Here is a 57,671-nt window from a genome sequence, read left to right on the forward strand (position 1 = left end):
AACAAATGAATATGATCTTTTCCAACGCTTCCTTGCAAAATGGTAATACCTCTTGCTTCACAACCTTGTCTTATCAGCTCCCTTGCCCTTATTGCAATCTGTCCATGTAGCACCTTATACCTGTACTTGGTCACCCAAATTACATGGTATTTGATGTCATATACAGCATGACTACTTTTTCTATATCCGTCCAATACCTTCACCTCATCTAAAGTATGGACATTTAAGGGAAAGGCTAAAAGCTGATACCGTCTAAAGACGGTGGAGTTAAACCACGCATTTGTATAATTGGGGAGAAAAAGATGGGGAGCTATTACCTGAATTTATGTTCCCAGAATATAAGGAAACAATGGACTTTTTTAAAAAATTACATGAAAACGGATACATCAACAAAGACTTTCCTGTTACAAGTAAAGTCGATCAACAGGAATTTTTCGAGAATGGTACAGCAGGGATTTATGTAGGTTCTATGGGTGATGTTGTCAGCCTTCATGCGGATGCAGTCGCTATTAACCCCAATATTGATTTAGATGTTCATAATAAGGTAACTGGTCCGGATGGAGAGTTCGGTATATGGTCTATTCCAGGATACGGAAATTTAGTGATGTTTCCTAAAAGTGCTGTGAAAACAGAGGATGATTTGAAGAAAATTTTAGCCTTCTTTGATCAATTAATGGACCCCGAACTATCCAATGCCCTTTATTGGGGGGTGGAAGGTGACACCTATACAGTGAAAGATGGCGGTGCACTCCCCATTGAGGATCAGGCGAAGTTTGATCGAGAAGTAAAACCATATCAAGCCCTTGAGATTGGTGAACCTGAAACAAATGGCAGATATGAGGGTTATTTTGACTACGAGCCAAAAGCGAAATCGGAAAAATTATTTATTGAGAACGAGGAGTATCTCATTAATGACCCAACGGTTACACTAGATTCGGAGACCTATATTCAAGATGGAGCACGATTACAACAAATTATGACAGATGCAACCTATCAATATATTTTAGGGCAAACAGATGAGGCAGGATTTGACAAGGCGATTGAAAAATGGAAAGCAGAAGGCGGAGAAAAAGTCATCCAAGAGTTTAATGAATCGAATTCATAATGTAAGCGGAAAAGATGACTGAATAGTGGATCAGTCATCTTTTCCTTATCTTGTTCCTTCTATATAAATGTATGAAAGGATAAGGGGATAATCATTTTCTTTTATGGTGGAAAGAAATAACAAAATGATTATAGACGACATCCACTAGATCACGTACGATTTACTTGCACCACTTGCATACAAACACTTTTTACAGAGAGGGAGTTGAAAATGAGGACGGCTTTGGTAGAGAAACAAATGATTGGAAATGTAAAAAAGAAGAAAAGAGCAGAAACCTTTAGGCGTATTAAAAAAAATAAACTCATTTATTTAATGATATTACCGGGTATTATTTATTTTATTATTTATAAGTATATCCCGATGTATGGATTGATTATTTCCTTCCAAGATTACAAACCATACTTAGGGATTTCTGGGAGTGAATGGGTAGGATTTGCTCACTTTAAAAGATTGTTCACCAGTTCAGATTTTTGGATGATTTTTAAAAATACACTGGTTTTATTTGCTTTACAAATACTGATTTATTTTCCAATTCCGATCATTATTTCTTTGATGTTAAATGAAGTAAAAAATGCCTTTTTCAAAAGAGGCGTGCAAACGATTATATATATTCCTCATTTTATGTCATGGGTTGTAATCGTTTCCATTAGTTATGTGATGTTAACACTGGACGGAGGCATTATTAATTCTGTTTTAGATAGCTTGGGCTTTAATAAAATTAATTTCCTTCTAAGCTCTGAGTGGTTTCGGCCGATGTACATTATCCAGGTGATTTGGCGAGAAGCAGGGTGGGGAACCATCATTTTCCTTGCCGCGATTACAGCGGTTGATCCGCAATTATATGAAGCAGCCAAAATGGATGGGGCCAATCGTTTTCGACAAATGTGGCATATTACATTACCAGCGATTCGCAGTGTCATTATCGTGCTATTAATCTTAAAAATTGGCGATGTGCTTGAGCTTGGATTTGAGCATGTCTATCTATTGTTGAATGCTTCTAACCGTGAAGTGGCTGAAATCTTTGATACGTATGTGTATGTGGCGGGGTTACAACAAGGCCAATTTAGTTACAGTACAGCGGTTGGTTTCTTTAAAGGAGCTGTTGGTCTTGTGATGGTCATTTTTGCCAATCGATTAGCGAAGAAATTTGGAGAAGAAGGAATCTATTAATGTAAAAATGTCTGGTTAAAAAGAAATGCACAATTTTGAACAACATCCAGAAAGGAGTTTGTGCTGAAAATGAAAAAGAAACGTAGACCTAATGAAGTATCTGCAGGAAGTAGAGTTTTTGATGCAGTGAATAATACCTTGTTATTTCTTATTGCGTTTATTACATTTTTACCGTTTATTCATGTGGTGGGGAGTTCATTTGCCACAAGTGCAGAAATCGCAAGCAGCAAGTTTCTATTATTCCCAACTAAATTTAGCCTAGATGCTTATCGGTATATATTTTCAACGGATACTATTTTCCGTGCCTTACTTGTTTCCATTACTGTAACAGTAGGTGGAACGGTATGGAGTATGTTATTATCCACCTTAACAGCTTATGGGCTTTCTCGTAGAGATTTAGTGGGACGAAGATTTATTAATTTCATTATCGTTTTTACTCTTCTGTTTAATGGGGGGATGATTCCTACTTTCTTAGTGGTTCAACAAACAGGCCTGTTAAATTCGTTATGGTCTCTGATTATCCCTGTATCCATTAATGCTTTTAATATGATTATTCTCAGAAGCTTTTTTATGAATTTACCTGTAGGGCTAGAAGAATCTGCGAAAATCGACGGAGCCAATGACTTTAGCATACTCTTTCGTATTGTGATTCCAATTTCCCTACCAGCGATTGCAACGATTTCCTTGTTTTATGCGGTTACGTACTGGAACACGTATATGCATGCCATTCTTTATTTAAGTGATGCATCAAAATGGCCTGTCCAAGTTTTACTAAGACAAATCGTTGTCCTAGCAAGTGGGATGAACTATGATGGGGCTGCCTATACTGATGTTCCGCCACCAGAAGTAACAGTCAAAATGGCAACAATCGTAGTCGCAACTGTGCCTGTCTTATTATGCTATCCATTTTTGCAAAAGTATTTTGCCAAAGGGGCCTTGCTAGGATCTGTAAAAGGTTAACTATAGGCAGATGCCAATTCACTTATTCAGAAATGGGAAGGCAATAGGTAAAGCAAATGGAAGAATTCTATTAACAATCCATTAGTTGAAAGAGGTGTCCCGGTGGCGAGGAATCATTTGCTGTCGGGCACCTTTAACGAATAATTTCCTCAAAGAACCAAGCTTTGATGTACTTTTTTAAGGATCCGTGCCTGCATAATTGAAGTTCCCCCATGTTTGATGATGAAAAACACTTGTTTTTTTGTGAATTTTGGTATAGCATGAAAATAACAACGTTGTTAATTGGGGAGTTTACGAAGATTCCAAAACGAGCATTTAGGTGTAAGGATTTAGTTTGATGCAGATCTTAGTGTTCTATTTTGAAAAAGGAACAGGAGAATTCGAAGTGATTGATAGATTGAAAGTGTTTACAAATTTTTGGAGCTCATCTATTATGATAATAGGTAAGAAATGTTAGAATGCCATGATCGTATTTGGCAAAAAACGGAGTGAACAATCCATGGATATTATTAAAGAGTTAGTAAAGGATATACCTATTCCAAAAATGACGAAGGTGAAACAGCATTTTGATTCCACCCAAATAGATGATTTAACGGCTGTTTTAAAATCCCGTTTGGAGCGTCAAGAAATAAGAAACAAAGTGAAGCCAGGTATGGAAATTGCGGTTGCTGTAGGAAGCAGGGGATTAGATCGCCTTGTCGAAATGACGGCTGTGACCGTTCAATTTTTGCGGGACCTCGGTGCCATTCCTTTTATTGTTCCCTGTATGGGAAGTCATGGCGGTGCAACAGCAGAGGGACAGCGTGCGGTTTTGGAGCATTTGGGGGTGACAGAAGAGAGTGTAAAAGCGGAAATCCGTTCATCCATGGAAGTAATTCAATTAGGGAAACTACCCAATGGATTACCTGTTTATATTGATAAAATTGCTTCAGAAGCGGATGGCATTGTCGTGATCAATCGGGTAAAACCACATACAGCTTTTCGTGGACCCATTGAAAGTGGCATCATGAAGATGATTAGTATTGGATTAGGAAAACAAAAGGGAGCAGAAGCTTGCCACCAACTCGGATTCAAGCATATGGCCGAGCATGTGCCAGCGATGGCGAAAATAACATTGGCTAAAATGCCGATTTTATTTGCTGTTGCAACAGTTGAGAATGCCTTTGATAAGGTTCATACGATTGATGTTTTAGTAACAGATGAAATAGAAGAAAAAGAAATGGAATTGCAGAAACTTGCAAAATCTCAACTTCCCAAACTCTATTTTGATAAGATTGATGTCCTAGTGATTGATAAGATTGGCAAAAACATTAGTGGCGATGGGATGGACCCTAATATTACGGGCAGGTATCCAACACCCTATGCCTATGGTGGACCTGAAGTGTCAAAAATGGTTGTGCTTGATTTAACTGACGAAACAGAGGGAAATGCCAATGGAGTGGGAACAGCCGATTTCACTACAAAAAGATTAGTAGATAAAATGAATCGGGATGTCACCTATGCCAATGGCCTAACCTCCACAGTCGTGGGGCCAACGCATATCTCCACTGCCTTGGCGAATGATCAATTTGCGATACAAGCCGCAATTAAAACATGCAATATTTTAGATTTTACCAAAGTAAAAATGGTACGGATCAAAAATACGTTGGAAATTGGTGAAATTGAAGTATCAGAAGCTTTACTGGACGAAGTGGAGCATAACGAATATATAGAGAAAGTTTCTGATCTGTATGAATGGAAGTTTGATGAAAACGGAAATTTATTTTAAGAGTGGGAGGGACTAATATGAGCTCATTATTTGATTTATCAGGGAAGGTCGCTGTGGCGATTGGTGGTAATAGTGTATTAGGTGGTTCCATCGCCAAAGGATTTGCCGAACATGGTGCAAAAGTGGCAATTGTTGGCAGAAATATGGAAAAGGCAGAAACGGTAGTACAGAAAATCGTGGAAGCTGGCGGAGAAGCAAAAGCTTTTCAAGCGGATGTCAGTGAGCTCGACACGATCAAACAGGCAGCTGAGGACATTGAGTCATGGGCGGGCGGATGTGATATCTTATTAAATGCTCCGGGGAAAAATAGCCCTACTCCATTCTTTGATTTGGAAGTGGAGGAATGGGATGACATTATGGATGTCAATTTGAAAGGGCTTGTTTTCACGATTCAGCATTTTGCGAAACGAATGATTGAACAGGAGCGGAAAGGAAGTATTATTAATATTTCTTCTGTTTCATCTGGCCCACCTTTATCGAAAGTATTTACATACTCTGCCTCCAAAGCAGGGGTGAATAGTGTGACACAATTTTTAGCAAGAGAATTTGCCCCCCATGGCATTCGTGTCAATGCCATTATCCCTGGCTTTTTTCCTGCAGAGCAAAATCGAAAAATACTTAGTGAAGAGCGTGTGAAATCGATTATGGGGCACACACCGATGAACCGTTTTGGTGAACCTGAGGAACTGCAAGGAGCGGCGATTTATCTAGCTTCCAATCAAGCTTCTGGGTTTGTAACTGGTACATTCCTACGTGTGGATGGTGGTTTTGGCAGTATGACAATCTAAGAGAGGAAGGAGATGATACCTTGCTGCAGGAAAAGTATGAAAAACTCACATCCATTCTTCGCGAAATGAACAAAGTGGTTGTTGCTTTTTCCGGTGGGGTTGACAGCACCTTTTTACTTAAAGTGGCTGTGGACACATTGGGAAAAGACAATGTCTTAGCTGTTACGGCCGATTCGGAAACGTACCCAACAAAGGAATTAATGGAAGCAAAAGAACTGGCTCAATTTATTGGCGCCCATCATACCGTTGTTGAGACATCGGAATTGGCGATCCCAGGATATACTGAAAACGATCAAAACCGCTGTTATTTCTGCAAAAACAGTTTGTTTGAACATTTAATTCCGATTATGGAAGAGAAAGGATTCGAAAATGTCATCTATGGTGTTATTGCAGATGATCTGAATGAATTTCGCCCTGGTATAAAGGCTGCAAAGGAAAAAGGGGTTCGAGGTCCCTTGCAGGAAGCTGATTTATTTAAGGATGAAATCAGGATCCTTTCAAAAAAACAGGGGCTCCCCACTTGGGATAAACCTTCCTTTGCTTGTTTATCCTCTCGTATTTCTTATGGGGAAAAAATAACTCAAGCCAAGCTGACGAAGGTAGAAAAATCGGAAGCCTATCTACAAAGTTTGGGGATTCGTCAGGTGCGGGTTCGAACACATGAAGAGATTGCCAGAATTGAGGTAGAACCGCAGGATATGCCCATTCTATTAAACAATCATGCGCGAATTGCGAAAAAACTACAAGACTTTGGTTACAAATATATCACAATGGATTTGAATGGATATAAGAGTGGCAGTATGAATAAGGTTCTGGTTTAGGATATTTCTGTTCAAAAACAGAAACAGAGGCGGATTTTTCTACAGTTGATGTTAAGTTTTATTATAAAAACGTCTCTTAAAGGTGTGTACAGCAATGGAAAAAATATTACAACAAGTGCGAGATGGTCAATTAACCGTAGAGGAGGCCAAAAGAAGACTTGCAACCTATGAAAATTTAGGATTTGCGAAAGTGGATCACCATCGAAGAAAGCGCCAAGGGTTTCCTGAAATCATCTATGGAGAAGGAAAAAGTTCAGAACAAATTCTTTCTATTATAAGGGCTATTTTGGCAAAAAGAGAAGATGTGTTGGTGACGAGGATATCGAGTGAAAAGGCCGATGCTATTTTACAGGAGGAACCACATTTTACGTATCATAAGGTCGCCCGCATCTTGTCCTATCAACAAGCCCCTTCAAGTCCAACAAAGGGCTATATTGCGGTGATTTGTGCAGGTACTTCCGATCTTGCTGTGGCAGAGGAAGCAGCAGTCACAGCGGAAATATTGGGTAGCAATGTCAAACGAATATATGATGTAGGCGTAGCCGGCATTCATCGCCTATTCGATCAGATAGACGATATACAAAATGCAACCGTTTCTGTTGTCGTAGCGGGAATGGAAGGCGCCTTACCAAGTGTCGTCGGTGGCCTTGTTTCCCATCCTGTCATTGCTGTCCCAACCAGTATTGGTTATGGAGCCAATTTCGGGGGCCTGTCCGCATTATTAACAATGTTAAACTCCTGTGCTTCAGGGATCAGTGTTGTCAATATAGATAATGGCTTTGGTGGAGCTTATAATGCGGTATTGATTGATCGAATGGCCAATAAAGATGAGTAGAAGAATACGGGAGGTTACTTTGGTGCCACGAACAGAGATTGTCGCGTTATCGTCAGACTTGCTTTCTGAAGCAAGTCATCTTTTAGTAGATTATATGAATCCCAATGGCGACTGGCAATTGGGGCAGCTAGAGAAATGTAGGCAGAATTTAAAAAATTTATTAGATTTTGCCTGTGCCGACTTTTTTATGGCAAGAAGAGGAGCAGATTTTGTGGGGTTTATTGCTTTAAATTGGAGTTTTTCCACAACAAAAGGAAAACCATTTTTGCGGATTCAGGACCTGTATGTACGACCCGCTTTTAGGAAAACAGGAGTTGCGAAGGCCCTTATAAATAAGGCGAAAGAGTTGGCAGTACAACATCAAGCGAATAGACTGCAGCTCAACACAGGTACAAATAATAAAAAGGCTCGTCAATTATATGAAGGATTAGGCTTTGAATGGCTCCCTGAAAAAGAAATCTATATGTACTTCCTATGATCGTAAAAAAGCTTAAGAACTTGATTGATGTTCTCAAGCTTTTTTTTACCATCTAAAAAAACACTTTAATTAGGAAGAACGGCTAAGGGCACGACGACAAGCGCCACGCCGTTCTGACCTACATCCTGTACTGTAAGCCCTCATTCCCGCCAAGTCAGTTTAGAGAAGGAGGCGGGGCACAGGAAGCTCTTTCGGTTAAAATTGGCTGTAATTTTTTCCCAGAGGGATCTAGATTTTGTTCTTCAATCAGTTGAATAACGGTATGCACAATTTCTTTCGCCAACTGGTCAACGGGAACACCAATCGAGGTCAATGGAATTTCTAGATTGGCCATTTGCGGAATATTATCATAGCTAATAATAGAAATATCTGTAGGAATATCAATTTGATTTTCCTTCAAGCCGCGAATGATACCGCCGCTAATATCATAGCTTCCTCCTACAATCGCAGTGGGTAGAGGGGGATGAGCTAAAAGTTTTTTTACAGCCGAATAGCCATCATACCAATCTAATCCACCTGTATTGACGAGATGATGATTCTCCACTGGTAGATTATTTTTTTTCATTGCTTGGAGGAATCCATTATATTTTTCTATTTGCATCGGATCTTTCGGTGACATGTCGCCAATATAGGCGATCCGTCTATGCCCCAATTCAATTAAATACTGGATAGCATCATGCATGGCCTGTTCATGATTCGCATCAATAACTGGGTAGGGAGAGCCATCCTTCTTTGAAACCCCATAAGTAAGAAGAGGAATCGGGTGTGTGTCAATCTTTAAATCGACATCTTCCTCAAATAAAATAATCCCATCTACTTGGAATTTCCTGAATGTTTCGAGAGAGATTTCAATCGGATCGACAGAAAGAATCATCGAGTAGGATGTCCTTCTAATTTCATCACTAATCTTTGTCACTAATGTCGCTAAGACGACCCGCTCAATCGTTGGCCAAATTAACCCAACCATTTTTGTCTTTTTGGAAACAAGTCGTTGGGCGGCAAAATTAGGTTCATAGCCCATCTCTTTTGCGATGGCCATTATTTTATCTTTTGTATCTTTTTTCACTAAAGGGCTATTATTCAATGCCTTGGAAACCGTTGAATAGCTAACGCCCGCCACTAATGCAATATCTTTGATCGTTGTACTCATATTATCACCTAAATAAAAGTTCGTATTTTTATTAATGTATCATAGTTTCTCTGGAAAAAAATCTATTCTTCTTTGAAAAGATTGTTTTTTAGAAATTTCCTTCACAATGCTTTCTTTTTTCAAAAAATGATCTAAATGGGTTGTTCTAAAGGGGGAAATAGATTACTATAGTAATAACAACGTTGTTATTAAATGATTTTACAGTATTTTGAAATCGTTATCAACTCTATTTTTGAAAGGAGCTTTTTGGATGAATCATTTAGTCGAAATTATGAATGGATTGGAAACAGGGGAAATTCCGGCATCGGCGGATGTGAAAATCTATGATCAATCGCATACAGAACAGGATGGTACTCACCTATTAATGGTACATGATCAGGAAGGGAAATGGTTGCTGGCGGTTGGGGACGGGCCTATTTTTAAGGATTTGCAAGGTACAATCGTAAGCAATCATCAAAAAGTTTGTCCCCTTTCACATGAAAATCGTCTAGTGTTAAATCGTTATTTTGATTATACGGTTCCACGGGCGTTTGGAACAAAGACAGCAACAATGGGATTAGGAGATCGTCTTGGTTTAGCTTCCCCTGGCCATATTGAAACGGTTCGTCAACGCACTGTAAAACCAATTCTTGCTCAGCAAAGTATCCGCGAATTAACGCTTTTAAATCGAACAATGGAGGATATGTTAGATGCGGCTAGCTTTGCGGTGTTCCAAGAGGGGTATAAAGAGGGCTTTGGGGCAGACGGTGACCATATTAAGGAAGAAAAGGACATCGAATATGCCTTATCCTTAGGTGTTTCTATGCTAACCTTGGATTGTTCCGATCATATTCCTAAACAAATTGATTCTTTATCTGCGGACAAACTTGCTACTGAATTTGAACAATTAGATGAAGAAACAAAGACTTATTTTAAAAAGGAATATCTAAACCAAACATTTTCCGTTAACGGACTCTCGATTCACTTTGATGAAAATAGCGTTATGAAGAATGTTTTACAATATGCGGAAGCCTTGGACTATATGGCCCATGTCTATCATACGTATATTCAGAGCGCCGATCGAACGATTGATTTTGAAATTTCGATAGATGAAACAGAGACAATTACTTCACCGCAGGCCCATTTTTTTGTAGCCAATGAATTAAGGAACAGGGGCGTTCGTGTAACAAGTTTAGCGCCAAGATTTTGTGGGGAATTTCAAAAAGGAATCGATTATATTGGCGATATCGAACAATTTGAGCGTGAATTAGAGGAGCATGCATTGATTGCGGAATATTTCGGCTATAAGTTAAGTATTCATTCTGGAAGTGATAAATTTAAAGTATTCCCGATTATTGCGAAATACACGAAAGGGATTCTTCATATTAAAACGGCGGGCACAAACTGGTTAGAAGCTGTTCGAGTGATTGCGAATACGAATCCTAGCCTATACCGCCGCATGCATGCGTATGCTTTGGAGCATTTTAAGGAGGCGTTGGCCTATTATCATGTAACACCGGATTTAGCGAGTGTAACGCCGCTTGACCAAGTTTCAGATGAAGAACTGGCTCTCTATATGAATGATGATGCGGCACGACAATTATTTCATGTTACATACGGCATTCTTTTGACAGCTACAAATGAAGAGGGTCGTTATATCTTCAAAGATGAATTTTTTGAGACCTTAAATCGCTGTGAAGACGTGTACCGTAAAGCCCTTGTCTATCATATTGGCAAACATGTTGATTTGCTAGGGTTGTAGGAAATTTCCTCACCTATATTTTGCTAGAAAAAATAAAGGAAAGCTGGTGTGAAAAATGAAAGAGTTTATGAATGAAAATTTTTTATTAGACAATGAAGTCGCGGTTCGTTTGTATCATGAGTATGCGAAGGATATGCCGATTATTGATTACCATTGTCATTTAAGTCCTCAGGAAATCTATGAAAATAAGCAATTTAAAAATATCACAGACATTTGGTTGTATGGAGATCATTATAAATGGCGGACCATGAGAGCGAATGGGATTGATGTAAAGTATATTACGGGTGATGCGAGTGATTATGATAAATTTATCGCTTGGGCCAAAACCGTTCCCATGTTGATCGGAAATCCTTTGTACAATTGGACCCATTTGGAATTACAAAGATTTTTCGGAATCCATGATCTTTTCAATGAAGAAACAGCTCCTGCGATTTGGGAGAAAGTCAATACCCTACTAAATAGTGAAGGGTATGGAGCCCGTGATTTTATTGTAAAATCAAAGGTGAAGGTTGTTTGTACAACAGATGATCCAGTCGACAACCTTGAATATCATCAAAAAATAAAAGAGGATGCAAGTTTTGAAGTGTCGGTATTACCTAGTTTCCGTCCCGATAAAGGGTTAGAGTTAAATCGGGATGGATTTCAAGATTGGGTGAAAAAGCTCGAACAGACTTCAGGCATTCCCATCCACTCTTATGATGATTTTCTTCAAGCACTTGAATCAAGGGTCGATTTCTTTCAAGCGGTTGGCTGCAAGGTTTCCGATCATGCGATTGATACAATGATGTACGCAGAAACGAGCAAAGAGGAAGCCTCTGTATTTTTTAAGGAAGCTTTAGATGGCAAGAAGGTTTCCCTTGACGGGGAGAAAAAATATAAAACGTATACCCTGCAATTTCTTGGGAAATTATATGCAAAATATGATTGGGCAATGCAATATCATATCAATGCCTTAAGAAATAATAATACGAGAATGCTAGAAAAACTTGGACCAGATACAGGCTTTGATTCGATGAATGATGAAGGGATTGCCAAGCCATTAGTGGGGTTATTGGATGCATTAGAAAGGGAAAACGCCTTGCCAAGAACGATCTTGTATTCTTTAAATCCCAATGATTTTCCGACGATTGCCGCGATGATTGGTAGTTTTCAAGGAGGGGGAATTCCGGGCAAAATCCAGTTTGGCACAGCTTGGTGGTTTAATGATACGAAGGCAGGCATGTTACATCAAATGCAGAATTTGGCTGATATGGGCGTATTTAGCCGCTTTATCGGTATGTTAACAGATTCACGGAGTTTTCTTTCTTATACAAGACATGAGTATTTTAGAAGACTTGTATGTAACTTCGTTGCTGAGTGGGTGGAAAATGGAGAAGTCCCTCATGATATAGAATTTTTAGGGAAAATCGTTCAAGGTATTTCTTATCATAATGCAAAAGAATATTTTCGTTTTGGATAAAGCTATCTAACAAATCGAACAGGGGGCTAATCATTAGCCTCCTGTTCGATTAAAATCAACCTATTTGATATATATTGATATATTATCATAATGTCTATTTATGTCGAAAAGCCATGGCTTGTCTTACTTATTTCAGGGCGTATTTACCTTGACATATACAGTGTTACTAGTTATATTCAGTATAATATCTCATTCCCTGCTTTTAAGGGAAGTGATAGAGAACAAAATCCATCTATATAGGGGGTCGATGAGTGAATTGGGAGATGGGAGAGAATGACGGCGGTAGATAAGTGAGGCCTAAAGGTAGCTGCGGATGATCAAATGTGGAAAGATCAAAACATCACTAGTAATGGAGGGGAAAAATGAAGGCGCTTTCTAAGGTTTGGCTTATTTTTATGCTTTTTAGTTGTTTGGGTCTATTGTTGGTCGCATGCTCAAAGGATTCGAATGAACAAACAGATGCAACTCCGAATACTGAACAAGAGGGTACGAAAGACGATGATGCTGACAATGAGGAGGAAAAGGAACCAGTCACGCTGAAGATTCAAACCCATTGGGAAGAGGAAATGTTTAATGACCGTTTTAAAGAGCCTGTTGAGGCCGCGCTTCCTCATATCACATTAGAGCAGGTAAAGTCTTGGGATGGTCGCGAGGCTTTAGAGGAAATATTTGCGAGTGGTGAGAATCCAGATATTTTTTTTCAAGTCTCACAAGAAGTTTTGGAATACTTTGAAATAGATTATGATTTAGATGAATTAGTAGAAAAATATTCATACGATTTAAGCCATATAAATCCAGCTTATATAGAAGCAATCCGGTCGAAGGATAAGGAAAACCGCCTATTAGGTCTACCTTATGAGGTTGGTTATTATGTATTATTCTATAATAAAGATATTTTTGATTTATTTGGTGAAAACTACCCATCTAATAATATGACATGGAGCGAAGTCTTAGAGGTAGCGAAAAGACTAACAGGTGAAAGGAATGGTGTGAAGTACCGTGGATTGGATTTATCCAATCCGAATATTCCTCTGATGCAGTTTGGAGTGAACAAAACTGATCCTGAAACGGGTGAAATACTATTAGATCAACCTGAGTTCGACAAATACTTTGAATTATTGGATCAAATTATCGATATGCAAGGAGATTCAGATGGTGCCCATTTTGATAGTGCTCGTTTTCCAGAGGCACAAACGACAGCGATGACGGTAGAATTCGTTCAGGGATTAGAATGGTGGAAAGATGATGAATCATTGAATGCGGCAGTTGCACCACTTCCTGTATGGGATGGCGGTCCGGCAGTTAGCCAACGTCCAGATACAGATTTGATGGCTTTAAGTATTAATCCTCAGAGTGAGAAGAAGGATGCAGCATTCGAAGTGCTTACGTATTTTACAGAAGCCGATTATCAAAAAATTGCATCGCGGCAAGGGATTGGCCCAACAACGTCAAATGAAGAGGTGCTTAAAGAGTTTTTCCAAGATTACGATTTTGCCGATGAGGCAAATGTTGCATCCATTTTCGAACATCCACCTGCAACACCACCTGAACAGATCAGTGTATGGGATCAATATGTCGATCTTGATCCGCGCAGATATTCAAAAGAGGATATGGATCGTAATGAATATTTGCGAGTGATTACTGAAGAGTCAGAAGCCAAGATACAAGAAGCCAAAGCATCGCAATAGCAGTTAGAAGGAATCTTTCAAGGCATTTCTTATAATAATGCAAAAGAATATTTTCGTTTTGGATAAAGCTGAAATCAAACCATCGTGCTGTGATTGGCAAGATGGTTTGATTTGTGTGTAAAATAAATTTTACAATAAAGGAGGATTTGTTTATGATCTATCGTAGAAAAAGGTATAAAGTAAAGCCGAAGATTGTCACGGAATTCAACCAACATTTTAATCATACGTTGCTGCCTACACAACTAAAATATGGGGCACGATTAGTCGGGAGATGGATGTCGCAGGAAAAAGAGAATGAAGTGGAAATTATGGCGATTTGGGAATATGATAGTATGGAAGAGTATGAAAAGATTGAACAAAAGGTGAGAAGTGATCAGGCACATGTGGCGCGTGTTCAAGGTTGGTACGAAAAAATGGGAGGTAGGGAGAATCTTAAGGATGTATTTCTTAAGATTGAGCAAGATTTTTTAGAATCTACAGTCACGTCCGTGTACTAGGTTTTTACTATAAAAACTCCAGACCTGTCATTTTAAGGTCTGGAGTTTATTTCAGGGTTATTGATCATTGTCATGGCGGGCTTCTCCGCCTTTCTCTCCGATTTTTCTGTAGAAATCTTTATCGTGGTTTTCAGCGGTAGCTTCTCCGCCTTTTTGTCCAATTTCTTGATAGAATTCCTTGTCATGTTGCTTTGCTGTTGTTTCTCCGCCTTTACGTCCAGCTTCTTCTCGACTCATTTTGTTTTTATCAGCCATTAAAATCCTCTCCTTGTTTAGAAAAATGTTTTAATGCTGCGCGCATTTTAACTTTACCCTGTGCTTTCTATGAATAAACAAGTTTTTATATTTTTATCGAAAAAATACATTAATTGGTTCTACTGAATTAGCAGACTTTGGGTAAACTGGTAGACTCAAAAACCTTCCATTATTGACAATTGCATAGCAAACTGTAAATAATGAAGTAAGAGAGAAACGAACAAATTCTTAAAAAAGAAAGCATAAAAGCAGATAGTATCTGATCAGCTCCAGGTGGTAGGTGTTCGAGTTCATAAGGTTTATTACTCAGCGCCTTCTGTCGTGTTTTTGCCGCTAAACGGTTGCGTGCACTTTTCTAAAAAAGGATTAAGCGGGTGGTAAAAATGTTCAAATCGGCTAATAAAAAATCAAAGCTATTGTATCGGTATCTTTATTCATATCTGTTTGTATTCATGTTGCCTTTTGCCACGATTAGTATTATTTTATACCAGATCTCAGTAGGCAATTTAGAGAAGGAAATTAACCAATCCAATTTGGATAAAATCAATCAAATTAGAGATATTATGGACTCACGCTGGATTGAACTCAATTATTTAGCTACTAGAATTTCCTATGATCGGCGTTTAACGCCCTATACATTTACGAAACCTTATTCAGGTAAACAAGCGATCGAAGAGCTTATCAGGTATACATCTAATAGCACTCTGATTGATGAGATATTATTAAATTATCATGATTCTGTAGAGTTTGTTTATTCCTCCAAAGGAGCAAGTACTTTGCAAACGTTTATGGGTAGCTATCCCATTCGTTCAGACAATATAGAAACATTTGCAGCGGGGCTCCAAGCGCAAACAAATCCAATCCTACAAATAATTGATACCGCTTCCAAAGATGGTGGCGATAAAAAAGTGCTGGCCTGCACATATCCTTTGCCCATCTATAGTTCGAGCCCAATTGGCACGGTGACCTTTTTAATCAAAGAAACGTCATTTTCCGATTTGATTAAAAATTCGCAAGGTGAATTTGACGGGACGACCTTTATCTTTGATGATGACTTTCAATTGCTTGCAAGGAATAAGCACGAAATGGACATAGATTTGGATTTTGTGAAGGATGTTCTTGCAACTGAAACGGGCATTGTCAATAAAAAATTTGCCAATGAGCGTTACTCATTTTCGATTGTTCGTTCGGAAACAAGTAATTGGACGTTTGCGACAGTCATTCCTACGAAACAATTTTATGAAAAAATGACCTCATTGAAACAATTTATCTTTGTGCTCCTGTTTCTTCTTACGGCAGTAGGGCTGATTGTCGTTTGTTACCTCGCGTTAAAACAATATAAACCAATTAAAGATTTGGTTTACTCCTTTAAAGATAGAGAGCAGGTTGAGAAAAATATAGGTGAAAAGAATGAAATTGAGTTAATTCGAACAAAAATAGAATCGATCTACGAGGATAGTGAACTATTAAAGCAAAAAATAATTGCTCATAAGCCGCTTGTCAAAGCACAATTCTTATCAAATTTACTACAGGGAAAAGTGAGAGAAAATCAAGATATTGCCGCTTTGGCTACAGATTTAAAAATGTCACTACAAGGAGAGTCCTTTTTCGTTATCGCGATTTCGTATAAAGGAAAAATTAGAAAGCGAGAGACACTGAACGACTGGGACAATATTGTGAAAAAAATTGATCAGATTGTTTACAATGACTGCATTGGCTATGGAGTCGAATCGGTATTCGATTATACTGCGGCCGTGATTGTAAACAGTCGTGAGGATTCAAGTAATTCCGTTCTGCCCCGACAATTATTTGTGCAACACTTTATGCAGCTGCTAGAAAAACAATGTGAGATCATGCCATTTGTTGGGATCGGCAGTATTTACAGTGGGGCCGATAAAATTAATCGTTCTTTTATTGAAGCTACTGCCGCCATCGAAAATAATTTTTTGAATCAGCAAAATACAGCGATCTGTTTTGAAGATCTCGTTATAGAAAATCAAGAAACGATTTGGTTTCCGGAAGAAAGCCGATTGAAATTTGTGCAAAGCCTAAAGCAAGGAGATCAAGTTGTCGCGAAAGAAACATTAGGTGAAATGCTCGCCAGTATTGCGCAAAAGAATTTTTCAAACTATATGTTAAAATGCACTTGTTTTGATATTATCAATACAATTTTGAAAACCGTTGCTGAATTAGGTATTGACCATCATACGGAAGATATGAGGAATTTGTCTGAATTTCAGTCACTGGATCAATTGAAAAAGAGTGTAACGACATTTATTGATCACATTTGTTTGGAAGTAGAAAAAAGAAAAGAAAGCCATAATTATCAATTACGTGATAGCATCATGGAATATATTCAAAAGCAGTACAAACATCATAATCTCAGTCTGGAGATGATTTCAGATCATTTTCAAATATCAAGCTCCTATGTGAGTCGATTTATCCGAGAACAAACGGGAGTTACATTTACTCAATTTGTATGGGAATTACGAATGCAAGAATGTAAACATCAGCTAGTAAACACAAGCCGAACGATTAAAGAAATTGTTTTGAGTATTGGCTATTTCGATGTATCTAATTTTACCCGGAGGTTTAAAAAGGAGGAAGGGATTACCCCTAGTCAATATCGCAAATACTACCAACAAAACAACGATGAAACGGAAGCTTTATAGTGCGTGTTCAAAAAGGAGGATAAAAAGGACCAAGAAGTTCGAGGCGGCGCAGTTTCGAGCAGCGGAATGTATGCTTTTAAATACATGAGCACAAGGAAAGCTTCCCCGAATCCGCATCGCACGAAGGAAAAGTGTTTTTCTTTTCCGAGGAGCGGAGAAACAAGCCAACGAAGAAATTCGCAGTGTCATTTTTACCGGACTTTTTGAACATCCTCTTATAGAAAATAATGAAAACCTTTTCTTATACGACGTACTCGTCAATCAGAGAAGGTTTCTTTGTTGTTCTATTTAACAATGTGAATCTTGTAGTGTATATGTCAATTTGTACATTGACTTATGTTAGTATTGGAAAATCACTATTTAAAGCCATCCACAAAATGCACATAGTAAGTCTGAAAATCGCCTGTGTGATTTGATCTGGGCGGATGATAATATGCTATTAGAGTAAAAGGACTATTGAACACCTAGAAGTACGCGTTCAAAAAAAGGATAAAAGTGAATAAGAAGTTTGAGGAGCACCGTTTTGAATAATGCCTCAAGACATTAAAATAGGTTGGTATTGTCTAAGGTAGTCAACAAATTTAACTCGCAGTGCCATTTTTACCTAAACTTTGAACAATCTCTAAAAAGTAACACCATGATTATAAAGATAAGGAAGGTGGTATACGTTTCCCCTATGTAGCGGTGCTGTTGTCATTACTCTGCTTAACTTATTTAGACGGGAATGTCTAACTTATAACATTTAGTACACCGTAATGAAAAAATGAATGATTCCTGTAAATTAAACGGCTTACATTTTTACAAACAGGTTGAAATTGGAACGATACCATTGTACTTTAGGAAGAAGGTTGAGATCACTTGCCCTTGCTAGCAATATCTTTGGAATAATGAGATGACGGGAATGGCTAGCTCTCATTGTATCTTACCAAGCTGACTTGTACACGAGCATGAGGGTATTAGGATAAACATTAACAATATATTAAAATATTTTAATTTATATATTGACTTTTGCTTCTGAACAGAAAAAAGGAGGGTCTTGTATGCAAGTAAAAGACGCGGAAGTCCAACCAAAAGTCGTATTGCCTGGTAATCGTTTTTCGCGAATGAAGAAAAATTTCCTAAAAAGTTGGCAATTATATACATTTCTTTTACCCGCACTTACTTTTTTTATCATTTTTCATTATATCCCGATGTACGGGGTACAAATTGCTTTTAAGGATTTTTTTGCCACACTGGGGATTACGGGAAGTCCGTGGGCTGGATTTGAGCACTTTGAACGGTTCTTCAATTCCTATTATTTTTGGAGACTATTAAAAAACACGGTAGCTCTCAGCGTTTATCAGTTATGTTTATTTCCGCTTCCGATCATTTTTGCCTTGATGCTCAATGAGCTTCGCAATGGGGCGTTCAAAAAATGGACGCAAACCTTAACCTATGCGCCACACTTTATTTCTGTTGTAGTTGTGGTTGGAATGATTATTGCTTTCTTGGACCCTACTACTGGGATTGTCAATCTCCTTATTGAAAAGCTTGGCGGCGAACCGATTCAATTTTTAACCAGTCCTGGTTGGTTTCGGCATATTTACGTATGGTCCGGCCAGTGGCAAGGCCTTGGCTGGGGAACGATTATTTATTTAGCGGCCTTGGCTGGGGTAAATCCGGAACTATTGGAAGCGGCTACAGTAGACGGCGCAACAAGATTCCAAAGGATTCTACATATCAATATTCCTGCTATATTACCAACGGTTGTCGTCTTATTTATCTTGAATATCGGTAGTTTTATGGCGGTTGGTTTTGAGAAGGTCTTGCTTTTACAAAACTCACTAAATTCAGATACATCTGACATTATTCAAACCTTTGTTTATAAAACAGGTTTATTAGAAGGACAATATAGCTTCGCAGCTGCGGTTGGTTTATTTGATTCTGCGATTAATATCATTTTACTGGTCACTGTCAACCAAATTGCGAGAAAGGTAAGCGATCACAGCTTATGGTAAGGGGGAGACAAAATGGGAAACTTTAGTTTATCGGATCGAGCTTTTGATGTGATTAATAAAATATTAGTGGGGCTGATTGCAATCGTGATTATTTACCCACTAATCTTTGTCATCAGTGCCTCAATCAGTGATCCAGCTGCTGTGAATTCAGGGAAAATGTGGCTCTGGCCAGTGGATATTACGTTTGCCGGTTTTAAAAGAGTATTCCAAAATGAGGCGATTTGGCTTGGCTATCGCAATACGATTTTTTATACAATCTTAGGAACGGTGATCCACCTCATTGTTTTACTGCCTTGTGCCTATGCCTTATCAAGGAAAGAAGTGATGGGAAAAAAATATATTTTATGGGTGATTCTGTTTACGATGATGTTTAATGGCGGCTTAATCCCCACCTATCTCGTCATTAAAACATTAGGTATGGTTGATACGATTTGGGCGATTGTCGTTCCAGGAGTCGTGGGCGCTTGGTCGATTCTGGTCGCGCGCACCTTTTTCCAGCAAACGATCCCCGATCAATTGGTAGAAGCGGCAAAAATTGATGGGGCCTCCGATTATTATATTTTTGGCAAGGTTGTTCTGCCGCTGTCGGCGCCGATTATTGCCGTTATGGCCCTTTTCCATGGTGTAAGCTTATGGAATCAATATTTCTCTGCCTTGATTTATCTCTCAAGTGAAAACCTTTATCCTTTACAACTAATTTTGAGACATATATTGGTTGTTACGCAGATTGGCCAAGATGGAGGGGGCGGCCCTGGGGAAGTCGAGTCTCTTGTTGAGCAGGTCAAAACGGCGAGTCTTGTGAAATATGCTGTCATCATTGTCTCCTCCCTACCGCTGTTAATTATTTATCCTTTCTTACAGAGGTTCTTTGTTCAGGGTGTATTGATTGGGTCAGTGAAGGAGTAGGGAGAATGTCAGTTTAATTCATGATGTTAGGATGTATCAAGGCTTTGTCCTTGTTAATCAATATTGATAAAAAGGAGGTGAAATGACTAGCGAGGATGGGACTAAAAACTTACATTAGAAAGGGGATCTTGCTTTGAAAATCAAACAGATATTCTATTTGCTGATAGTGGTGTTGTTACTGTTTTTAGTTGCCTGCAGCAAGGATTCTGGAAAGAAAGTAACCACTCCGGAAAAAGAAAAAACAGATAATTTCAATGAAACGGGGATGCCGATTGTCAAAGAACCGATTACGCTGAAAATGTTTGCTGGAATGGGACAGAATCAACTAAAGAATTGGAACGATATTTTAGTCTGGAATACGTATGAAGAGATGACAAATATTAAAGTAGAATGGGATCAGGTTGAAGCGGAGGCATTGGAAGAAAAAAGAAACTTAGCTTTAGTCGGTGGAAAAATACCGGATGCCTTTTATGCCGCAGATATGCCGCCGTTGGATATTTTTAAATATGGGAAACAAGGGATGTTTTTAGAGCTAAATGATTTGCTTGATAAGTATGCCCCTAATCTTACGAAACTCATGGAAGAAAATCCTGACATTCGTAAAGCGGTTACATTTCCGGATGGAAAGATATATTCCCTTCCTGTTATCCATGATCCGGATTTTACTTCGGTAAGAACGCATCCACTGATGTGGTATAACTCGGAACTATTGGATAAATACGGGATGGATGTACCTGCTTCAACGGATGAATTTTATGACTTCTTGAAAAAGGTGCAGGAGGAAGATCCAGATATCGTCCCATATGGATCATATAATGGGACACTAATGGTCAATTATTTACGCGGAGCGTTCGGGGTTGGAACAACGGGACGCAGTTATATTGACAAAGACCCTGAAACAGGCGATATACGCTTTTACCCTATAACCGAAAATTATAAGCAATTGCTACAATTTATAAACAAATTGTGGACAGAAAAATTAATTGAACAGAATATTTATACGATTGATTGGGCCCAATTTTTAAACAACGGGATGGACGATCAATATGCGAGTATGATTTTTTATGCGCCAGAAGAGCTGTTTAGTAAAGAAATTGGCGAAAAATATGTTGGTGGTGTAGCTCTTAAAGGCCCGAATGGTGAGAAAAAATGGTCGAATGTGGCCCACCCAGTCGGAAATATCGGGAAATTTGTTATCACGAGTGAGAACCCTGATCCTGCTGCGACGATTAGATGGGTGGACTATTTTTATAGTGATGAAGGCTCAAGATTAAATTATATGGGTGTAGAAGGTGAAACCTATGAAGTAACAGAGGATGGGAAGTTTAAGTACCTAGAGAAAATCACGAATAGTAGTGAAGGTTTAACGAAGGAACAAGAAATTGTGAAATATCTTGGCTGGGTAGGAATTAACCCACCTGGTATCTTGATGCAAGATTATTTCGATGGTTCTGAAGGCTCTGATCAGGCAATTGAAGCAGCAAAGAAGGTTGAACCTGATTTGCTCGATGAGGTCTGGCCACAGTTCACCTATACGGATGAAGAGTCGAAAAAATTAACCGCCCTTTCCAATGATATTGAGAAATATGTCGATGAAATGCAGGATAAGTTTATTGTTGGCGAGGAATCTTTTGATAATTGGGACCAATTTGTAAAAAATATCGAAAAAATGAAATTAGACGAATATATGGAAATCCAAAAACAAGCATTTGAACGGTATAAAGCCAATTAATCTATACAAGCGTACAGGATAATGGCACCGTTCATAATGAAGGGAGAAGATGCATTATTGTCATCTTTTCCCTTTTTACATAAATAGTACAAAAACGAAAATGAACTTCATCATTTTGATGTACATAAAAACTATTAATAGCGAACATTGGTAGGTTATTAATATAAAACGTTCGTGTTTAAATTGACTTCTCTCTATCTTCCTGTTAAAATAACGCTGGAACTAATAATAACACATACATTAGACAAGTGGAGGTGCGCAATGTCCTCAGTAGTAGTAGTTGGAACCCAATGGGGCGATGAAGGGAAAGGGAAAATTACCGACTTTTTATCGGAAAATGCCGAGGTTGTGGCACGATATCAAGGAGGAAACAATGCGGGGCACACGATTAAATTTGATGGGATCACCTATAAATTACATTTAATTCCGTCCGGTATTTTTTATAACGACAAAGTATGTGTGCTTGGAAATGGGATGGTTATCGATCCAAAAGCATTTGTAGAAGAGCTTACCTACTTAAAAGAACATAATGTATCAGCAGAAAATTTAAAAATTAGTAATCGGGCACATGTTATATTGCCTTATCATATAAAATTGGATATTCTTCAGGAAGAAGACAAAGGTATTCATAAAATTGGGACAACGAAAAAGGGTATTGGCCCAGCTTACATGGATAAAGCGGCCCGTTGTGGAATCCGTATCGCTGACCTTTTAGATAAAAAAGCATTCCAAACCAAATTGGAACAAAATTTGGCCGAAAAAAACCGTTTATTTGAAAAAGTATATGAGGTAGATGCCATTCAGGTAGCGGATATTTTAGAAGAGTATTATGAATATGGCCAACAGCTGGCTCAGTATGTTTGTGATACATCTGTCGTATTGAATGATGCCCTTGATGCAGGACGCCGTGTATTGTTTGAGGGTGCACAGGGGGTCATGCTTGATATTGATCAAGGAACATATCCATTTGTTACCTCATCCAACCCGATAGCAGGCGGTGTTACAATTGGTGCGGGTGTAGGACCAACAAAAATCAATCATGTTGTTGGTGTATCCAAGGCATACACTACTCGTGTAGGTGATGGACCTTTCCCAACCGAATTGCATGATGAGATTGGGGAACGAATCCGCGAGGTCGGTCGCGAATATGGAACAACGACCGGAAGAGCCCGTCGTGTTGGCTGGTTTGACAGTGTTGTTGTTCGCCATGCAAGAAGAGTTAGTGGGATTACCGATTTATCACTCAACTCTTTGGATGTTTTAACCGGAATTGACACCTTGAGAATATGTACTGCCTACCGCTATAAAGGTGAAATCATAAAAGAATTCCCAGCAAGTTTGGCTGTTTTGGCCGAATGTGAGCCGGTTTATGAAGAAATGCCGGGGTGGAAAGAAAATATTACGAGCGTTCAATCATTGGATCAACTACCGGAAAATGCTCGCCGTTATTTAGAACGAGTTGCACAACTAACGGAGATCCCATTATCCATTTTCTCCGTTGGCCCCGATCGCACGCAAACAAATGTTGTTCGAAGTGTGTACAGTTAATCGAATATAAAGGCTAATTCATTGTTTCTAAAATGGGTTAGTCTTTTTTTATACATACATTCCTTCAAAACCTTTCGCGCATTCGCTATAATGGAAATTATTCATCACAATAAGCAAGATCGTTTGATAGGAAAGGATGTTTTGGATGGGGAATACATTGGTTTCTTTTCAGGATGTCTCATGGAGACGAGAAGGAAGAAAGATTTTAAATCAGATTGACTGGGAAATAAAGGAAGGCGAACATTGGGCTGTTTTAGGATTAAATGGGTCAGGAAAAACATCGTTGTTGAATATTTTAACAGCCTATCAATTTCCGACAACAGGAAAGGTAAATGTTTTGGGATTTGAGTTTGGAAATTCTTATCTTCCAAATCTTCGGAATGAATTAGGGATTGTGAGCAGTTCATTTGAAAGATTCTCTGAAACACTTGATTTCGAAACGATTGAAGAAATCGTTGTCAGTGGCGAGTTTGCCACGATTGGATTATATCAAGAAGTGCCTCAAGCTGCTTGGGAGAAGGCCGATGCCTTGATTTCTAAATTTCGCTTGGATTATTTAAAAGGAAAAGAGTATCGGCATTTCTCACAGGGTGAAAAACGCAGGGTGCTCATTGCAAGAGCTCTAATGAATGACCCGAAAATGTTGATTTTAGATGAGCCTTGTTCTGGTTTGGATATTCTTTCACGGGAAGAAATTTTGCAATTAATCAAGGAGATTACCCAGCATCAATGTCACCTTATTTATGTGACCCATCATATTGAAGAACTAACGGAAGAAGTGACACACGTATTGTTGTTACGCGAAGGGGAAATCGTTGGAGCGGGTCCAAAGCGTGATGTTTTAACGGAAGAACGCCTATCAGAAACATTTAAATTGGATGTCAATGTTCATTGGGAGAATGGCCGTCCGTGGTTATCCGTTAAAAAACCGTTAAATATCTAGTTTCTAGTTCAATTGGGAATATGGTACACTGAAAGTAGAAAATCGATGTTCATAGAGGGGTACAAAATGAAGACAGTTTTGGTTATTGGCGGCGGTATAACGGGGTTATCTGCCTTATATTCCTTGCATAAATGGAAAGAAGCATCCCAGTCAGATGTGCAACTTATTCTAGCAGAAGCTTCTGACACATTAGGCGGGAAAATCAACACGAAGCTAGATGGAGATTTTATCATGGAAACGGGGGCCGATTCAATCGTTGCCCGGAAAATGAATGAAATGACTTGGATCGATGAGCTTGGTTTAGGAGATCAGGTAGTTTATAACGCAACAGGTCAGTCTTTTATTTTTACAGCTGGTGAATTGCGGGCGATTCCGGCCGATTCCGTATTCGGCATACCAGCTACCATAGAATCATTAGCAAAAAGCACTTTAGTATCGGCAGACGGAAAAGTGGAGGCTTTAAGGGATTTCTATCTTCAAGATCGAACATTTACAAAAGATGATTCTATCGGTGATTTCCTTACATATTATCTTGGTAGAGAGATGGTCGAAAAACAAATTGCTCCCGTCCTATCTGGTGTTTATTCGGGGAAACTGGATGATTTGTCCATTTCATCTACCTTACCGTATCTTCTAGAGTACAAGGAAAAGTATGGGAGTATTATGAAGGGACTTGAAGCCAATCTGGAAAAATTTCGCAGTAGTGGGGAGAAAAAATTTCTTTCCTTCCGTAATGGATTAAGTACCTTTATAAATGCTATTGAAAAAACACTTCATGATGTGGCCATTTTAACCTCTCATCAAGCCAAACAGATTGAAAAACAGGATCAACACTACCGAATTTCTTTTACAAATCAAGAAGTAGTGGAAGCTGATTATGTGATTCTAGCAGTCCCTGCGTCCGTTTCTCAAGATTTATTTCACGATGCCGATTTAAAGAGAAAGTTTTCCCAGTTTCAAAATAGTTCCTTAATCAGTGTGTATATGGGATTTGACCTACCTGATGATCTTTTACCTGAAGAAGGAACAGGGTTTATTACGGCAAATAATCAAGAACTTTCCTGTAATGCCTGTACATGGACAAGTCGCAAATGGGACCACACTTCCCGTAAAGGAAATTTACTTGTACGATTATTTTATAAAAGTAGTCATCCTGCCTATTTGAAAATAAAAGATATGGCAAATGCTGGGCTATTACAGGTTGCTCGGGATGATATTCGGAAAAGCTTAAGGATTGAAGCAGAGCCTGTCACTTCCGTCGTAACCAAGTGGTCGGATAATATGCCAACCTATCAGATCCATCATCGTCAAACCGTGGAAAGTATTGAAAAGCTACTGGAAAAATCCCATCCAGGTATTAAAATGGCTGGTTGTTCTTACTACGGAGTAGGGATTCCTGATTGTATAAAGAATGGAATGGAAACCGCTGCAACGATTATAAAGGATTTAGAAGAATGAATGGTAAGCCACTATAAAGTACGAAAACGGATAAGGGTAACGCCTTAAAGACTGTTTAGAAGAATGAAACGATCGCAAATTTCCTCAAGAAGGTGATTCAATGAATATTTTTAGAGATTTCCGCAGTTTTTTTAAAATAAAAGGGGCATGGTATTTAATTCTCGGGATTTTTCTCTATGGAATCGGGACAGGTATTCTCTCCCCGATGAATGCGATTTATATGAGCGAGGGAATTGGATTATCAAAAGGGCAAATTGCGACCGTTTTTTCTGTTTCCGTTCTGTTAAATATGGCGATTACGATTTTCATTGGTTTTATTAGTGATAAAATGAAGCGGAAAAAGCCTCTTCCTCTTATGGCCTTATTGCTTTGCATGACAGGCCTTTTCCTTTATATGAGAGCGGATACATTTATCCAAGCACTAATCGGGATGATCATCACGGTTGCTCCTTCAGGGTTGATCATGGGACAAATTTTTGCAATGGCTCGTAATCACTTTATGAAATTAGCTCCAGCCATTTATGAAATTGCGCAAATCTGGTTAAGAGCAATGATGAGTGTTGGCTTTTTTACGGGCTTACTAATTGGGGCAAATTTATACGTATGGGCTGATTTTAAAGGGGTATTGATAGGAAATCTATCAGGCTATTTATTTCTTTTTCTATTACTCTTCTTTTATAAAGAATATAAAAATACGGAAGAAGGAAACGCTCGGACAAAAGGGGAGCGCTTCTCGTTCATTATGCTATTTGCGTTGCTTTTATTTGGTTGCGCCGATTCATTGAGAGGTCTGTATTTACCATTAGTTGTCGTTGATTTATTTGAAAAGCCCTATCTGATGTCTTATTTATGGAGTGTGCAAGCTGTATTTGAATTATTGTTTATGACCTTTGCCGGTTATTGGGCGATGAAATTTGGAAGCAAGCGTGTATTTGCCCTCGGCGGCTTATGCGCCATGATCACCTATCTTATTTACAGCTCGAGTCCACCACTGCTGGTTTTCTTTTTCGTGCAACCCATCTATTCCTTTTTTGTCTCCGTCTTATACGGCGTCGCCATGGGTTACGTACAAAGGATGTTTCATACGAAGATTGGCTTTGGATCAAGCCTCTATGTCTTCTTATTCCAAATGGCCTCCTTAGTCGGCTATGTTTTACCTGTTTGGATCCAAGGCTATACACCCCGGATCTTTATTATTCCCACTATCTTGGTGGCGACAGGAATTTTGTTAATGGTTATCCACATGTTGTTTCGACGTACTAAAAAAGAGCTTCTGACAATGGCTTAAATGATGCCGTTGTCAGAAGCTCAATCCCGGATGAAAGAAGCTCAATTCCGTTTGCCAGCAGGCAAGACAATATTCCAAACGCCGTTTCGAGCGGTGGGAATTTCCAGATACCCTGCCGATGAGTCTTCTATTTTATGAATCTTGTAGGAACTTCCCAGTGGTGATAATGAAATCGTTGCTTCTTCGACTTCCTGAATATTAGGGAAGTAAATAATAGTGGATTCGCCCATTTTCGCATTTTCTTCCCACTCCATTTGAAAACTACCTTGTTCATGGTCATGGCAATAATGTACGATCGTTCCCGCCACGGCCATCGGATAGGCTCGTCTCACACCTAAAAAAGGCGTATATTGATCCATATCAGAAGTATAGCTCTAGTACGTGTCACTACATAAAATTTATCTCAATTTCCAATATACTGACAATTCTTTTCTTTACAGACCATATTGACGCCATGGAGCAGGACATGCCTGCCCTTTGCATCAACAAATCGATCCCCTTGAACCTTAATCTTCATTTTCTACTATCTCCTCTAACTGCTGAAATTTCCCTTATTGATAAGCCAGCCGATAAAGCGGGATCAGCGTTTCAAATATATTTTTAGTGAAATCTAAAAAGCGATTTCCGTCTTTTAAAAGAGGATCCTTTGAATCGATATGCTTGCCGACTAAAAATTCCGCTTTTTTCACATCTCGAAAGCGTGTAAGTACTTTTTCCACATCAACTTCACGAATGGATGTGGCTTCTTTTTTCATATGATCCTGAGAAATCATAAAATCTTGAGGGATCGTTTCCTTTACTGTTTCGATATGGTCTAAGAAATTTTGCGCCATTTTGGCTTTATTAGGCAGTTCATAGATGAAAGCTAACCAAATAAAAACATGATCGTCAAACAGGCCAACTTGGAAATGTGGATGCTTTTTATAACCACGCTTATTCCCAGCAATCGCCAGCCACGTATCCTGGGGAGGGTTGACTGTTCTTCGCGCATGTTTGGCGATATGTAAATACATTTCTGAACCAATCATGGCCGATAAATCGTCTGTTAAAACATTCCCAATCTCTCTGAATTTCGGTTGAATTCTCTCTTGGATGGCCACCATTCGTTCATCAAGCCCATCAATCGAAAAAGTATCAAAATCTTGTTGTTCAAATCCAGCAAATGCCATGTTTATAACTCCTTTCAGCTTGAGTCATAGGATGTTTATTACTATAAATTTGACTTAAGTATACCCTAACCGCATTGTAAATAAAATGATTTCATTGTAGTTCGTTGCTAAGAGAGGTAGAATAGGACTATCAGAATGACCAAAATATTGGAGGGCAAACATGAAACCAAAAGTGTACATAAGCTTACCTGTTAAGAAGGATGTAAAAGACTATCTGGCTAAATTTTGTGAGGTTCAAGAGTGGCGTGGGGAGGATCGCATCTCCCGTAAAACCCTGTTAAAAGAAATAGCTGATGTGGAAGGTTTATTAACGGCGTGGCATAAAATAGATGAGGAATTATTAGCGGCCGCTCCTAACTTGAAGATTGTTAGCAATGTTTCGGTTGGATATAACAATTTTGATTTGGTTGCGATGAAAAAGCATCAGGTGGTAGGAACAAATACCCCATATGTATTAGATGATACTGTTGCTGACCTTACATTTGCGTTAATGCTGGCTGCAGCTAGAAGGGTTCCTGAACTTGATCGGTATGTGAAAGAGAAGAAATGGGAACCGGTGAAAGATGAAGCTACATTTTTTGGTGTAGATGTCCATCACGCGACCATTGGGATTATAGGGATGGGACGGATTGGAGAGGCTGTTGCCCAAAGAGCCAAATTTGGGTTCAATATGGATGTCCTTTACCATAATCGCAGCCGCAAACCAGAAGCAGAAGAAAAATACGGAGCCGAATATTGCGATTTGCCAACTCTATTAAAGCGCGCCGATTTTGTTGTCATGCTAACCCCGTTAACGGAAGAAACCTATCATTTAATGGGTGAAGCAGAATTTAAGCAGATGAAGAAAACCGCTTTTTTTGTCAATGTATCACGCGGTCAAACCGTCGATGAAAAGGCTTTGATCGCAGCTTTACAAACCGGTGAGATCCACGGGGCAGCGCTTGACGTATTTCAAACGGAGCCAGTAGAGAAAGAGAACCCACTCCTAGAGATGCCGAATGTCGTCACCCTCCCTCATATTGGATCGGCTACTGCTCAAACCCGTCACGCCATGGCGATGCGCGCTGCAGAAAATATCGTTTCTGCCTTAACGGGAGAGGGGGCCATTGATCCTGTTCAGAGTTGAACTGGATCTGCAATTTGGATGTGAGGTTCAGCAATTAGGTCGGGAAGTTCCGCAATTCAGATAGAAAGTTCAGCAATTAGGTCGAGAAGTTCAGCAATTCGTATGGAAAGTTCAGCAATTAGGTCGAGAAGTTCAGCAATTCGAGTGGAAAGTGCAGCAATCGGGAGCGCTGAACCGGAGTGGGATTGACTCAAAAATTTTTAGATAGTGGGGATGAGAGTGAAGATTACGAAGGTTGAAACGTACTTATTGGATATACCGTTAAAGCAACGGGCGATTACGGATTCTCAGACAAGGCTGGAATCAGTTGAATTTGTTGCCATCCGGATTGACACAAACGAAGGAATAAGTGGATGGGGCTTTAACTGGAACTATACAAAGGGCACGAGAGCCGTTCAAGCGATTATTGATGATACGTATGCACCTATATTAATAGGAAAAGATCCGTTAATGTATAAAAATATTTTGCGAGAGTTGCATTATACCAATCATTTTATCGGTCAAGTGGGGATTACCCGTGTTGGACTATGTGCGGTAGAGCTGGCCTTATGGGATATAAAGCTGAAAGTGGCCAATCTGCCTTTATGGAAATATTTGGGTCCTGTCAAAGATAAGGTGAAAGCCTATAATACAGATGGTGGCTGGCTCCAAGTCACAACAAATGAATTAATCAAAGATATGACAGCTTTAGTGGAACGCGGCTATGATGCGGTCAAAATGAAGCTCGGTTTACCTGATCCAAGGGAGGACCTTGAACGAGTCAAAGCTGTGCGTAAGGCGATTGGGGACAACATCAAACTAATGGTTGATGTCAATACCGTTTGGGATTTAAAAACAGCTCAAGTATGGGGGCGAAAATTAGAAGAATTCAATGTCTATTGGTTGGAAGAGCCAATGAATCCTTTTGATAAAAAAGCCCATGCAGAACTAGCTCATTCATTAGATGTGCCGATCGCCGTTGGTGAAACGATCTATACAAAATATGACTTTCGTGATTATATTGAAATGGGGGCAGTTGATATTGTCCAAGCCGATGCGACGAAGCTATCAGGAATCGATGAATGGTTAGATGTGGCCGCCCTTGCTCGTTGTTATAATTTGGAGGTCATTCCGCACACCAATGTTCAGCAAAAATTACATGCCCAACTAGCTGCAGCTTCATCGAATGTGCCGATGGTGGAACACTGCTACGAATCGATCGCCGATATTTGGGAAGAACCGATCAAAGTAGTAAATGGCTACTACACATTGCCAGAAGAACCCGGACTCGGATGTAAATTAACGGATAAAATTCTGACAGAGTGTCGAATCGGATAAAGTGAAAGTTCAATCAGGGGGAATTCCCCAGCCTTGAGGTGGGGGTATTACTACCAATTAATGTGGGATAAATTGAAAACTCGGGCATTGTAAGGTGCCCGAGTTTTTTCAATTTACAAGTAGAAAGCTATTCTGCGACTTTGTCTCGAGTTTTCGTTAAGTAATAGGCATTAAGCCAAGCTGCAATGGGAATAATCAAGGCGATACCAATACCAGAGCAAAAAATCGTGATCATTTCACCACTAAATATTTTTGAATTTAAAATTTCACTTAGAGAATAGGATAAATCTTTAAACCATAAAAGCAGAGCAAGATAGCCACCGAAGAAGGCGAAAAATAATGTATTGGTATTGGTTCCCAGAATATCTCTCCCGATGCTTAATCCAGAACGAAATAAATTTCTTCTGCTAATGGATGGGTGATGAAGAAAGATTTCCCGCATCGGAGAAGTAATGGAGATAGCTACATCTGTAATGGCACCGATGGTACTCATAATAATCACAGAGGCCCCTATTTTGACAAAATCCACACCAATATAAAGAGAGAACATCGCTAATTCTTCCGTTTCTTCTTTACCAAAGCCTTGAATCATCGATTTTTCAGTTAAAATCGTAATGAAAACAATCAGAATCACAATCGTAATTATGGTGGCAATGAAGGCGGTTGTCGTTTTACTATTCACTTCATTTATAAAAAAAAGATTAATACAACTGATCACTGTACATCCGATCAATGTTAAAATAATTGGATTCACAGTTGGAGCCGTCATAAATAGGACGATCAGTAGGATAACAACAAAATTTAAAAATAAAGACAAAAAAGATCTTGCGCCTTTTTTTCCACCAATCAGAACCATCAAAAACCCTAAAATGATAGCTAACCATAAGAACACATTCATAAGCTTCTCCTCTTTCGCTGAACGAAATAAATGGACACATATAAACCGATCGGAATTGCTAATACGATCCCAATCCCGCCTGCCAAGGCGCGTGCTAATTCCAATGAAAGATTCATAGAAAGAGAAAAACCAAGTGGTGAAGCATTTTTTAAATATAAAATTAGCATCGGAATTGTGCCGCTGATATAAGCAAAAAATAGAATATTGGTCATTGTTCCCATAATATCTTTTCCGATATCTAAGCCGGAATCTTTCAAAGCTTTTATGGGGATATCGTTATTTTGTTCATACAATGCAAAGATGGAAGCTGACATTGTGATTGCCACATCCATGACAGCGCCTAAAGATCCAACAAATAGCCCAGCCATAAATACCATTTGGTAAGGGCGAGTTAAAAATTGCATTTCTTCATAGCGTAATCCGTTTTCGTTCGTTAACCACAGCACGAAGTAGGTGATGAGGAGCGAAAGAAGGGTGGCGAATAAGGTTGCCAGAATGGCGGCATATGTTTTTTCATTAAAACCATTTACAAGTAACAATGAAATGGCTGTAAATAAAACGGCAGCCACACCACATATCCAGACTAAACTAATATTAGGGTGCTGGATATATATATCCAAAGCATAGGAGAGTAACAGCGCATTAACAGCCAAACTGATAATCGAAAATAGTCCCTGCTTTTTTCCGACAATCAGCAAAATAAAGATAAACACCCATGCGGCGAATAAAATGTATTGATCACGCTTTACATCCTTGATACTACCAGTAAGCTCTTGATTTTTGGTCAGATCATGATCAATGGAAACAAATAATTCATTGCCAACACGATAAGGTTGATCATAGGCACCAGAATTTGAATACTCATTGGTTAAATGGATGGACTTTCCTTTTTCTTTTCCATTTTTCATTTCGGCGATTATGTGCTGCGTGGTCAGCTTGTCCTGATTATCATGCATATCTGTCGATTCCGTGGTTTCGACTTGCTCGACTTTGACCACTTTGGCAATCGGCCGTTCATACAACGAATAATTGTGCTGGACAAAAATAATGGAGGCAACGAAACAGAGAATGGACAGTGTATAAAACACCATTTTTTTAGGCGATATGGGTATTCTTTTTAGAAGGGCTCTCAAAGCATAACCTCCAATATTGTTTCTTTTATAAGAATAGAAGAACATATACAATGGAGCTAGAATAACAAGGATATATTCATTGGTCAAGTAGTAAAGAGCAATGTTTATAGGGGTCGTCATAGTAGAATAAATAAGAGCAAGGGGGAGGCTATTAGTAATTTAGTAATTTTATAGAAGGTGATAGAAATGAGATTAGATGCCCACTATCCTAGAAACAATCTTCATTCTTCTGCTCGTACGGGGAACAAGCCCGAACAGTACGACATTATCTATGCCGGGCGTACCTAAAAATCACCGTATAACAGAATATGCTCGGTGATTTCATAAATAATGGTAGTCTATTTATTTCGGGTAATCGGATTTTAGTGTGGAAAGAGGCTTAAAAAGTACCCTCTTCCATTGCTTTGATCAGTGTGGAAAAGTCAGCTCCATAGATTTCTTCATACACCCATTCATATCCAGTTTGTTTAATTCTCAATCCTGCATTTATGATTTCTTGTTCCATCATTGACGAGGATATTCTTGGTGAGCCGTCTGAAGAATGTCCTTTCTTTTCAAATTCAACACATACAAAGTGTCCATCATCTTTAAGCACTTGTTTAATTTGCTGCAACGTTTTAGGTAACGGCTTAACCTCATGCAAAACTAAGGAAGCGAGTACAATATCAATGGAATCATCGGATAGCGGAATATGGTCAATACTCCCTTTAATGGGTTGAATATTTTTAACGTTTTCTTCCTTAGCCTTAGCATTTATAATTTCTAACATACTGGGGTCTATATCGAGTGCAAAAACTAATCCCTCCACCATTTTAGCAGCTGGGATTGCTAAATATCCTGTACCTGCACCTAAATCCAATATGTTGTCAGTTTTTTTTAATGGGGAGCATGTTCAGCAGCTTTTCCGGTGGTAAATCCTCTCTTCTTTCAGGGCCGTCCAAGAATTAATTTTTCCGACCAAACGTTCCAGTTCGTTTGAATGGCAATGATTTTTTTTCATATAAATCCTCCTCAACTAAAGTTTTTCTCAATTAAAGCTGCATTCACACCCATTGCAGCTTTATTTCCTTCGGCAGCAGCAATAACCAATTGAGATGGCCCAGCTATTGTAGTGTCACCACTTGCAAATACACCTTCGACATTTGTCCGTACGACAACATCCGTTTTTATACCTTTAAGTGAAATCCTTCACATTTTAAGCATAGATAAAAGATTACATTTTGTCTTGACAGATAACGATATATCGCCTATTATAATGATTACGATATATCGTTATCAAAAATAAACAGGAGGATTACTATGTTTAAAAAACACGATATGCCTCAACACCCTTTTTTTAAGGGGCAAGGTCATTTTCACCATAACGACTTTTTTGGAGGCAACAGATTTAATAAGGAGCCCTTTAAAAGCAAGGGATTTGGAATGGAAAATGGGAATTTTAAAGGACAAGGTGGACCTCATTTTTTCGCAGGCAAAGGAAGTGGCGGGGATCATAGTGGCGAACGTTTTTTCAAACGCGGTGATATCAAAATTGTCTTGTTAAAATTGTTACAGGAACAGCCAAGACATGGATACGAATTAATCAAGGCGCTTGAAGAAAAGTTCAAAGGGTTTTATTCTCCCAGTCCCGGCTCTGTTTATCCGACCCTTCAAATGCTTGAAGATCAAGATCTTGTCAATATCACCAGGGAAGGGCGAAAAAAAGTGTATCATCTTACAGATGAAGGGCGAGCCTATTTAGAAAAACATCAAAACGAAGACCCGATTATCTCAAGGATGAATATGTTTGAAAATGTGGATCTGGATGAAATGCAGACGTTAAGATTCGAAATGAAGGGTTTATTTCATGAATTTGTTAAGGTTGGTCGTCAATCCATGGAAAACCCTGAAAAAAAGGAACAGCTACAAAAGCTACTCGAAAAGACGCGAGCAGAGCTTTCGAAAATTGCAAAGAATGAGGAGGACACTCCATGAAAGTGATTGTTGTAGGAGCCACACACGGTGGTTATGAAGCAGTCGAGGCGTTACAATCAATATATCCGGATGCGGAAGTTCAATGGTATGAAAAAGGAGACATCGATCCTCTTGTGGTAGGAAACTCAAAAAATGATGCTGAAAAAGACATCCATTCCATTCGTGGCATGAGCCTTGAAGAAATGAAGCAATGCGGCATATACGTTTTTGATAACACTGAAATCACTAAGGTAGAACCGGATAAACATCAAGTAGAAGTACTCAGTCACGTGACTGGCAAAACGTGGAGGGAAACGTATGACAAAATTATTTTAAGTCCTGGTGCACATCCATCTCTTCAATCTGTCCCAGGGAATGATTTGAAGAATATAGGAACCATGAGTAACCGTCAGGATATCGTACGTATGAAGAAACATTCGGAAGATCCGGCAATTAAAAATGTTGTGGTTGTAGGGGCCGGGCACATTGGAATCGGAGCCGCTCAAGTTTTTTCAGAAGCCGGAAAAAACGTGACGGTAGTGGATATCAATGATCGTCCATTAAGCAGATATCTAGACAAAGAATTGACAGATATACTCCAACAAGAACTGACAGATCGCAATGCGACACTGGCACTGGACAATATAGTCACAGCATTTGTCGGGGATGACCATGGGAGAGTCACGGAAGTCGTAACCAAAAAAGGCACTTATCCGGCTGACCTTGTCATCATGTCTATCGGCAATCGTCCAAACACGGCATGGCTGGAAGGTGCGGTGGAATTATTGCCTGATGGTCTGATTAAAACAGATGAGTACCTGCGTACAAGCGAACCGGATGTTTTCGCTATTGGAGACGCAACAACGGTTCAGTATAATCCTGGTCAAACCACGATGAGTATAGCTTTGGCAACGAATGCGCGCCGCCAGGCACGCTATGCTGTAAGAAATCTGGAGGAAGCGAAACATCCATTTCCCGGCGTGCAGGGATCTTCTGCAATGCAGGCATTCGGCTATAAATTTGCGACAACAGGTTTGACTGAAAAAATTGCACGAAGACTTGGCATTCAGATAAAATCAGTCTATTGGGAGCAAGATACGTTAATAACGCATTCGTTCTCAACGGACAACAAAACACATGTGATGTTCAAATTGATCTATGATCCAAAAACCCTTGAGATTTTAGGGGGGCAAATCATGTCTGAAGAAGATATGACGGCCCATATCCATGCCATATCCATTGCCATTCAGGCTCATTTTACAGTGGAACAATTGGCCTATGCCGATTTCTTCTTTCAACCCGGATTGAATACACCGTGGAATGTATTAAACATGGCTGGATTAAAGGCATTACAACAAGAGAACAGAGCGTAAAGAATCTCTTCAATCCTCCCAAATTTTTGGGAGGGTTTTTATCCAGTGGATTAGAATTAAGGACGTACTCTTATTTCGGATAGGCTCCCGTTTGCGGAACTATGAGGGTTACTCCGAAAACAACATGTCACTTCCATGAATTATTTCATCAGTGGAGGCCAAAGCTGCTTCATATATCGTTTTATTATACTTTTTCATATAAGACTGAACAGCCTTATAGCCTACTGCGTAACCTGCACAAAAAGGAAGCCCAACAGGTTGATACCCTTCTTGTGCCGCAATTTTATCACCAAACATATAGCTGCTCACTTCAGCAAACCCTTTTACGTCAAGAGCCTCTCCAATAACGTCAGTTGAATACTCTAATTCCTTTTTTATCCATGCTAGTAATCCAAGGTCCTAATTGCTCTGTTCCGCGAAGCGCAATTCGACAGGAAGCTCAAGTAAAAGCGAATAGGGGGTTACGTTGAATGAATAAAAAATGGTGGCTATCCTTTCTCGTTATCAGTCTTAGTTTGTTGATGTTGATTGGTTGTACGAAAAAAACGTCCAAAGAAGCGAAAAAGAATGAAGAGGTTACGTTGAAGATGTTAATCGCAGTTGATGAAGAAGTGTTTAATAATCGCTTTAAAGAACAAATTGATGATGCTTTTCCAAAAATCAATCTAGAATTAATGGAAGGGAATCCTGCGGATGCGGATCAGCTTCAGGAGCTATTTGCCAAAGGGGAAGTCCCGGATATTATCACGGTTGCATTCCATGAAAATCAACAAAATATTGCCATGTGGGTAGCAAGTGCCACACATTTACCACTCATTGCTCCTGTAGACGGAATTAATTTTGATATGGTGACCACACCTGTTTGGAAGGATCTTCCCAATACGGGCCCATCAGCTGTTGCTCTATCTTTTAATATTACGAAACAAAGCAAGCATCCAGACGAAGCGTTTAAAGTGATCGTCCACTTGGCTAGTCCTGAGGGGCAAAAAGTATTATCGCGTGCCGGCAGTCCGCCAACCATCGAAGATATGTAAGTATTTGACGAATTCGGTGGCCAGATCATTGACAAATATGAAAGCGATTATAATGCAAGAGCACCATTCACTCAAAATCTGGCACCTGTTCCACCATACTCGAAGTATGATGAACCTTTATATGGATTTATTACAGAAAACTTTGCGGAACGTACCGGGACAGATGATGATGGCCTCGAGGGCTTGATTCAAATCGGTGAAGGGCAAGTGCGATCGGGCTATTCGGTGAAAGGAAAGATGCTTAAGCTTATAGAGGGCAAGGGGAATAATCCATTAAAAAAAGGATGGCTTGTCCTTTCTGGAAATGGAAGGGCAGGTGAATGGTTGCGGAAAAATGTTAAGGTTGGAGATCAAATAGAATTTTTCTTTTCACTCGCAGCAGAATGGGCAAATGTGACAGAAGCTGTGGGGGAAATCGGCAACTTGTCGACAATGGGTTGATCGGTGAGAGGGGCATTGGTTAAGGGCACAATTAAGAGATGGTAAAGATCAGGCTTTTGCCATTAATTATACAGAGAAGGAGCAAGGCGTCTATTGGAAAGGGTGGCAATATGTAGAGGCCGAACTTTCAAAAGGTCGCCCACTTCCCTTAAGTATGGAAATCCCCTTTCGCTATATGGCGGTAAACAACGATCGAAAAACAACCGGCACCTTATACATCGATCAAATCCGTGCGATCTATAGCAAAACGAATCACTGAACAAGGGGAAGCTCGTTATAAGAAATAGGAATGGCTGATATTGTAGAAGTATATCAAACAGCCTATGACCGTTACCAAGAAAATTAAGGGAATGAATCGTACAATCCTATATGGGGTTGTACGATTTTCATATATTGCTAGAATAGAGACATAAGCTGAATATGGGGAGTGATAACGCATGAGAATAGACGCGCACCAACATTATTGGCAACTGGACAATGATTTTACAAATTGGCCAACGGCTGACTTGAAAACGATTTACCGAGATTTTTTACCGGCTGATTTAGAGCCGAACTTAAAGAAGCATAAAATGGACCAAACGATTGTCGTTCAAGCAGCACCAAATGTAAAAGAAACTGATTTTTTACTAGAGCTCGCTGACAAAAATAATACGATTGCTGGAGTGGTGGGATGGCTGGATTTATCAGCAGCAAACTTTCCAGAACAATTCACTCAGTATCGGGAGCATCCCAAATTTGTTGGGCTTCGACCCATGTTACAGGATCTTTCGGATGATCGTTGGATTCTACGCCCTGAGGTAAAAAGAAATATCGAGATTTTGGTGGAAGATGATTTTCCAATCGATCTTTTAATCTATCCGAAACATCTTCCCCATATGCTAGAATTATTGGAAGAATTTCCAACATTACGAGCCGTGATCGATCATTGTGCAAAACCGAATATTAAAGAGGAAGAATGGGATGTTTGGGCAGAGGGAATAGAAAAGATCGCACAGCATCGATCTGTTATGTGTAAAGTGTCGGGATTAGTAACAGAAGCGAATCACGAATCATGGAAAGTCAATGATTTTAAGCCTTATTTGGAACAGGTATTTCAAGAGTTTGGACCAGAGCGGGTGATGTTTGGCAGTGATTGGCCGGTCTGTCTGCTTGCTGGGACCTATGAAGATGTCATAAAAATAGCTCATGACTATCTTTCCAAGAATGTAAAGGCTAGGGAGCTAGCGTTATTTATGGGGGAGAATGCAAAGACATTCTATAAAATCGACCGAAAAAGATAAGTGGTTTTACTACCAGTTCATTCGGGATAAAATGAAAGAGCGACTGGGAAGTGGGAGCTGCCCAACGGACAAGTCATGATGCCCGAAAATTTTAAAAGTCAGTGGAACGGTTCTCATGAAGGGGTTAAGACGCCCGAAAGCCCCGTAAAAAGGAAAAAACGGTCGTGGAGGTTCCGGTTCATTACAGCAGCAAATTTCCAATGGTGCGCCTGTGGATGTATTTTTCTCCGTTGCAGAGGATAAATTTGATCAACTTATAAAAGAAGGAATGATTGCAAGGGAAGATGGGGTAGATCTGCTAAAAAATGAGCTTGTCTTAGTTGTTCCGAAAGAAAATCCATCCCATATTAAACATTTTATTGATCTGACAAATGATCAGATCCAGCAGCTTTCGATTGGCACCCCAGAATCTGTGCTGGCAGGCCAATATGCGCAGGAATCCTTGAAAGCGATGGATGTATGGGAAAAAGTGAAACCGAAAATCGTTTATGCAAAAGATGTACGACAAGTATTATCTTATGTAGAAACTGGGAATGTAGAGGCAGGAATGGTTTACAAAACGGATGCTGCTATTTCGGATAAAGTAAAAATCGTGGCAACCGCTGAGCCTGATACCCATACACCGATTGTTTATCCAGTAGGAATAATAAAGGGTTCGCAACATTATGAAGCAGCCAAAGAATTTTATCAATATTTGCAAAGTGAGACTGCATTGAAGGTATTTGAGGATTATGGATTTACTATTAAATAATATATTTACAGAAGAATTTTGGACGCCGATTTGGTTGTCATTGGAACGGGCTTATTAGTTGGATGTTTCATGGCTAGAAAAGCTTTTAAAGGGAAAGCGGCATTGGAAACGATTCTGACGCCTCCGATGGTGCTCCCTCCAACAGTGATTGGTTTCATTTTGATTATTATTTTTGGGAAAAATAGTATAATAGGGCAATCGATTGAATGGCTTTTTAAACAGCCAATCATTTTTACTTGGTGGGCAGCCGTTATGGCTTCTGCTGTTGTATCTTTTCCACTTATGTATCAAACAGCAAAGTCCGGATTTCAAGACATTGATGTGGATATTGAGAATGCGGCTAGAGTGGACGGAGCAAATGAATGGAAATTGCTATTATTTATTTCCATTCCATTAGCCATTAGATCCCTGATCACTGGAAGCATTTTAAGCTTTGCAAGAGCACTTGGAGAATTCGGGGCTACCTTAATGTTCGCTGGAAATATTCCGGTAAAACCCAGACAATCCCAACCGCTATTTATTTAGCCATCGACTCGGGTCACATGGGAATGGCGTGGTTATGGGTGATCTCGATCATTTTCATTTCCTTTTTCATGTTACTCTTCGTACGAATGAAATATGTCTGAACTTTGCGGAAAAATTTGTTTGAAAAGGTAGTGAATTGTGAAGACGGGCTTGAACATTTTCACCTTGGGCTCCTTCATAACCGAATTAGTTGGACTCCCTTCACTTCCTCAAATTGTTGATCAAACGCAAAGATCTTTTGAATTTGCTGTTCTTTCATGATCTCTACACTTAGCGCATCACAATACGAAATTTTATGATTCCTATATTGCTCAAAAATTTGAAGTGTGCTGGATCTGATGGCCGTGGTCACGTCTGCAATAATGACCGGATCTCCTTTCAACACTGTTTGCAGAAAATAATCAGCCTTATAAAATCTTAATTGATATCTTAATCGATTTTGAAATGGTAGATTTTTGCTGATTTGCAAAAGACCAAAACCAAAGATCGATTTAAAATGATAGAAAATGCTCTTTCGTATAGAAAGGAGATTATCAATGTTTAATTGTGCATGGTGTACGAAGAAAATCGCTGAAAATCAACCGTTATATGCAATCAATGCGAAATTTAAAAAGGATATTGATTTTTCAGATAGGGAAGGGGAAATCGTCCAAGTTTATTTAGACTCCATACAGAGCCGTGTTCCAATGATTGTCACAACAGCCGATTCAGAAGCGAAGAAACATGGACAAGACGGCCTGTTTACAGTCTGCAGTCGGAAATGTGGAGAAAAACTAAAAACGGCTCTTGCAAAGGAAATCAATACTTTCCAAACTTTCCAAAAAATTTCGGATATGGAATAAAAGAAAAAAGCCGAGATCTCCTACTCAAGAAATCATCGGCTTTTATATTTGTTTCCATTTTTATAATGAAATGGCTCGAACTTCGTCATCAACGATTCAAGGTCCGTCCGCAATGACTCAAACATCAACTGCAAAGGCTCAACTCGCCCAATGGAGATTCCTATTTTTTTCTCTTAAAGGCTGATGATTCTCTAAAATGAACCTCAGACGGAAGAACGATTTTTCTTGGTGTTTCGGGCGCTTTATTTTCAATTCGTTCAATCAATAATTGAGCGCCTAGATAACCGAAATTATAGGATGGTTGTTCTGCCGAGGTTAAAAAGGGTTCCGTTCCTAAATAATTTGGAATGCTATCATAACAAACAACCGCGATATCCTCCGGCACCTTCACATGATTCTCTTTTAAATATTTTACTGTATTTATCCCAATAAAATTGCTAGTAGCAAAGATCGCAGTAGGCTGCTCACTTTCGGGCAATTCTAGCATTCCCTTAATGGTATCGGAAACATCGCTATCACGCAAAAAATGGCTTTGATGAATCCAATGTTCATTAATGGGCAATTCATATAAGTTCAAAGTCTTGAGATAGGCATTATGCCGCTCTCTTGCCGTAGCAATTTCCAAAGGGCCGTTAATAATGGCAATCTGTCTATGCCCCTGTTTGATCAGATGTTCCAATAACCGGCGTGTAGTGGTTTCATTATCACTTAATACCTGATCACAGGATAATTCTTCAATATAACGATCAATGAGCACATAGGGAATCTGATACTTTGATAGCTTCTGAAGATTCTTCTTTGAGGAATCATTAGCAGGGGCCGCTAATACACCATCCGTTCCCGTGGATATTAACATATCAATATATTTCGATTCTTTATCAACATTCTCATCACTGTTGCATAACATTAATTGATAGCCCATTTGCATCGCCTTATCCTCAGCACCTCGGGCAATATTTGTAAAAAATGGGTTTGTTATATCTGTGACCATCAGCGACAATATCTTTGTTTTTTTAGAAGTTAGACTGCGTGCCGAGCTATTGGGAATATAGCCTAGCTCTTTTATAACAGCCTCCACTTTTTCTCTCGTTTTTTGACTAATGTTACCGGAATTATTAATGACCCGAGACACCGTCATCGCGGAAACATTTGCTTCTTTGGCTATATCATAAATCGTGACCAATTATCGGATCCTCCTCTTTCATATTACAAAAACAGAGATAAACGATTACATCCATCCCTCGTTCATCATGTGTTTATATCATACCTATTATACGTGAAAATGTGCAACATTGCATTCTTGGACTTAAATCGATAGATCCACAGTAAGGGTGGATGTACGAAAATTCGAGAGAACATCGAAAATGTAGATCCAAAGCGGGGTTGGATGCACGAAAAGTCGCGGGAACATCGAAAATGTAGATCCAAAGCTAGGTTGGATGTACGAAAAGTCGCGGAATCCTCAGAAATGTAGATCCAAAGTGAGGTTGGATGTACGAAAAGTCGCGGGAACATCGAAAATGTAGATCCAAGCGGGGTTGGATGTACGAAAAGTCGCGGAATCCTCAAAAATGTAGATCCAAAGTGAGGTTGGATGTACGAAAAGTCGCGGAAACATCGAAAATGTAGATCCAAAGCTAGGTTGGATGTACGAAAAGTCGCGGAATCCTCAAAAATGTAGATCCAAAGTGAGGTTGGATGTACGAAAAGTCGCGGAAACATCGAAAATGTAGATCCAAAGCTAGGTTGGATGTACGAAAAGTCGCGGAAACATCGAAAATGTAGATCCAAAGCTAGGTTGGATGTACGAAAAGTCGCGGAATCCTCAAAAATGTAGATCCAAAGCTAGGTTAGATGTACGAAAAGTCGCGGGAACATCGAAAATGTAGATCCAAGCGGGGTTGGATGTACGAAAAGTCGCGGAATCCTCAAAAATGTAGATCCAAAGTGAGGTTGGATGTACGAAAAGTCGCGGAATCCTCAAAAAACGTAGATTCAAAGTGGGGTTGGATCTGCCAGAAGGCAAGTTATCTCTAAAAACGTTTAAAGCTATGATAGAACAGCACTGTTGGAATTTTGATTAAATCAAATTCATCCACGAAAGCACATTTAATTGGGAATTGTTTTTCGCTTATTGTGTTCTGTTGAAAATTCGAAAGTTCTATAAAAGGATTTGACAATTTCCGAAGCGAATATTATTTTGTATTTACCGGTAACTGAAAGTCATTTGAATGCCTTCTAATTTTGTAAACCTTTACTCTTTATCCTGTGTTACGAAATGACCAGATATCAATTTTGTATAGAATGTGAAATTTGATAGACGGTCACAACTTCTTCTAAAAAAATGTAAGCGTTTTATAATATTGTAGCAAACGGGAGGAGCAACTATGAAATCAGCTAAAAAGGGGATTGGGTTTTTATCGATATTATTGTTGTTGTTACTTGCAGCTTGTGCCAGTAGTACAGGCGGGAAAGAGGAAAATGAAAAAAAGGGTTCTGAAAAAGAGAATACGGATGCTGAAGCGATTGAAGAGGGTTCAGATGAAGAGATCACACTTATCTGGGCTTATCAAGGGAATGAAGAACAATATCAGGAAGATGTAGGGAGGTTTATTGAGGAGAAGTTTCCTCATGTGTCGGTTGAAGTATATGATGCAGGTACAGATCACCCTGAAACGCTGGAAGAGTTAGTAGCAAAAGGCAAAACACCTGATATTGTGACGATGGGCGCGATTACTCATACGAGCCACTTAAAAAGATTTGAACTCGATTATGATATGAGTGAGTTAATCGAGGAAACGGGCTTTGATCTAGAACGTTATGAACCTTCCTTCGTCGAATTTGCACGAAATCAAGATCCTGCTCAAGAGGGGAGATTAGTTGTCCTTCCAATAACACGTCCTTCTTACTCTTTGCATTATAACAAAGATGTATTTGATATTTTAGGAGTCGACTACCCGAGAGACGGGATGACATGGGAAGAGGTAACAGAACTGGCAAAAGAATTGACTCGTGAGGTAAATGGTACTCAATACCGTGGCTTAGATTTAGATACACCCTATGATGCTTATACTCAATTTAGTCAGGAATCAATCGACCCTGAAACGAATGAAGTGCTAATTACAGAATCTGAAGCCTATAAAAGATATCTAGGATTGATCGGCGAAGTAACATCGATTCCGGGTAATTATCCTGCAGAAAAACCTGGAGACCTCTTGCATAATTGGGGAGAAGAATTTGGTAAAGGCAATGTTGCTATGACGCCGATTGCAACAAATTTTGGCTGGTTGGAACAAGATCATATCGATATTGTTACGTATCCTGTATGGGAAGGGTATGAGGGAATTGCTCCACAGCCACGTGGCAGAGGGCATGCCATTACTCGTCCAAGCGAACATAAAAAGGAAGCTCTAGAGATTCTTGATTATTTGCTGTCCGAAGAGGTACAAACAATAAAATCCAAAGAAGGGACCGCTTCACCGTTGCAAAATCCAGATATACATTCTGCCTTTTTAGCAGACAGACCCGAATATCAGGATAAAAATCTTGAGTCCTTATTTCTTCATAGCTATGCAGTCGGTCCTTCTAAAAGATCGCTCTACGGAGATGGGGTTATCACAACGGCAGGAATTGAATACGTAAATTCAGGGAAGGATTTAAATGAATTTTTACGGATTTTGCAAGACCAGGCTGAAAAAAACGTACGGTCCCAGATTGAGAGTGAATAATTGCTGTAGCAGCACCCATGAATAGCATCTGGGGTGCTGTTTTATTCACTTGAATCTTTTTGCCAAAAGTAAAAAATCCTAATGAAAAAAGACAACGGTAGTGAAAGAGATTTCCATAAGTTTTCAAAAATGTATTGACAGCACTTTGATTGGATGTTACATTTGGATTATCGGTAACATAAAAAATAATTGTAAACCCTTTCCGTAGTTTTTGTATTAAAAGAAAGAGGTGTCTAGAATGAAGGATCGAAGTCAGCGGACTGAGTGGTTTTTAGATGACAGGTTTGGTATGTTCATTCATTGGGGATTGTATGCCATTCCTGCTAGAGGAGAATGGGTCAGAAGTTTTGAAAGGATCAACAATGAAGACTATCAACCTTATTTTGATGAATTCAACCCAACCCAGTATAATCCAAAAGAATGGGCGCGGGCGGCTAAGGCAGCGGGACAAAAATATGCTGTTTTAACGACCAAACATCACGATGGTTTTTGTTTGTTTGATAGTCAGTTGACAGATTATAAATCTACTAACACGCCAGCCAAAAGGGATCTGGTGAAAGAATATGTGGATGCTTTTCGTGAAGAGGGTCTAAAAATAGGCTTCTATTATTCTATCATTGATTGGTACCATGAGGATTATCCGGCATATGGTGATCGCCAGCATCCAATGAGGGATAATGAGGATTTTAAAGACAAAACCATTGATTTTGATCGCTATCTTGAGTATATGCACGGTCAAGTAAAGGAATTGCTTACCAACTATGGAAAAATTGATGTGATGTGGTTTGACTTTTCATATGATGATATGACGGGAGAAAAATGGAAGGCAACAGAATTAATCAAGATGATTAGGGAATTGCAACCTGAGATCATCATTGATAATCGTTTAGGTGGGAACATAAAATCTGCTCATCCTGAAGTGTATGCTGGGGATTTCTATTCTCCGGAGCAAATTATTCCGCCTCAAGGTATTTTAAATGAAGCGGGCGAACAGATTCCATGGGAAGCCTGTATCACATTAAATGACCATTGGGGTTATCATGCAAAAGACAAAAATTATAAGAACGCTAAACAAGTTATTCGTACATTAGTAGAATGCGTAAGTAAAAATGGAAATTTGCTATTGAACGTAGGACCGGATGCTAAAGGGCTCATTCCGGATGAGTCATTAGAAATTTTGGCCGAAGTTGGAAAGTGGATGGAGCGGAACAGTGATAGTATTTACGGTTGTAAAGCAGCTGACCTGCCAAAACCCGAATGGGGACGTTATACCCAGAAAGGCAACAAGCTCTATGCCCATGTGTATGATCGCGGGATTGGTCCCATTTATTTTGCTGGTTTAAAGGGGAAAATAAAAAAAGCGAGACTCCTAGCTGACGGGTCGGAATTGCATGTCTTCACGCCTTGGATGGCGGAGGATTACTCAGATGCTGAAAATGGAGCCTTTATTACCTTATCGGGAGCTCAATTACCAGATGAAAATGATACCGTCATTGAGCTGGAATTATACGAATAAACGAATTTAAATAGAAAGGATGGTAGATATGAAAGTTGGTTTAAGCACATATAGCTTGTTAAGTGCTATTAATGCCGGCGAAATGACTGTGTTGGATGTTGTTCAATGGATTGCAGATAATGGTGGCGAACATATGGAGATCGTTCCATATGGTTTTACCTTAGTTGATAATCTTGAACTGGCTGATGCTGTACGTGATAAAGCGAAAGAAGTAGGGATTGAATTATCGAACTACTCGATGCCAGCCAATTTTGTTCAAGAAACAGAAGAAGAGTTCGCTAAAGAAGTTGCAAGAATTAAGGAACATGTTGATTTACTACATAGAATGGGTATTGAGCATATGCGCCATGATGTGACGGCTTTTACCCTTCCACCTGAAAAAATCACAATTGAATGGTTTGAAAAAAACTTACATCTTATGGTAGAAGGCAGCCGGCAAATTGCCGATTATGCGGGCCAATTTGGCATTACGACAACCATTGAAAATCATGGCCAATGTGTCCAACATAGTGATCGGGTACAAAGAGTCCTGTTGGAAGTAGACAGGCCAAATTTTAAAACAACAGTCGATGTCGGCAATTTCCTCTGTGTGGATGAAGACCCGATTGTAGGTGTGAAGAAAAATTTACCGTTTGCTTCACTAGTCCATTTTAAAGATTTCTATGTCCGCCCATTTGATGAGAATCCAGGCGGCGGCAAATGGTTTACATCAGCGAATGGAAATTATTTAAGAGGTTCCATTGTTGGTCAAGGAGATATTGACATCCGTAAAATAGTCAAACTCATTAAAGATTCAGGATACGATGGCAATATCACCCTTGAATTTGAAGGCATGGAAGAATGTAGAGAAGCTTCGAAAATAGGCATGGAGAATTTAAGGCGTTTTTGGGAAGAGGTTTAAGGGAGATATCGGGTGATGTATGTCATCCGATCTTCTTAAAAACTTATTTGTAAGCGATATCAGTGTATTGAATACTTCTACTATTGTCTAAAATTCAATAATTCACTGCCCCGAAGGAGGGAAATCTATGAGGTCCTCAATACTTACAGAAAAATCTAAGGGAAATATTGCACCAAAAATAATGAAAAAGACATCACCCATACAAAAGATTAAGAATAGTTGGCAGCTATATGTTCTTTTTTCTCTTCCCCTCATCTACATTATTGTTTTTCATTATGTCCCAATGTATGGTGCGACTATTGCCTTTAAAAATTTTAATCCTGTACAGGGGATTTTAGGAAGTGATTGGATTGGTTTGGACCATTTTGAAAGATTTTTTAAATCTCACGAGTTTTGGAGAGTGATCAAAAACACACTTATCTTAAGTTTTTACCAATTAATTGCCGGTTTTCCTTTCCCAATATTACTTGCATTGAGTTTAAATTATGTGAACAAAAAACATTTTAAAAAGACCGTACAGATGATTTCATATGCCCCTCACTTCATTTCAGTTGTTGTGATGGTAGGAATTATTCTTGTTTTTCTTGAACCAAGAGGGCCGATTAATAGTTTACTTACGTTACTGGGAATGGAACCCATTCATTTTATGGGGAATGCAGGGTATTTTAAATCAATCTATGTTTGGTCGGGGATATGGCAAAGTGTTGGGTTTGGCTGCATCATCTATTTGGCGGCGTTATCAAGTGTTAGTCCTGCCCTTCATGAAGCTGCGATTATCGATGGGGCATCGAAATTACAAAGAATATGGCATATTGATATTCCTGGCATATTACCGATCACGATTATTTTACTTATTCTCGATATGGGAAATATTTTGAATATTGGTTTTGAAAAAGCGTTATTATTGCAGAATCCGCTGAATTTAAGAAGTTCCGAAATTATTGATACGTATGTCTATAAAGTGGGACTCGTTTCCGCTGTTCCAAATTATTCATATGCGGCTGCGATCGGATTATTTAAATCGATTATTGGTCTTATTTTGATCTACTCTGTCAATAGATTTTCAAAAAAAATAGGGCAAGAAAGTCTATGGTGATGAATAAAAGGGAAAGAAGTGATCGAATTGAATGTCAATGGGATCAATGACACAAGAATCGACAAAATTTTTACAATAGTTAATCATGTGATTTTAAGCATTCTACTTATTGTGTTTCTTTACCCCCTGATCTATATCGTTAGTTCGTCTTTTAGCTCTTCCGATGCCGTAACGGCGGGCGAAGTTTGGTTATGGCCAGTCGATTTTAGTCTTGAAGGCTACAAAGCTGTTTTTGCCTACAAACAGATCTGGACAGGATATGGGAACTCATTGTTTTATATGATTATTGGAACAATTATAAATATCTCCTTGACTATTCTAGCTGCTTACCCTCTGTCTAGAAAGGACTTTTATGGCCGAAATTTCTTTATGCTTTTATTTTTGTTCACTATGCTTTTTAGTGGGGGCTTAATTCCCAATTATTTGCTTGTGAAAGAGTTAGGTATGTTAAATACGCGTTGGGCAATGATCATCCCTAATGCAATGTCAGTATTCAATGTCATTATTACAAGAACTTATTTTAAAATGACCATTCCAGACGAGCTCCACGAAGCGGCTAAAATGGATGGCTGCAGCGACTTTAGATTTTTAGCAAGAATCGTGCTCCCTTTATCAGGGCCAATCATCGCGGTAATGGGATTATTTTATGCTGTCGGTCATTGGAATGCCTTTTTCAACGCTTTAATCTATTTACGGGATCAAGACTATTTTCCTTTGCAATTAGTTTTAAATAATATTCTCGTTCAAAATGAAGTGGATCCCGAAATGTTTATTGATGTGGAATCACAGGCAGCGATTTCTGGTTTACGGGAGCTTTTAAAGTACTCACTTATTGTTGTCGCTTCTATTCCAGTACTTGTGATTTATCCATTTGTACAAAAACATTTTGTTAAAGGAGTGATGATTGGCTCTTTGAAAGAATAGACGTCTTTTGCTTGAATAAGGACAGAATAGTCATAGGGGGTGATAATCAACAAGTGTTGTGAAGGAATTCAATAATATATACGAGGGGGTACTATCATGAGAAAATTTAAATTATTCACAGTTATTTTTGTTCTACTGGGTCTATTATCAATTCTAGTAGCGTGTTCTAGTGATGAAAAAACAACCGGAGAAAAGGAAGATAACGAGGAAATTAAGCTAACTGAGCCCGGTACATTTCCAATCACAGAGGAAAAGGTAACCTTACGTGTATTGGTTCCTGCCCATCCATTAGTTGAGGATTATAAAACAAACAAATTTACAAAATGGTATGAAGAAAAAACCAATGTTCATATTGAATGGGAGGTAATCCCCAGCCAAAATGCAGAAGAAAAGCTTAATTTAGTTTTATCCAGCGATGATTTACCAGATGTCATTATGAATAGCCCAGTTACACTTTCGCAATTAATGATTTATGGAAGTCAAGGAATGTTTTTGCCGTTAAATGATTTAATTCAGGATTTTGGAACAGATGTTAAAAATTTCTTGGATGAAAGAAAAGATGTTTTAGACTCTATTACAGCACCTGATGGTAATATCTATTCATTGCCTTATATCAATGAATGCTACCACTGTACAATGGCCCAAAAACTATGGATCTATCAACCTTGGCTAGATGATCTTGGTTTGGAGACGCCAGAAACAACGGAAGAATTCTATCAAGTTTTGAAAGCTTTTAAGGAACAAGATCCGAACAAAAATGGCAAACAGGATGAGATCCCCATAGCGGGAAATAAAGATTTATGGCCTTTCCCAAGCTATTTAATGGATCCATTTATTTACAATCAAATGTATGTGGAGAATGGAAAAATTGAAGTACCTTATACAAAGCCAGAATGGAGAGAAGGGTTAAAATACATTCAACAATTGTATGAAGAAGGATTGATGGCAAAGGAGTCCCTTACACAAGATCAGGATCAATTAAAACGGCTTGGAAATTCAAAGGAAACGATTTTAGGAATGGCGATGGGATATTGGCAAGGTGATTTTATGACCGCTGGTGGCAATAGCGGGAAATGGCTAGATTATGTCGCGGTACCGCCATTAGAGGGACCAAATGGTAATCGAGTTTCTTGGTATCAGCCACCTGTACCGGGGCGGGCCTCCTTTATTATTACGAATCAAGCGAAACATCCGGAAGTGGCTTTGCGTTGGGCGGAAGGATTTTATCAAGAAGAAGTTACATTAAGAGCCGAGGCAGGAGAGATGGATAAAGATTGGAGATGGGCAAAGGAAGGTGAAGTAGGGATTAATGGTAAACCTGCAAAATGGGTACGGCTAAATTCCTATGGAGAAGTACAGAATACACATTGGGCACAACAAGGTCCTGTAATTAGAACAGATGAATTTAGATTAAGTGAAATGGCAACGGATGAACAGCCATTAGAAGCTCTTCTTTACAAAGAAACAAAAGAAAAATATGAGCCTTATAAGCCTGACGAGGACATGATCGTTCCGCCTCTTTATTTTAATGAGGAACAATCAGCCGAACTGGCAGAGATTGAGTCAACGATCCAAAACTTTGTTGATGAATCTAATGCCAGATTTATTTCCGGTGATGATGATATTGAGAAAGGGTGGGATAAATTTCTTGAAACATTAGAAGGAATGAATTTAGATCGTTATATAGAAATTTATCAAGAAGCCTATGACTCAAAATATAAATGAGAAAGAGGAGAGTAGAATGATGCAAAACGAAAGTGGTACAGTACAAAAGACAAATTGGCCGACTCATTACGGGAATCCAGAATGGTTTATTCATGATCGTTTCGGACTATTTATTCACTGGGGGCTCTATTCCAATGCTGCTCGTCATGAGTGGGTTATGAACCGGGAGAAAATTCATCCCAATACGTACAACAAATATTTCAAGTTCTTTGATCCTGATTTATACGATCCGAAAAAGTGGGCTCGTGTAGCCAAAAATGCGGGCATGAAATATTTTGTGATAACAACGAAACATCATGAAGGTTTTGCGCTTTGGGATTCCAAACTAACAAACTATAAGGTAACAAATACACCAGCAAAACGCGACCTATTATTAGAGATGGTGACTGCCTTTAGGGAAGAGGGATTAAAAGTCGGTTTCTATCATTCTCTGATTGATTGGCATCACCCTGAATTCCCAATCGATGGATTGCATCCTCAACGGGATGATGAGGATTTTAAAAAAGAAGCCTCTAATCGCAAAATGGAACATTATGTGGAATATTTACATGGGCAAGTGCGAGAATTGTTAACAAATTATGGGAAAATTGATTATCTCTGGTTTGACTTTTCCTATCCACACGCGGATTGGGGCTGGTCAAAGGGAAAAGGAGCGGATGCTTGGAAGGCAGAAGAATTAGAAAAATTGATTTTCGAATTGCAGCCCGATATCATCCTTAACGATCGACTTGATTTAGGGCGTGGGGTGAAAACGCCAGAACAATATCAACCAAGCGGTTCACTAGTAGAGGATGGGGAGCCAATCATTTGGGAGGCTTGCCAAACACTCAATGGCAGTTGGGGCTATGATCGGGATAATTTGGATTGGAAGTCTCCAGAAATGCTGATTAAAATGCTGATTGACAGTGTTTCTAAAGGGGGAAATCTTCTTCTGAATGTAGGGCCAAATGGACGTGGAGAATTTGATCAGAAATCGATTGATACATTGAACGAAATCGGAAGTTGGATGAGGATGAATTCGCGTTCTATCTATGGAGCGAACGCTAGTGAATTTACTGCTCCTGTTGATTGCCGATATACACAAAAAGGCAACCGTTTATATTTGCATATTTTTTCTTGGCCTTTTAAACATATTCATTTAGAAGGACTAGCGGGGCAAATCGAATACGCCCAATTGCTTCATGATGCTTCGGAAGTACAATACAAAGAACATGATCCGAACGAACGGCTATCGCATACAACAGCAACTGTGAAGCCCGGATCAGTGACATTGGAATTACCCATTCAAAAACCGGATAGCGCGGTTCCAGTTGTCGAAATATTTTTGAAGGAAGAGGAATAGAGGAGAAGGGGCGGAAAACATCAGGAAGATCCCACTTCAAACAGCCGAGTGGCCGTCTACAACAGTGAAACTCTCCCTAATCTAGAAAACTCGCATCTAAACAGGCCACAACGTTGTGGCCTGTTTAGATGCCTATCCCATTTTAAAGAGGTGACACTATTGAATACAAATCATTTACTTTGGTACGATCAACCCGCCAAAAAATGGACAGAAGCTCTTCCGATCGGAAATGGACGTTTAGGCGGAATGGTGTTTGGCGGGATCTATCAAGAGAGAATTCAGTTAAATGAAGATTCTATTTGGTACGGTGGTCCCCAAGATGCCAATAACCCTGACGCGAAAAAGTATTTACCAAAAATTCGCGAGCTGTTATTTTCTGGAAAGCAGCGGGAGGCGGAACACTTAGCGAGGATGGCTCTGCTTTCCCAACCAAGATACTTGCATCCTTACCAGCCGCTTGGAGATCTACATCTTTGGTTTCTTGATCAAGAAGAACCTATTTCAGATTACCGCAGAGAATTGAACGTGGAGACAGCGATCACAACGGTTCACTATAAATTAGGGGATCAAGCTCTTTTTAGGGAATACTTTAGCAGTGCCGTCGATGATGTACTTATCATAAGATTGACAAGTGATGTACCTGGCGGATTGACCTTTAGTGTAAACATGATGCGCCGACCATTTGACCTGGGAAGTGAGAAGGTTTCACCTAATACGTTCATTATGAAGGGGGAATGTGGACGAGAGGGTGTGGAATTCCGGGCGGTCGTGAAAGCGATCAATGACGGCGGACGGATAAGCTCAATTGGCGATTTTATTTCTATTGAAGATGCAGATGCTGTGACACTTTTTGTAGCCGCTGGATCGACTTTCCGTCATGAGGATGTTGAGAGCGTTTGTTTTGATCAAATTGAAGCTGCTTCACGAAAAAAGTATTCGGAATTAAAAGCCGCTCATGTGAAGGAATATCAGGAAAAATTTCGACGTGTATCTTTCAATCTTTCTGATAGAGAAGGGGAAGCGTTTCAAAAGATTCCTACTAATCTTCGAATCAAGCGTTATCAGGAAGGGAAAGAAGATGTAGGATTGGAGTCATTGTTTTTTCAATATGGAAGATACTTACTTATTTCTTGTTCAAGACCCGGCAGTTTGACGGCCAACTTGCAAGGAATTTGGAATGAAAGCTTCACACCACCTTGGGAATCAAAATATACGATCAATATCAATACCCAGATGAATTACTGGCCAGCTGAAATTTGCAATCTTTCGGAATGTCACGAGCCGCTTTTTGACTTAATTGAGCGAATGCGGGAAAAAGGTAGACGGACAGCTCGTGAAGTGTATGGGTGTAGAGGATTTGTCGCCCATCATAATACCAATATATGGGGAGAAACTCATATGGAAGGTATTCCCCTTTCCGCATCAATATGGCCAATGGGTGCTGCCTGGCTTTCTTTGCATTTATGGGAGCATTATCGTTTTGGAGGAGATAAAGAATTTTTGCGCAAGCGTGCTTATCCAATCATGAAGGAAGCAGCCGAATTTTTTCTGGATTATTTGGTAAAGGATAGCAAGGGGCGGTTATTGACAGGACCTTCTATTTCTCCTGAAAACACATTTATGCTTGAAAATGGAGCAAAAGGGAACCTCTGTATGGGTCCGGCGATGGATACGCAGATTCTACACTTTTTATTTACGGCTGTTATGGAAGCTGGGACAATCTTACATATGGATCAAGCGTTCCGCTCCCAGATAGAGGAAGCGCAAGCCAGTTTGCCAAAGCCGCAAATTGGCAAACATAATCAGATTATGGAATGGATTGAGGATTATAAGGAAGTAGATCCAGGTCATCGCCATATCTCTCAATTGTTTGCTTTACATCCAGGGGAAGAAATCCACCCCGTTCATACTCCGGAATTGGCTAAAGCCGCCAAACGAACATTAGAAAGGAGACTCTCTAATGGTGGCGGCCACACAGGTTGGAGTCGTGCTTGGATCATTAATTTTTGGGCACGGTTACATGAAGGGGACAAGGCGTATCAAAGTATTCGTCAACTGCTGACAACCTCGATTTATCCGAATTTATTTGATGCGCATCCTCCTTTTCAAATTGATGGTAATTTTGGAGCTACAGCCGGTATGGCGGAAATGTTACTGCAATCCCATGCAAAAGAAATTGTATTGTTGCCTGCTCTTCCCAAGGCTTGGTCTACTGGGAATGTAAAGGGCTTACGTGCTCGAGGTGGATACGAGATCGATCTATTTTGGGAAAATAGAAAATTGACAAACGTGAACATTAAGGCGAAGCATGATGGTGTATGTAAAATTCGAACAGCTCTACATCCCTCCATAAAATGTGACGGCCAATCTGTCCTAGCCAGTTGGGAAAATGATCTCTTAGAATTTGAAACGCAAAGCGGACAAGAGTATTGTTTAAGTTTCCTAGATATGGATTGACAGATAAAGAAATACTTTGTTAAAATTATGATACCGATAACAATAAGGAATAAAATTTTTAGGAAATGAACGGGAGGTAATATGATGGAGAAAGCGTTTCATTCAGGGATCTCCTGTATTGTTATGGATGATCAAGACAATGTAGCAACCCTTTTAAAAGATGTAAAGAAAGGGGAGACATTAACCTACACTCAGAAGGGGGAAAGGCAACAAATTGAATTGAAACATGATATAGATTTTGGACATAAAGTGGCTATTTCCCCAATACAAATGGGGCAAGAAGTGCTTAAATATGGAGAGGTGATTGGAGCGGCCACATCTGCCATACAAGTGGGCGAACATGTTCATATTCATAATATTGAGGGCATTAGAGGCAGGGGAGATAAAAAAGTTGGGGAGGTGCAAAAACATGCGAACGTTTAAAGGCTATCGGCGTGAAAATGGAACAGTAGGGATTCGTAACCATCTTTTAATTCTACCTACGGTCGTGTGTGCCAACCAAGTTTGTGCAAGGATCCAGCAGCAAGTCCCTGATTCAGTCGCGATTCCCCATCAACACGGATGCAGCCAAGTTGGAGATGACAAAGAGAGGACCCATAAAGTGTTGGTCGGGATGGGAAAAAACCCGAATGTTGGAGCGGTTTTAATTGTGAGTTTGGGGTGTGAAGTGATTGATGCGAGGGAAGTAAAAGCGGAGATCGAAGAAACGGGAAAGCCTGTTGTCTGGATTGATATCCAAACGGAAGGTGGCTCGATTAAAACGATTCAAAAAGGGATCCAAGAAGCGAAGAAATTAGCGGTTATGATTGGAAATACCCCTATGCAAGATATACCTATCTCCGAATTAATCGTCGGAGTCAAATGCGGTGGATCTGATTTTACATCTGGATTATGTAGCAATCCAGCCCTTGGAAAAACGTCTGACATGCTTTTAGATCAAGGCGGAACCATTATCATGGGAGAAACAACGGAAATTATCGGTGCTGAGCATCTTGTTGCGGAAAAGGCTGTCAGCGAAGAGGTAAAAGGAAAACTTTACAAGGCTATTAAGAGATTTGAAGATGAAATTGAACGCATGGGTGTCGATATGCGTGGCGGAAATCCTAGTCCTGGGAATATTGCGGGGGGATTATCTTCGATCGAAGAAAAATCGCTTGGCTGCATCAGCAAAGCTGGAAATGCGCCATTAAAGGATGTCATTCCTTTTGCTGATCAAATTCCAGGGAAAGGTTATTACTTTATGGATTCCCCAGGAAATGATATCGAATGTGTGACAGGGATGGCGGCGGCTGGTGTGCATATGGTCGTATTCACAACAGGAAGAGGAACACCAACAGGAAATCCGATTGTACCCGTGATTAAAGTAACGGGAAATGAGGTTACAGCGAAACGGATGGCTGATAATATCGATATTGATACAAGCCTTGTTTTACAAGGAAAAGAAACATTGGAAGAGGCTGGAAAGAATATTTACCATTTTATTATGGAGGTAGCAAACGGAGAACAAACAAAGGCTGAGATATTAGGCCATGCAGAGTTCAGCATTAGTCGGATTGGGATTAGTTTATAAACAAGATCTTAATAGCTTAGTTGGAAAAAGATATACGCTCGGATAGGCCGTGTTTACGCTAGGATAGAAAAAATACGCTCGGATAGCGATGAAATACGCTCGGATAGCACGGGTTCGGCCCGTAAAACACAGATCCCGAAATGGACTAAAAGGAGTAGTGAAATGAAAAGATTAGAAAATCGTGTGGCCCTTGTGACGGGGGGAAGTAGCGGAATAGGAGCAGCTATTGTCCAAAGATTGGCAGAAGAAGGAGCCAATGTGGCCATCAATTATAAATCAGTGGAAAATCGTGGACAGGCGGCATCGCTTAAGGATGAATTGGAAGCAAAATATGCAGGTAAATATATGATTGTGCAAGCAAATGTAGGAATAAAAGATGAAGTGGACGATATGATTAGCGAAGTAGAAGCACGTCTAGGAGCTGTGGAGGTACTTGTCAATAATGCAGGAATGGCTCCGTTTCAACCATTTCTAAATGTTTCAGAGGATCTGTGGGATGAAACTTATCGAACAAATGTGAAATCCATTTTTTTAACCTCGCAACGTGTCGCTAAAAAGATGATTGAAAAACAATACGGTAAAATCATTAATATTGCCTCCACGGCAAGTGTGCTTGTGACAAGTCCTGTAATTCCTCATTATATTTCATCCAAGGCGGCGGCCAATCAATTAACAAAAGCCTTGGCGATAGAGCTTGGTCAATATAATATTAATGTCAATGCAGTTGGTCCAAGCACGGTGGCAACGGACATGTGTAAGGATTTTTTAGCTGATCCGGCCATCCATAAGCAAGAAATCCAAGCAAATCCAATGAAACGATTAGGTACAGAAAAGCAAATTGGGGATGCGGTTGTCTTTTTAGCATCTGAAGAGGCAATGCAAATCAACGGTCATTTGTTAATGGTTGATGGCGGATTAACGGTAAAGGCAGCTCAGCCTGAAGATCATATGCAAAAACAAAGGAGTGAACTCGTATGAGATTGAAAGATAAAATAGCGATTATCACCGGTTCAGGGAGCGGGATTGGAAAAGCGACAGCCCTTCGGTTTGCAGCAGAAGGGGCCCATGTTATTGTCAATGATATTAACCAAGAACATGGTGAACAAACAGTAAGTGAGATTAAAGAAAATGGGGGAAACGCCTCCTTCTTCCAAGCTGATGTGACCGTACCAGAATCTGTTCAAGATTTAGCTGATTATGTGGTCAAAGACCATAAAAAAATGGATATTCTTTTTAATAATGCTGGAATTAGTAATGTCGGTAGAATTGATGAAGTGGAACCAGATGTATGGGATAAGGTCATGGATGTCA

48 protein-coding genes and 5 pseudogenes (1 of these 53 running past the window's edge) are annotated in these 57,671 nt (G+C 39.5%); 42 read left to right on the forward strand and 11 right to left on the reverse strand.

Going from position 1 to position 57,671, the window contains the following annotated elements:
* The coding region (gene tnpA / locus MUB24_RS07235; protein ID WP_244702708.1) for an IS200/IS605 family transposase at nt 1–194 on the reverse strand (194 nt) is incomplete at its 3' end.
* Nucleotides 195–286: 92 nt separating this feature from the next.
* On the opposite strand from tnpA, the pseudogene MUB24_RS07240 reads away from it, so the two are divergent.
* The 8 genes and pseudogenes from MUB24_RS07240 to MUB24_RS07275 all read left to right on the forward strand — a co-directional run.
* A pseudogene (locus tag MUB24_RS07240) lies at nt 287–1,105 on the forward strand (type 2 periplasmic-binding domain-containing protein); the annotation flags it as partial.
* A 210-nt stretch (nt 1,106–1,315) separates the two neighbouring features.
* Entirely contained in the window at nt 1,316–2,275 is a 960-nt protein-coding gene (locus tag MUB24_RS07245) for an ABC transporter permease (RefSeq protein WP_244702710.1), read from the forward strand.
* Between the two features lie 69 nt (nt 2,276–2,344).
* Nucleotides 2,345–3,235 carry a carbohydrate ABC transporter permease gene (locus MUB24_RS07250; RefSeq protein ID WP_244702712.1) on the forward strand — a complete coding sequence of 297 codons (891 nt, stop codon included), beginning with the start codon at nt 2,345–2,347 and terminating at the stop codon, nt 3,233–3,235.
* Between the two features lie 499 nt (nt 3,236–3,734).
* Nucleotides 3,735–5,003, forward strand: a complete 1,269-nt coding sequence (locus MUB24_RS07255) for a nickel pincer cofactor-dependent isomerase, group 22 (RefSeq protein ID WP_244702714.1) — start codon at nt 3,735–3,737, stop codon at nt 5,001–5,003.
* A gap of 17 nt (nt 5,004–5,020) precedes the next feature.
* Nucleotides 5,021–5,791, forward strand: a complete 771-nt coding sequence (locus MUB24_RS07260) for an SDR family oxidoreductase (RefSeq protein ID WP_244702716.1) — start codon at nt 5,021–5,023, stop codon at nt 5,789–5,791.
* Nucleotides 5,792–5,811: 20 nt separating this feature from the next.
* Nucleotides 5,812–6,612 carry an ATP-dependent sacrificial sulfur transferase LarE gene (gene larE / locus MUB24_RS07265; protein WP_244702718.1) on the forward strand — a complete coding sequence of 267 codons (801 nt, stop codon included), beginning with the start codon at nt 5,812–5,814 and terminating at the stop codon, nt 6,610–6,612.
* A 94-nt stretch (nt 6,613–6,706) separates the two neighbouring features.
* Nucleotides 6,707–7,447 (forward strand): nickel pincer cofactor biosynthesis protein LarB, encoded by a 741-nt coding sequence (gene larB, locus MUB24_RS07270; RefSeq protein WP_244702720.1) that lies wholly within the window; start codon nt 6,707–6,709, stop codon nt 7,445–7,447.
* A gap of 22 nt (nt 7,448–7,469) precedes the next feature.
* Nucleotides 7,470–7,925 carry a GNAT family N-acetyltransferase gene (locus MUB24_RS07275; RefSeq protein WP_244702722.1) on the forward strand — a complete coding sequence of 152 codons (456 nt, stop codon included), beginning with the start codon at nt 7,470–7,472 and terminating at the stop codon, nt 7,923–7,925.
* A gap of 154 nt (nt 7,926–8,079) precedes the next feature.
* Here the strand turns inward: MUB24_RS07275 and MUB24_RS07280 are convergent, their stop codons facing one another.
* Nucleotides 8,080–9,075, reverse strand: a complete 996-nt coding sequence (locus MUB24_RS07280) for a LacI family DNA-binding transcriptional regulator (RefSeq protein ID WP_244702724.1) — start codon at nt 9,073–9,075, stop codon at nt 8,080–8,082.
* A 250-nt stretch (nt 9,076–9,325) separates the two neighbouring features.
* Here MUB24_RS07280 and MUB24_RS07285 point away from each other — a divergent pair, with 250 nt between their 5' ends.
* The 4 genes from MUB24_RS07285 to MUB24_RS07300 all read left to right on the forward strand — a co-directional run bounded on the left by MUB24_RS07285 (nt 9,326) and on the right by MUB24_RS07300 (nt 14,460).
* Nucleotides 9,326–10,816, forward strand: a complete 1,491-nt coding sequence (locus tag MUB24_RS07285) for a tagaturonate epimerase family protein (RefSeq protein ID WP_244702726.1) — start codon at nt 9,326–9,328, stop codon at nt 10,814–10,816.
* A 55-nt stretch (nt 10,817–10,871) separates the two neighbouring features.
* Nucleotides 10,872–12,275 (forward strand): glucuronate isomerase, encoded by a 1,404-nt coding sequence (gene uxaC / locus MUB24_RS07290; RefSeq protein WP_244702728.1) that lies wholly within the window; start codon nt 10,872–10,874, stop codon nt 12,273–12,275.
* A gap of 362 nt (nt 12,276–12,637) precedes the next feature.
* Nucleotides 12,638–13,963 carry an ABC transporter substrate-binding protein gene (locus MUB24_RS07295; RefSeq protein WP_244702730.1) on the forward strand — a complete coding sequence of 442 codons (1,326 nt, stop codon included), beginning with the start codon at nt 12,638–12,640 and terminating at the stop codon, nt 13,961–13,963.
* 152 nt (nt 13,964–14,115) lie between these two features.
* Entirely contained in the window at nt 14,116–14,460 is a 345-nt protein-coding gene (locus tag MUB24_RS07300; RefSeq protein ID WP_244702732.1) for an NIPSNAP family protein, read from the forward strand.
* Between the two features lie 66 nt (nt 14,461–14,526).
* Here MUB24_RS07300 and MUB24_RS07305 read toward each other — a convergent pair.
* A pseudogene (locus tag MUB24_RS07305) lies at nt 14,527–14,715 on the reverse strand (KGG domain-containing protein); the annotation flags it as partial.
* Nucleotides 14,716–15,098: 383 nt separating this feature from the next.
* On the opposite strand from MUB24_RS07305, the gene MUB24_RS07310 reads away from it, so the two are divergent.
* The 8 genes from MUB24_RS07310 to MUB24_RS07345 all read left to right on the forward strand — a co-directional run bounded on the left by MUB24_RS07310 (nt 15,099) and on the right by MUB24_RS07345 (nt 27,259).
* On the forward strand, nt 15,099–17,387 hold the full coding sequence (locus MUB24_RS07310) for a helix-turn-helix domain-containing protein (RefSeq protein ID WP_244702733.1): 2,289 nt from the start codon (nt 15,099–15,101) through the stop codon (nt 17,385–17,387).
* 1,040 nt (nt 17,388–18,427) lie between these two features.
* Nucleotides 18,428–19,384 (forward strand): ABC transporter permease, encoded by a 957-nt coding sequence (locus MUB24_RS07315; RefSeq protein ID WP_396426706.1) that lies wholly within the window; start codon nt 18,428–18,430, stop codon nt 19,382–19,384.
* A gap of 12 nt (nt 19,385–19,396) precedes the next feature.
* On the forward strand, nt 19,397–20,290 hold the full coding sequence (locus tag MUB24_RS07320) for a carbohydrate ABC transporter permease (protein ID WP_244702734.1): 894 nt from the start codon (nt 19,397–19,399) through the stop codon (nt 20,288–20,290).
* 133 nt (nt 20,291–20,423) lie between these two features.
* Nucleotides 20,424–22,022 carry an extracellular solute-binding protein gene (locus MUB24_RS07325; RefSeq protein WP_244702735.1) on the forward strand — a complete coding sequence of 533 codons (1,599 nt, stop codon included), beginning with the start codon at nt 20,424–20,426 and terminating at the stop codon, nt 22,020–22,022.
* A gap of 261 nt (nt 22,023–22,283) precedes the next feature.
* Complete coding sequence (locus MUB24_RS07330; protein ID WP_244702736.1) at nt 22,284–23,570, forward strand: adenylosuccinate synthase; 1,287 nt, start codon at nt 22,284–22,286, stop codon at nt 23,568–23,570.
* Nucleotides 23,571–23,715: 145 nt separating this feature from the next.
* Nucleotides 23,716–24,513: an ABC transporter ATP-binding protein gene (locus MUB24_RS07335; protein ID WP_244702737.1), complete on the forward strand. Its 798-nt coding sequence runs from the start codon at nt 23,716–23,718 to the stop codon at nt 24,511–24,513.
* 66 nt (nt 24,514–24,579) lie between these two features.
* Nucleotides 24,580–25,971, forward strand: coding sequence for a protoporphyrinogen oxidase (hemG, locus tag MUB24_RS07340; protein WP_244702738.1), 1,392 nt, complete (start codon nt 24,580–24,582; stop codon nt 25,969–25,971).
* A 100-nt stretch (nt 25,972–26,071) separates the two neighbouring features.
* Entirely contained in the window at nt 26,072–27,259 is a 1,188-nt protein-coding gene (locus tag MUB24_RS07345) for an MFS transporter (protein ID WP_244702739.1), read from the forward strand.
* 41 nt (nt 27,260–27,300) lie between these two features.
* On the opposite strand, the gene MUB24_RS07350 is transcribed toward MUB24_RS07345, so the two are convergent.
* Together MUB24_RS07350 and MUB24_RS07355 are read right to left on the reverse strand one after the other, a co-directional pair.
* Nucleotides 27,301–27,618, reverse strand: coding sequence for a hypothetical protein (locus MUB24_RS07350; RefSeq protein ID WP_244702740.1), 318 nt, complete (start codon nt 27,616–27,618; stop codon nt 27,301–27,303).
* 192 nt (nt 27,619–27,810) lie between these two features.
* Entirely contained in the window at nt 27,811–28,428 is a 618-nt protein-coding gene (locus tag MUB24_RS07355; protein WP_244702741.1) for a YktB family protein, read from the reverse strand.
* A 160-nt stretch (nt 28,429–28,588) separates the two neighbouring features.
* Here MUB24_RS07355 and MUB24_RS07360 point away from each other — a divergent pair, with 160 nt between their 5' ends.
* Together MUB24_RS07360 and MUB24_RS07365 are read left to right on the forward strand one after the other, a co-directional pair.
* A complete protein-coding gene (locus tag MUB24_RS07360) occupies nt 28,589–29,554 on the forward strand; it encodes a 2-hydroxyacid dehydrogenase (protein WP_244702742.1) in 966 nt (321 codons plus the stop codon).
* Nucleotides 29,555–29,773: 219 nt separating this feature from the next.
* Complete coding sequence (locus tag MUB24_RS07365; RefSeq protein WP_244702743.1) at nt 29,774–30,871, forward strand: mandelate racemase/muconate lactonizing enzyme family protein; 1,098 nt, start codon at nt 29,774–29,776, stop codon at nt 30,869–30,871.
* A gap of 127 nt (nt 30,872–30,998) precedes the next feature.
* Here the strand turns inward: MUB24_RS07365 and MUB24_RS07370 are convergent, their stop codons facing one another.
* From MUB24_RS07370 to MUB24_RS07380, 3 genes are all read right to left on the reverse strand, one after another.
* Nucleotides 30,999–31,769, reverse strand: a complete 771-nt coding sequence (locus tag MUB24_RS07370; RefSeq protein ID WP_244702744.1) for a YibE/F family protein — start codon at nt 31,767–31,769, stop codon at nt 30,999–31,001.
* Entirely contained in the window at nt 31,766–32,860 is a 1,095-nt protein-coding gene (locus tag MUB24_RS07375; protein ID WP_244702974.1) for a YibE/F family protein, read from the reverse strand. Before MUB24_RS07375 ends, MUB24_RS07370 begins: the two co-directional genes overlap by 4 nt.
* Before the next feature lie 421 nt (nt 32,861–33,281).
* Entirely contained in the window at nt 33,282–33,761 is a 480-nt protein-coding gene (locus tag MUB24_RS07380) for a class I SAM-dependent methyltransferase (protein ID WP_244702745.1), read from the reverse strand.
* Nucleotides 33,762–34,201: 440 nt separating this feature from the next.
* On the opposite strand from MUB24_RS07380, the gene MUB24_RS07385 reads away from it, so the two are divergent.
* Entirely contained in the window at nt 34,202–34,876 is a 675-nt protein-coding gene (locus tag MUB24_RS07385; RefSeq protein WP_244702746.1) for a PadR family transcriptional regulator, read from the forward strand.
* A complete protein-coding gene (locus MUB24_RS07390) occupies nt 34,873–36,228 on the forward strand; it encodes an FAD-dependent oxidoreductase (RefSeq protein ID WP_244702747.1) in 1,356 nt (451 codons plus the stop codon). The genes MUB24_RS07385 and MUB24_RS07390 overlap by 4 nt, the downstream gene beginning before the upstream one ends.
* 108 nt (nt 36,229–36,336) lie before the next feature.
* Here the strand turns inward: MUB24_RS07390 and MUB24_RS07395 are convergent.
* A pseudogene (locus tag MUB24_RS07395) lies at nt 36,337–36,649 on the reverse strand (DUF2268 domain-containing putative Zn-dependent protease); the annotation flags it as partial.
* Between the two features lie 49 nt (nt 36,650–36,698).
* Here MUB24_RS07395 and MUB24_RS07400 point away from each other — a divergent pair.
* From MUB24_RS07400 to modB, 5 genes and pseudogenes are all read left to right on the forward strand, one after another.
* A complete protein-coding gene (locus tag MUB24_RS07400; protein WP_244702748.1) occupies nt 36,699–37,262 on the forward strand; it encodes an extracellular solute-binding protein in 564 nt (187 codons plus the stop codon).
* A 237-nt stretch (nt 37,263–37,499) separates the two neighbouring features.
* The gene (locus tag MUB24_RS07405; RefSeq protein WP_244702749.1) at nt 37,500–37,703 is read left to right on the forward strand and encodes a hypothetical protein; all 204 of its coding nucleotides are present in this window, start codon (nt 37,500–37,502) and stop codon (nt 37,701–37,703) included.
* Nucleotides 37,704–38,140: 437 nt separating this feature from the next.
* Complete coding sequence (locus MUB24_RS07410) at nt 38,141–38,983, forward strand: amidohydrolase family protein (protein WP_244702751.1); 843 nt, start codon at nt 38,141–38,143, stop codon at nt 38,981–38,983.
* Between the two features lie 166 nt (nt 38,984–39,149).
* Nucleotides 39,150–39,734: pseudogene (gene modA, locus MUB24_RS07415) on the forward strand (molybdate ABC transporter substrate-binding protein); the annotation flags it as partial.
* 69 nt (nt 39,735–39,803) lie between these two features.
* Nucleotides 39,804–40,360, forward strand: a pseudogene (gene modB / locus MUB24_RS07420) (molybdate ABC transporter permease subunit).
* Nucleotides 40,361–40,434: 74 nt separating this feature from the next.
* Here the strand turns inward: modB and MUB24_RS07425 are convergent.
* Entirely contained in the window at nt 40,435–40,728 is a 294-nt protein-coding gene (locus MUB24_RS07425; RefSeq protein ID WP_244702752.1) for a PIN domain-containing protein, read from the reverse strand.
* Nucleotides 40,729–40,795: 67 nt separating this feature from the next.
* On the opposite strand from MUB24_RS07425, the gene MUB24_RS07430 reads away from it, so the two are divergent.
* Entirely contained in the window at nt 40,796–41,101 is a 306-nt protein-coding gene (locus MUB24_RS07430; RefSeq protein ID WP_244702754.1) for a hypothetical protein, read from the forward strand.
* Nucleotides 41,102–41,261: 160 nt separating this feature from the next.
* Here MUB24_RS07430 and MUB24_RS07435 read toward each other — a convergent pair whose 3' ends face one another.
* Entirely contained in the window at nt 41,262–42,284 is a 1,023-nt protein-coding gene (locus MUB24_RS07435) for a LacI family DNA-binding transcriptional regulator (protein ID WP_244702756.1), read from the reverse strand.
* A gap of 1,204 nt (nt 42,285–43,488) precedes the next feature.
* Here MUB24_RS07435 and MUB24_RS07440 point away from each other — a divergent pair.
* From MUB24_RS07440 to MUB24_RS07495, 12 genes are all read left to right on the forward strand, one after another.
* The gene (locus tag MUB24_RS07440; RefSeq protein WP_244702758.1) at nt 43,489–44,829 is read left to right on the forward strand and encodes an ABC transporter substrate-binding protein; all 1,341 of its coding nucleotides are present in this window, start codon (nt 43,489–43,491) and stop codon (nt 44,827–44,829) included.
* A 238-nt stretch (nt 44,830–45,067) separates the two neighbouring features.
* Nucleotides 45,068–46,345, forward strand: coding sequence for an alpha-L-fucosidase (locus MUB24_RS07445; protein WP_244702760.1), 1,278 nt, complete (start codon nt 45,068–45,070; stop codon nt 46,343–46,345).
* A 28-nt stretch (nt 46,346–46,373) separates the two neighbouring features.
* Nucleotides 46,374–47,246 (forward strand): sugar phosphate isomerase/epimerase family protein, encoded by an 873-nt coding sequence (locus tag MUB24_RS07450; RefSeq protein ID WP_244702762.1) that lies wholly within the window; start codon nt 46,374–46,376, stop codon nt 47,244–47,246.
* A gap of 127 nt (nt 47,247–47,373) precedes the next feature.
* Nucleotides 47,374–48,342: an ABC transporter permease gene (locus MUB24_RS07455; RefSeq protein WP_244702764.1), complete on the forward strand. Its 969-nt coding sequence runs from the start codon at nt 47,374–47,376 to the stop codon at nt 48,340–48,342.
* A gap of 27 nt (nt 48,343–48,369) precedes the next feature.
* The gene (locus MUB24_RS07460; RefSeq protein WP_244702976.1) at nt 48,370–49,266 is read left to right on the forward strand and encodes a carbohydrate ABC transporter permease; all 897 of its coding nucleotides are present in this window, start codon (nt 48,370–48,372) and stop codon (nt 49,264–49,266) included.
* Between the two features lie 96 nt (nt 49,267–49,362).
* Nucleotides 49,363–50,991 (forward strand): ABC transporter substrate-binding protein, encoded by a 1,629-nt coding sequence (locus tag MUB24_RS07465; RefSeq protein WP_244702766.1) that lies wholly within the window; start codon nt 49,363–49,365, stop codon nt 50,989–50,991.
* A gap of 16 nt (nt 50,992–51,007) precedes the next feature.
* Nucleotides 51,008–52,333 (forward strand): alpha-L-fucosidase, encoded by a 1,326-nt coding sequence (locus MUB24_RS07470; protein WP_244702768.1) that lies wholly within the window; start codon nt 51,008–51,010, stop codon nt 52,331–52,333.
* 150 nt (nt 52,334–52,483) lie between these two features.
* Complete coding sequence (locus MUB24_RS07475; protein WP_396426707.1) at nt 52,484–54,790, forward strand: glycoside hydrolase family 95 protein; 2,307 nt, start codon at nt 52,484–52,486, stop codon at nt 54,788–54,790.
* Between the two features lie 84 nt (nt 54,791–54,874).
* Nucleotides 54,875–55,213: a UxaA family hydrolase gene (locus MUB24_RS07480; RefSeq protein WP_244702772.1), complete on the forward strand. Its 339-nt coding sequence runs from the start codon at nt 54,875–54,877 to the stop codon at nt 55,211–55,213.
* Nucleotides 55,200–56,360, forward strand: coding sequence for a UxaA family hydrolase (locus MUB24_RS07485; protein WP_244702774.1), 1,161 nt, complete (start codon nt 55,200–55,202; stop codon nt 56,358–56,360). The genes MUB24_RS07480 and MUB24_RS07485 overlap by 14 nt, the downstream gene beginning before the upstream one ends.
* Before the next feature lie 162 nt (nt 56,361–56,522).
* Nucleotides 56,523–57,338, forward strand: coding sequence for an SDR family NAD(P)-dependent oxidoreductase (locus tag MUB24_RS07490; RefSeq protein WP_244702776.1), 816 nt, complete (start codon nt 56,523–56,525; stop codon nt 57,336–57,338).
* A protein-coding gene (locus MUB24_RS07495) for an SDR family NAD(P)-dependent oxidoreductase (RefSeq protein ID WP_244702778.1) crosses the window boundary here: on the forward strand, nt 57,335–57,671 show its beginning. 437 nt of this gene lie beyond the right edge of the window; only the first 337 of its 774 coding nucleotides appear in the window; its start codon is at nt 57,335–57,337; the stop codon falls past the right edge of the window. Before MUB24_RS07490 ends, MUB24_RS07495 begins: the two co-directional genes overlap by 4 nt.

It is taken from the genome of Lederbergia sp. NSJ-179 (genome assembly GCF_022867885.1).
GTDB lineage: Bacteria > Bacillota > Bacilli > Bacillales > Bacillaceae_C > Lederbergia.

Bases quoted from the DNA above. Each gene is read 5' to 3' on its own strand.
- MUB24_RS07445 (WP_244702760.1), top strand. From the start codon at position 45,068: ATGAAGGATCGAAGTCAGCGGACTGAGTGGTTTTTAGATGACAGGTTT.
- MUB24_RS07480 (WP_244702772.1), top strand. From the start codon at position 54,875: ATGGAGAAAGCGTTTCATTCAGGGATCTCCTGTATTGTTATGGATGAT.
- MUB24_RS07370 (WP_244702744.1), bottom strand. From the start codon at position 31,769: ATGAATGTGTTCTTATGGTTAGCTATCATTTTAGGGTTTTTGATGGTT.
- MUB24_RS07280 (WP_244702724.1), bottom strand. From the start codon at position 9,075: ATGAGTACAACGATCAAAGATATTGCATTAGTGGCGGGCGTTAGCTAT.
- MUB24_RS07350 (WP_244702740.1), bottom strand. From the start codon at position 27,618: ATGGATCAATATACGCCTTTTTTAGGTGTGAGACGAGCCTATCCGATG.
- MUB24_RS07490 (WP_244702776.1), top strand. From the start codon at position 56,523: ATGAAAAGATTAGAAAATCGTGTGGCCCTTGTGACGGGGGGAAGTAGC.
- larB (WP_244702720.1), top strand. From the start codon at position 6,707: ATGGAAAAAATATTACAACAAGTGCGAGATGGTCAATTAACCGTAGAG.
- MUB24_RS07385 (WP_244702746.1), top strand. From the start codon at position 34,202: ATGTTTAAAAAACACGATATGCCTCAACACCCTTTTTTTAAGGGGCAA.
- MUB24_RS07400 (WP_244702748.1), top strand. From the start codon at position 36,699: ATGAATAAAAAATGGTGGCTATCCTTTCTCGTTATCAGTCTTAGTTTG.
- MUB24_RS07450 (WP_244702762.1), top strand. From the start codon at position 46,374: ATGAAAGTTGGTTTAAGCACATATAGCTTGTTAAGTGCTATTAATGCC.
- MUB24_RS07315 (WP_396426706.1), top strand. From the start codon at position 18,428: ATGCAAGTAAAAGACGCGGAAGTCCAACCAAAAGTCGTATTGCCTGGT.
- MUB24_RS07285 (WP_244702726.1), top strand. From the start codon at position 9,326: ATGAATCATTTAGTCGAAATTATGAATGGATTGGAAACAGGGGAAATT.
- MUB24_RS07455 (WP_244702764.1), top strand. From the start codon at position 47,374: ATGAGGTCCTCAATACTTACAGAAAAATCTAAGGGAAATATTGCACCA.
- MUB24_RS07375 (WP_244702974.1), bottom strand. From the start codon at position 32,860: ATGGTGTTTTATACACTGTCCATTCTCTGTTTCGTTGCCTCCATTATT.
- MUB24_RS07405 (WP_244702749.1), top strand. From the start codon at position 37,500: ATGCTTAAGCTTATAGAGGGCAAGGGGAATAATCCATTAAAAAAAGGA.
- MUB24_RS07390 (WP_244702747.1), top strand. From the start codon at position 34,873: ATGAAAGTGATTGTTGTAGGAGCCACACACGGTGGTTATGAAGCAGTC.
- MUB24_RS07335 (WP_244702737.1), top strand. From the start codon at position 23,716: ATGGGGAATACATTGGTTTCTTTTCAGGATGTCTCATGGAGACGAGAA.
- MUB24_RS07255 (WP_244702714.1), top strand. From the start codon at position 3,735: ATGGATATTATTAAAGAGTTAGTAAAGGATATACCTATTCCAAAAATG.
- MUB24_RS07300 (WP_244702732.1), top strand. From the start codon at position 14,116: ATGATCTATCGTAGAAAAAGGTATAAAGTAAAGCCGAAGATTGTCACG.
- MUB24_RS07355 (WP_244702741.1), bottom strand. From the start codon at position 28,428: ATGGCATTTGCTGGATTTGAACAACAAGATTTTGATACTTTTTCGATT.
- MUB24_RS07245 (WP_244702710.1), top strand. From the start codon at position 1,316: ATGAGGACGGCTTTGGTAGAGAAACAAATGATTGGAAATGTAAAAAAG.
- MUB24_RS07410 (WP_244702751.1), top strand. From the start codon at position 38,141: ATGAGAATAGACGCGCACCAACATTATTGGCAACTGGACAATGATTTT.
- MUB24_RS07440 (WP_244702758.1), top strand. From the start codon at position 43,489: ATGAAATCAGCTAAAAAGGGGATTGGGTTTTTATCGATATTATTGTTG.
- hemG (WP_244702738.1), top strand. From the start codon at position 24,580: ATGAAGACAGTTTTGGTTATTGGCGGCGGTATAACGGGGTTATCTGCC.
- MUB24_RS07260 (WP_244702716.1), top strand. From the start codon at position 5,021: ATGAGCTCATTATTTGATTTATCAGGGAAGGTCGCTGTGGCGATTGGT.
- MUB24_RS07360 (WP_244702742.1), top strand. From the start codon at position 28,589: ATGAAACCAAAAGTGTACATAAGCTTACCTGTTAAGAAGGATGTAAAA.
- MUB24_RS07295 (WP_244702730.1), top strand. From the start codon at position 12,638: ATGAAGGCGCTTTCTAAGGTTTGGCTTATTTTTATGCTTTTTAGTTGT.
- MUB24_RS07485 (WP_244702774.1), top strand. From the start codon at position 55,200: ATGCGAACGTTTAAAGGCTATCGGCGTGAAAATGGAACAGTAGGGATT.
- MUB24_RS07250 (WP_244702712.1), top strand. From the start codon at position 2,345: ATGAAAAAGAAACGTAGACCTAATGAAGTATCTGCAGGAAGTAGAGTT.
- MUB24_RS07310 (WP_244702733.1), top strand. From the start codon at position 15,099: ATGTTCAAATCGGCTAATAAAAAATCAAAGCTATTGTATCGGTATCTT.
- MUB24_RS07470 (WP_244702768.1), top strand. From the start codon at position 51,008: ATGATGCAAAACGAAAGTGGTACAGTACAAAAGACAAATTGGCCGACT.
- uxaC (WP_244702728.1), top strand. From the start codon at position 10,872: ATGAAAGAGTTTATGAATGAAAATTTTTTATTAGACAATGAAGTCGCG.
- MUB24_RS07430 (WP_244702754.1), top strand. From the start codon at position 40,796: ATGTTTAATTGTGCATGGTGTACGAAGAAAATCGCTGAAAATCAACCG.
- MUB24_RS07465 (WP_244702766.1), top strand. From the start codon at position 49,363: ATGAGAAAATTTAAATTATTCACAGTTATTTTTGTTCTACTGGGTCTA.
- MUB24_RS07320 (WP_244702734.1), top strand. From the start codon at position 19,397: ATGGGAAACTTTAGTTTATCGGATCGAGCTTTTGATGTGATTAATAAA.
- MUB24_RS07345 (WP_244702739.1), top strand. From the start codon at position 26,072: ATGAATATTTTTAGAGATTTCCGCAGTTTTTTTAAAATAAAAGGGGCA.
- MUB24_RS07330 (WP_244702736.1), top strand. From the start codon at position 22,284: ATGTCCTCAGTAGTAGTAGTTGGAACCCAATGGGGCGATGAAGGGAAA.